47 protein-coding genes, 1 pseudogene and 2 riboswitches (2 of these 50 cut by a window edge) are annotated in these 57,287 nt (G+C 66.7%); of the genes and pseudogenes, 23 read left to right on the top strand and 25 right to left on the bottom strand.

Annotated elements, in window-relative coordinates; genetic code table 11:
* Positions 1–968, bottom strand: the 5' portion of a protein-coding gene (locus KSS95_RS16725) for a sigma-54 dependent transcriptional regulator (protein ID WP_217848181.1). Its footprint begins 358 nt before the window's first position; 968 of the gene's 1,326 nt are visible here — the first part of the coding sequence; it begins with the start codon at positions 966–968; the stop codon falls past the left edge of the window.
* Positions 969–1,302: 334 nt separating this feature from the next.
* Between KSS95_RS16725 and KSS95_RS16730 the strand changes: the two genes are divergently transcribed.
* A complete protein-coding gene (locus tag KSS95_RS16730; RefSeq protein ID WP_186654594.1) occupies positions 1,303–1,569 on the top strand; it encodes a hypothetical protein in 267 nt (88 codons plus the stop codon).
* Positions 1,570–1,672: 103 nt separating this feature from the next.
* On the opposite strand, the gene KSS95_RS16735 is transcribed toward KSS95_RS16730, so the two are convergent.
* From KSS95_RS16735 to cobW, 4 genes are read right to left on the bottom strand one after another with little or no spacing between them, the layout of a single operon-like run.
* Complete coding sequence (locus KSS95_RS16735) at positions 1,673–2,287, bottom strand: vWA domain-containing protein (RefSeq protein ID WP_437179555.1); 615 nt, start codon at positions 2,285–2,287, stop codon at positions 1,673–1,675.
* A 53-nt stretch (positions 2,288–2,340) separates the two neighbouring features.
* Positions 2,341–3,339: a magnesium chelatase ATPase subunit I gene (locus tag KSS95_RS16740; RefSeq protein ID WP_217848182.1), complete on the bottom strand. Its 999-nt coding sequence runs from the start codon at positions 3,337–3,339 to the stop codon at positions 2,341–2,343.
* A 2-nt stretch (positions 3,340–3,341) separates the two neighbouring features.
* On the bottom strand, positions 3,342–7,103 hold the full coding sequence (gene cobN / locus KSS95_RS16745) for a cobaltochelatase subunit CobN (protein ID WP_217848183.1): 3,762 nt from the start codon (positions 7,101–7,103) through the stop codon (positions 3,342–3,344).
* Between the two features lie 3 nt (positions 7,104–7,106).
* Positions 7,107–8,174 carry a cobalamin biosynthesis protein CobW gene (gene cobW / locus KSS95_RS16750; protein ID WP_225935519.1) on the bottom strand — a complete coding sequence of 356 codons (1,068 nt, stop codon included), beginning with the start codon at positions 8,172–8,174 and terminating at the stop codon, positions 7,107–7,109.
* A gap of 100 nt (positions 8,175–8,274) precedes the next feature.
* Positions 8,275–8,473, bottom strand: a riboswitch (cobalamin riboswitch).
* A gap of 61 nt (positions 8,474–8,534) precedes the next feature.
* Positions 8,535–8,697, top strand: a riboswitch (cobalamin riboswitch).
* Between the two features lie 102 nt (positions 8,698–8,799).
* Here cobW and KSS95_RS16755 point away from each other — a divergent pair.
* From KSS95_RS16755 to KSS95_RS16785, 7 genes are all read left to right on the top strand, one after another.
* Positions 8,800–8,985, top strand: coding sequence for a CbtB domain-containing protein (locus tag KSS95_RS16755; RefSeq protein WP_134689735.1), 186 nt, complete (start codon positions 8,800–8,802; stop codon positions 8,983–8,985).
* 10 nt (positions 8,986–8,995) lie between these two features.
* On the top strand, positions 8,996–9,691 hold the full coding sequence (locus KSS95_RS16760; RefSeq protein ID WP_217848185.1) for a CbtA family protein: 696 nt from the start codon (positions 8,996–8,998) through the stop codon (positions 9,689–9,691).
* On the top strand, positions 9,691–10,101 hold the full coding sequence (locus tag KSS95_RS16765) for a cobalamin biosynthesis protein (RefSeq protein WP_217848186.1): 411 nt from the start codon (positions 9,691–9,693) through the stop codon (positions 10,099–10,101). The genes KSS95_RS16760 and KSS95_RS16765 overlap by 1 nt, the downstream gene beginning before the upstream one ends.
* A gap of 28 nt (positions 10,102–10,129) precedes the next feature.
* Entirely contained in the window at positions 10,130–10,882 is a 753-nt protein-coding gene (cobM, locus tag KSS95_RS16770) for a precorrin-4 C(11)-methyltransferase (RefSeq protein ID WP_217848187.1), read from the top strand.
* Positions 10,883–11,077: 195 nt separating this feature from the next.
* Complete coding sequence (locus tag KSS95_RS16775) at positions 11,078–11,320, top strand: DUF1272 domain-containing protein (protein WP_217848188.1); 243 nt, start codon at positions 11,078–11,080, stop codon at positions 11,318–11,320.
* Between the two features lie 173 nt (positions 11,321–11,493).
* A complete protein-coding gene (locus tag KSS95_RS16780; protein ID WP_217848189.1) occupies positions 11,494–12,108 on the top strand; it encodes a response regulator transcription factor in 615 nt (204 codons plus the stop codon).
* Between the two features lie 3 nt (positions 12,109–12,111).
* Positions 12,112–15,390 (top strand): transporter substrate-binding domain-containing protein, encoded by a 3,279-nt coding sequence (locus tag KSS95_RS16785; protein WP_217848190.1) that lies wholly within the window; start codon positions 12,112–12,114, stop codon positions 15,388–15,390.
* Here KSS95_RS16785 and KSS95_RS24860 read toward each other — a convergent pair.
* The 3 genes and pseudogenes from KSS95_RS24860 to gntR all read right to left on the bottom strand — a co-directional run bounded on the left by KSS95_RS24860 (position 15,365) and on the right by gntR (position 18,325).
* Positions 15,365–15,859, bottom strand: a complete 495-nt coding sequence (locus tag KSS95_RS24860) for a methyl-accepting chemotaxis protein (RefSeq protein WP_437179619.1) — start codon at positions 15,857–15,859, stop codon at positions 15,365–15,367. The genes KSS95_RS16785 and KSS95_RS24860 overlap by 26 nt on opposite strands.
* Positions 15,860–15,901: 42 nt before the next feature.
* A pseudogene (locus KSS95_RS24865) lies at positions 15,902–16,723 on the bottom strand (PAS domain-containing protein); the annotation flags it as partial.
* A 582-nt stretch (positions 16,724–17,305) separates the two neighbouring features.
* On the bottom strand, positions 17,306–18,325 hold the full coding sequence (gene gntR, locus KSS95_RS16795) for an HTH-type transcriptional regulator GntR (RefSeq protein WP_217848192.1): 1,020 nt from the start codon (positions 18,323–18,325) through the stop codon (positions 17,306–17,308).
* Between the two features lie 208 nt (positions 18,326–18,533).
* Between gntR and KSS95_RS16800 the strand changes: the two genes are divergently transcribed.
* The 3 genes from KSS95_RS16800 (at position 18,534) to KSS95_RS16810 (ending at position 20,947) form a co-directional block, all read left to right on the top strand.
* Entirely contained in the window at positions 18,534–19,073 is a 540-nt protein-coding gene (locus KSS95_RS16800; protein WP_217848193.1) for a gluconokinase, read from the top strand.
* A 115-nt stretch (positions 19,074–19,188) separates the two neighbouring features.
* Entirely contained in the window at positions 19,189–20,541 is a 1,353-nt protein-coding gene (locus KSS95_RS16805) for a GntP family permease (RefSeq protein WP_217848194.1), read from the top strand.
* 106 nt (positions 20,542–20,647) lie between these two features.
* Entirely contained in the window at positions 20,648–20,947 is a 300-nt protein-coding gene (locus tag KSS95_RS16810) for a hypothetical protein (protein WP_217848195.1), read from the top strand.
* A 151-nt stretch (positions 20,948–21,098) separates the two neighbouring features.
* Here KSS95_RS16810 and KSS95_RS16815 read toward each other — a convergent pair whose 3' ends face one another.
* The 4 genes from KSS95_RS16815 to KSS95_RS16830 all read right to left on the bottom strand — a co-directional run bounded on the left by KSS95_RS16815 (position 21,099) and on the right by KSS95_RS16830 (position 26,436).
* Positions 21,099–22,526: a sigma-54-dependent transcriptional regulator gene (locus KSS95_RS16815; RefSeq protein ID WP_217848196.1), complete on the bottom strand. Its 1,428-nt coding sequence runs from the start codon at positions 22,524–22,526 to the stop codon at positions 21,099–21,101.
* Positions 22,495–23,988, bottom strand: a complete 1,494-nt coding sequence (locus KSS95_RS16820; protein ID WP_217848197.1) for a sensor histidine kinase — start codon at positions 23,986–23,988, stop codon at positions 22,495–22,497. Before KSS95_RS16820 ends, KSS95_RS16815 begins: the two co-directional genes overlap by 32 nt.
* Before the next feature lie 290 nt (positions 23,989–24,278).
* Positions 24,279–25,721: a sensor histidine kinase gene (locus tag KSS95_RS16825; RefSeq protein WP_217848198.1), complete on the bottom strand. Its 1,443-nt coding sequence runs from the start codon at positions 25,719–25,721 to the stop codon at positions 24,279–24,281.
* 106 nt (positions 25,722–25,827) lie between these two features.
* Positions 25,828–26,436: a lytic transglycosylase domain-containing protein gene (locus KSS95_RS16830; protein WP_217848199.1), complete on the bottom strand. Its 609-nt coding sequence runs from the start codon at positions 26,434–26,436 to the stop codon at positions 25,828–25,830.
* A gap of 185 nt (positions 26,437–26,621) precedes the next feature.
* Between KSS95_RS16830 and gspG the strand changes: the two genes are divergently transcribed.
* The 3 genes from gspG (at position 26,622) to KSS95_RS16845 (ending at position 29,459) form a co-directional block, all read left to right on the top strand.
* Positions 26,622–27,047 carry a type II secretion system major pseudopilin GspG gene (gspG, locus tag KSS95_RS16835; RefSeq protein WP_217848200.1) on the top strand — a complete coding sequence of 142 codons (426 nt, stop codon included), beginning with the start codon at positions 26,622–26,624 and terminating at the stop codon, positions 27,045–27,047.
* Positions 27,048–27,058: 11 nt separating this feature from the next.
* A complete protein-coding gene (locus tag KSS95_RS16840; RefSeq protein ID WP_217848201.1) occupies positions 27,059–28,237 on the top strand; it encodes a type II secretion system F family protein in 1,179 nt (392 codons plus the stop codon).
* A 67-nt stretch (positions 28,238–28,304) separates the two neighbouring features.
* Complete coding sequence (locus tag KSS95_RS16845) at positions 28,305–29,459, top strand: GGDEF domain-containing protein (RefSeq protein WP_217848202.1); 1,155 nt, start codon at positions 28,305–28,307, stop codon at positions 29,457–29,459.
* Between the two features lie 15 nt (positions 29,460–29,474).
* On the opposite strand, the gene KSS95_RS16850 is transcribed toward KSS95_RS16845, so the two are convergent.
* Positions 29,475–30,320, bottom strand: a complete 846-nt coding sequence (locus KSS95_RS16850) for a site-specific integrase (RefSeq protein WP_437179620.1) — start codon at positions 30,318–30,320, stop codon at positions 29,475–29,477.
* A gap of 282 nt (positions 30,321–30,602) precedes the next feature.
* On the opposite strand from KSS95_RS16850, the gene KSS95_RS16855 reads away from it, so the two are divergent.
* Positions 30,603–31,784 carry an NnrS family protein gene (locus KSS95_RS16855; protein WP_217848204.1) on the top strand — a complete coding sequence of 394 codons (1,182 nt, stop codon included), beginning with the start codon at positions 30,603–30,605 and terminating at the stop codon, positions 31,782–31,784.
* Positions 31,785–31,897: 113 nt separating this feature from the next.
* Positions 31,898–32,545: a DUF1345 domain-containing protein gene (locus KSS95_RS16860; RefSeq protein WP_217848205.1), complete on the top strand. Its 648-nt coding sequence runs from the start codon at positions 31,898–31,900 to the stop codon at positions 32,543–32,545.
* Here the strand turns inward: KSS95_RS16860 and KSS95_RS16865 are convergent.
* Positions 32,471–33,700, bottom strand: a complete 1,230-nt coding sequence (locus KSS95_RS16865; protein WP_217848206.1) for a pyridoxal phosphate-dependent aminotransferase — start codon at positions 33,698–33,700, stop codon at positions 32,471–32,473. The genes KSS95_RS16860 and KSS95_RS16865 overlap by 75 nt on opposite strands.
* Positions 33,701–33,997: 297 nt before the next feature.
* Between KSS95_RS16865 and KSS95_RS16870 the strand changes: the two genes are divergently transcribed.
* Complete coding sequence (locus tag KSS95_RS16870) at positions 33,998–34,261, top strand: DUF1652 domain-containing protein (protein WP_217848207.1); 264 nt, start codon at positions 33,998–34,000, stop codon at positions 34,259–34,261.
* On the opposite strand, the gene KSS95_RS16875 is transcribed toward KSS95_RS16870, so the two are convergent.
* Positions 34,258–36,345, bottom strand: coding sequence for a putative bifunctional diguanylate cyclase/phosphodiesterase (locus KSS95_RS16875; RefSeq protein ID WP_217848208.1), 2,088 nt, complete (start codon positions 36,343–36,345; stop codon positions 34,258–34,260). The two genes, KSS95_RS16870 and KSS95_RS16875, sit on opposite strands and share 4 nt — an antisense overlap.
* A gap of 284 nt (positions 36,346–36,629) precedes the next feature.
* Here KSS95_RS16875 and KSS95_RS16880 point away from each other — a divergent pair, with 284 nt between their 5' ends.
* Positions 36,630–36,911: a hypothetical protein gene (locus tag KSS95_RS16880; RefSeq protein WP_217848209.1), complete on the top strand. Its 282-nt coding sequence runs from the start codon at positions 36,630–36,632 to the stop codon at positions 36,909–36,911.
* 1 nt (position 36,912) lies between these two features.
* Here the strand turns inward: KSS95_RS16880 and KSS95_RS16885 are convergent, their stop codons facing one another.
* The 10 genes from KSS95_RS16885 to KSS95_RS16930 form a co-directional block, all read right to left on the bottom strand.
* Positions 36,913–37,596, bottom strand: a complete 684-nt coding sequence (locus tag KSS95_RS16885) for an alpha/beta hydrolase (RefSeq protein WP_217848210.1) — start codon at positions 37,594–37,596, stop codon at positions 36,913–36,915.
* A gap of 97 nt (positions 37,597–37,693) precedes the next feature.
* The gene (locus KSS95_RS16890) at positions 37,694–38,509 is read right to left on the bottom strand and encodes a substrate-binding periplasmic protein (RefSeq protein WP_217848211.1); all 816 of its coding nucleotides are present in this window, start codon (positions 38,507–38,509) and stop codon (positions 37,694–37,696) included.
* Positions 38,510–39,607: 1,098 nt separating this feature from the next.
* Positions 39,608–41,092, bottom strand: a complete 1,485-nt coding sequence (locus KSS95_RS16895) for an efflux transporter outer membrane subunit (RefSeq protein WP_217848212.1) — start codon at positions 41,090–41,092, stop codon at positions 39,608–39,610.
* Positions 41,089–44,199 (bottom strand): multidrug efflux RND transporter permease subunit, encoded by a 3,111-nt coding sequence (locus tag KSS95_RS16900; protein ID WP_217848213.1) that lies wholly within the window; start codon positions 44,197–44,199, stop codon positions 41,089–41,091. Before KSS95_RS16900 ends, KSS95_RS16895 begins: the two co-directional genes overlap by 4 nt.
* A complete protein-coding gene (locus tag KSS95_RS16905; RefSeq protein ID WP_217848214.1) occupies positions 44,196–47,291 on the bottom strand; it encodes an MdtB/MuxB family multidrug efflux RND transporter permease subunit in 3,096 nt (1,031 codons plus the stop codon). The genes KSS95_RS16900 and KSS95_RS16905 overlap by 4 nt, the downstream gene beginning before the upstream one ends.
* A complete protein-coding gene (locus tag KSS95_RS16910) occupies positions 47,288–48,559 on the bottom strand; it encodes an MdtA/MuxA family multidrug efflux RND transporter periplasmic adaptor subunit (RefSeq protein ID WP_217848215.1) in 1,272 nt (423 codons plus the stop codon). The genes KSS95_RS16905 and KSS95_RS16910 overlap by 4 nt, the downstream gene beginning before the upstream one ends.
* 215 nt (positions 48,560–48,774) lie before the next feature.
* Entirely contained in the window at positions 48,775–49,275 is a 501-nt protein-coding gene (gene tpx / locus KSS95_RS16915) for a thiol peroxidase (RefSeq protein WP_217848216.1), read from the bottom strand.
* Between the two features lie 166 nt (positions 49,276–49,441).
* A complete protein-coding gene (locus tag KSS95_RS16920) occupies positions 49,442–50,722 on the bottom strand; it encodes a serine/threonine transporter (protein ID WP_217848217.1) in 1,281 nt (426 codons plus the stop codon).
* Positions 50,723–50,962: 240 nt separating this feature from the next.
* Positions 50,963–52,159 carry an amino acid aminotransferase gene (locus KSS95_RS16925; RefSeq protein WP_217848218.1) on the bottom strand — a complete coding sequence of 399 codons (1,197 nt, stop codon included), beginning with the start codon at positions 52,157–52,159 and terminating at the stop codon, positions 50,963–50,965.
* 320 nt (positions 52,160–52,479) lie between these two features.
* Positions 52,480–53,505, bottom strand: coding sequence for an Ldh family oxidoreductase (locus KSS95_RS16930; protein WP_217848219.1), 1,026 nt, complete (start codon positions 53,503–53,505; stop codon positions 52,480–52,482).
* A gap of 143 nt (positions 53,506–53,648) precedes the next feature.
* Here KSS95_RS16930 and KSS95_RS16935 point away from each other — a divergent pair, with 143 nt between their 5' ends.
* The 5 genes from KSS95_RS16935 to KSS95_RS16955 form a co-directional block, all read left to right on the top strand.
* Positions 53,649–54,521: a MurR/RpiR family transcriptional regulator gene (locus KSS95_RS16935; protein WP_217848220.1), complete on the top strand. Its 873-nt coding sequence runs from the start codon at positions 53,649–53,651 to the stop codon at positions 54,519–54,521.
* A 26-nt stretch (positions 54,522–54,547) separates the two neighbouring features.
* A complete protein-coding gene (locus tag KSS95_RS16940; RefSeq protein ID WP_217848221.1) occupies positions 54,548–55,300 on the top strand; it encodes a transporter substrate-binding domain-containing protein in 753 nt (250 codons plus the stop codon).
* A 113-nt stretch (positions 55,301–55,413) separates the two neighbouring features.
* The gene (locus tag KSS95_RS16945; protein ID WP_217848222.1) at positions 55,414–56,133 is read left to right on the top strand and encodes an ABC transporter permease; all 720 of its coding nucleotides are present in this window, start codon (positions 55,414–55,416) and stop codon (positions 56,131–56,133) included.
* Entirely contained in the window at positions 56,130–56,840 is a 711-nt protein-coding gene (locus KSS95_RS16950; RefSeq protein ID WP_217848223.1) for an ABC transporter permease, read from the top strand. Before KSS95_RS16945 ends, KSS95_RS16950 begins: the two co-directional genes overlap by 4 nt.
* A 16-nt stretch (positions 56,841–56,856) precedes the next feature.
* Positions 56,857–57,287, top strand: the 5' portion of a protein-coding gene (locus tag KSS95_RS16955; protein ID WP_217848224.1) for an FAD-dependent oxidoreductase. Its footprint extends 814 nt past the window's final position; the window shows 431 of its 1,245 coding nt (coding positions 1–431); it begins with the start codon at positions 56,857–56,859; its stop codon lies beyond the right edge, outside the window.

Consider the following 57,287-nt stretch of genomic DNA (forward strand, 5'->3'; position numbering starts at 1 on the left):
AAGTGGCTGGCCAGCATCGACAGGTCGCCATGCCGATCGCGCAGCGGCGCGGTCACCACCTGCAGGACATTGAGGCGGTAATACAGGTCTTCGCGAAAGCGCCCTTGCCCGATCGCCTTTTCCAGGTCCACATGGGTGGCCGCCAACACCCTGACATCCACCGCGATGGGCTGGTTGCCGCCCACCCGCTCGATGTGTTTCTCCTGAAGAAAACGCAGCAAGTTGGCCTGCAACTCCAAGGGAAGATCGCCGATCTCGTCGAGAAACAGCGTGCCGCCGTTGGCCGCCTCGATGCGCCCCACCTTGCGCTGGTGCGCCCCGGTGAAGGCGCCCTTCTCGTGGCCGAACAGCTCGGACTGGATCAGGTGCTCGGGGATGGCGCCACAGTTGATGGCGATGAACGGCCTGTCGTGGCGCTGGCTCTGCCGATGCAGCGTACGCGCCACCAACTCCTTGCCCGTGCCGCTCTCGCCGCGGATCAGCACCGGCGACTCGGTGGGCGCCAGCTTGCCCAGCAGCTTGCGCAGTTCGCGCAGTGGCCGGCTCTCGCCCAGCAGTTCATGCGCAGGCTCATTGACCTGCACGGCCCCCTTGCCGCGCAGGCGCGCCATGCCGAACGCGCGCCCCAGGGTGACCTGCACCCGTGACACGTCGAACGGCAAGGTATGGAAGTCGAAAAACCATTCGCACACAAAGTCGCCAACATTCTGCAAGCGCAGCTCTTCGGCGCTGAGCACGGCGATCCATTCGGTGTTGCTGCGCTTGATCAGGTCCTTGACGGCTTCGGGATGGCGCAGGTGCGAGGCCTGCAAACGCACCAGGCCCACATCGCACGGCTGCTCCAGGGCAGCATCGAGGGTACAGCTGCGTACCTCCCAGCCGACGCTGCGCAAGCCCGGGAGCAAACGGTGGCAATCGTCGCACGGGTCGACGATCAGCAAGCGGCGGTGGGAAGCAGGTTCAAGCATGACCGTTCCTTGGCGCCAGATTTTAGTTTTTTACGTATAAACAGTTAGTTGCGACGCCAAAATTAACAGTAGCAATGAACTTGACGCCCTCCATGACCGTTGGTCAGCCCGCCTGGGTCGGTAAAAGCGCCGCGGGGAATTTTCACCCAGGCATGACGTCATAGGCGCCGGGGACGCACAGATTAAAACCGACGCGAATAAAAAAAATTCAACGGCCATGTGACTTCAACCCTGACCTGGAGCATCAGTACGAATAACCCCGCGCTGTAGACTTTTGAAAAACTGCACCGCGGAACTTAATTTCGCTGTTTGGGACCATGAGAGAGACCGAACCATGAATGCCCCGCTCCGTGTCAACGAAGCACTGCTGATCGCCGACCACGCCTTCGAACCCTTCCAGTGCGTTGCCTGGGATGCACCCAACGGCACTGGTGAGCTGAGCCTGGCAGTGATCGACCGGACCAGCACCCGTATCGGCAGCAAGCAAGTATCCTCGCGGGTCTATTCCGACCCGGCGCAATGGGCCAGCCTGATCGAGGAAGTGCGCGCGGAACTGTCGCGCCAGGGTTATGACCTGCAACCCTGGTCCATGCCGAAGTAAGTACTGCCCCACCACAAGTGCGCGTCCTCGCGCACTTGTGCAAACACCCCTTGTGTATTTGTAACAACTTCATACTTGCGACAAAGTGTCGCACTTGTAGCGTTCAATTGACCGGCTTGAACTGTTCGATATGTCGATAGTCGGCCTGAAGTTGTTCGGCAAGTTGTCGTGCGCGGCCGATACGCACCGCCGCCATTTCCATATCCACCAGCAAGGTGCTGCACGGCATCGGCTGTGGCGCGCACCATTGTTGCAGGCGGCCGTCGGTCAATATCAGGCAGCGCTGCACCTCATGGGGCAGGCGCTTGCCGCGCGCCAGCAACCACTGGCGGGCCTCCTCCAGCGCCGCGAACAGGGGCGTGCCGCCGCCCGCGCCCAAGGCTTGCAGCCACGGCTGCAAGGCGCCTGAGGCCTTGAGCCCGTGGCGCTGCCAGTGCGGCTTGCTGCCGCTGGCGGTCAGCAAGGCCAAACGGGCCCGCTGCCGATAGGCCTGGTCGAACAACCCGGCCAGCAGGCCTTTGCCCTGGGCCAGGGCCTGGTGACGACGGGTCGAGGCCGAGGCATCGACAATCACCAGCCACAGCTCGGGGCCCTGGGCCTGGCGTTGTTGCCAGCACAGATCACGGCGCTGGCGGGGCCGGCCCTTGAGCAGGGTCGCCAGCCAGGCGATCCGGCCGCTGCCGGCGGCGCGCGCGCGACCACGGACAATGCCCGTCAAATCACCGCCGCGCGGTCTGGCATCCGGCGCCTGGGCGCTGCGCGCGCGGATGCTCAGGGCTTTTTTGCCCAGTTAGGCACCTCGCGGCGGGCCGCGCTGGTCACCGCCTGGGGTGGCAAGGCGCCCCAGTCGCCCTGCCCGCCCTGGGCGTCTGGCGCGGGCGCTGGCCCACCGGCTGCGCTGGGTGGCGCCTCTGCGCCATCGCTGCGGCGACGATGGCGCAAGGCGAACTCGGCAACCGCCTCGACGTCCGCCTCCTCGATCGCCGGGTTGCCACGCCAGGCAGCGTGGGCCCGGGCGGCGCGCAACCAGACCAGGTCGGCGCGCAGGCCATCGACCCCGGCGGCGAAACAGCGCTCGGTGATCCAGGCCAGGGCCTGGTCGTCCAGGGCGATGCCGGCCAGGCGCTCGCGGGCGGCCTGGCAGCGGTCGCGCAAGGCCGCTTGCGCGTCGGCCCATTGGCCACGGAATGCTTCAGGGTCGCTGTCGAAAGCCAGGCGCCGGCGAATGATCTGCTGGCGCGCCTCGGGCGCCGGCAGGCCATCCAGGGCGACATTCAGGCCGAAGCGGTCGAGCAGTTGCGGGCGCAACTCACCCTCCTCCGGGTTCATCGTGCCGATCAGCACGAAGCGCGCGGCATGGCGGTGGGAGATGCCGTCGCGCTCGATGCGGTTGGTTCCGCTGGCTGCCACGTCCAGCAGCAGGTCGACCAGCGGATCGGGCAGCAGGTTGACCTCGTCCACATACAGCACGCCGCCATCGGCATGGGCCAGCACGCCAGGCGAGAAACGCGCCTGGCCCTGGCCCAGCGCGGCATCCAGGTCGAGGGTGCCGACCAGGCGCTCCTCGGTCGCCCCCAGGGGCAGGGTCACGAACGGGCCATCACCCAGCAGGTCGGCCAGGCCACGGGCCAGGGTGCTCTTGGCCATGCCGCGCGGGCCCTCGATCAGCACGCCGCCGATCTTCGGGTCGATGGCGGTCAGGCACAGGGCCAGCTTGAGGTCGTCGGCGCCGACCACGGCGGCCAGGGGGAATTGCACGGGTTCGCTCATCTTCAGCTGTCTTCCTCGCCATCGAGCAGCTGTTGCTCGAGGCTGTCGCGGTAATCGCCCGGCTCCTGCCACAAACCACGCTGCTGGGCTTCCAGCAGGCGCTCGGTAAGGTCGCGCAGGGCCTCGGGGTTGTGCTCGCGCAGAAACGCACGGGTGGCCGGGTCGAGCACGTAGGCGTCGGCCAGGCCCTGGTAATGGTGGTCGTCGATCAGGTGGGTGGTGGCGTCGAAGGCGAACAGGTTGTCGACCGTCGCCGCCAGCTCGAAAGCCCCTTTATAGCCGTGCCGCTTGGCGCCGTCGATCCACTTGGGGTTGAGGGCACGGGCGCGGATCACCCGGTTCAGCTCTTCCTTCAAGGTGCGGATGCGCGGTCGGTCGGCCTGGCTGTGGTCACCGTGGTAACTGGCGCGCGCACTGCCGGCCAAGGTCTCGGCGGCGGCCAGCATGCCGCCCTGGAACTGGTAGTAGTCGTTGGAATCGAGCAGATCGTGCTCGTGGTTGTCCTGGTTCTGCAGCACCGCCTGCACCTGGCTCAGGCGCTGGGCGAAGCGCGCGCGCGCCGGGGTGCCCTCGTCGCTGGCGCCATAGGCGTAGCCGCCATGGTTGAGGTAGACCTCGGCCAGGTCGTCGCGGCTGTGCCACAGGCGCCCGTCGATGGCGTTCTGGACCCCGGCGCCATAGGCCCCGGGCTTGGCGCCGAACACCCGCCACCCCGCCTGGCGGGCCGCCTGCTCGGCGTCCAGGCCCTCGGCCAGCAGGGCGGCGCGCTCGGCGCGCACGCGGGCGGCCAGCGGGTTGTAGTCGTCAGGCTCGTCCAGCGCCGCCACCGCCTGCACGGCCGCGTCGAACAGGCGGATCAGGTTGCCGAAGGCGTCGCGGAAGAACCCGGAAACCCGCAGCGTCACATCCACCCGCGGCCGGTCGAGCAGGCTCAACGGCAGGATCTCGAAGTCGTCGACCCGCAGGCTGGCGCTGGCCCAGACCGGGCGCACACCCATCAGCGCCATGGCCTGGGCGATATCGTCGCCGCCGGTGCGCATGGTCGCCGTGCCCCACACCGACAGGCCCAGTTGGCGCAGGTGGTCACCGTGGTCCTGCAGGTGGCGTTCGAGGATCAGGTTGGCCGAGGCGAAGCCCAGGCGCCAGGCGGTGGTGGTCGGCAGGTTGCGCACATCGACGGTATAGAAGTTGCGCCCGGTGGGCAGCACGTCCAAGCGCCCGCGACTGGGCGCGCCGCTGGGCCCGGCCGGAACGAAACGCCCAGCCAGGGCGGCCAGCAGGCCGTCCATTTCGGCGTCGCCACAAGCATCGAGGCGCGGCGCGACATCGTCCAGCAAGGCCGCGAGCACCTCGCGCAGCGGTTGCCAGCACGGCGCTTGCGGCAGCTCGACAGCACCGCGCAACGCCTGCTCGATCAGGCTCGACGCCAGCAGCTCGAGGCGTTCGCGGGTATCGCCGCAGGTCCGCCACAAGGCCGCGTCCACCGCCTGCAGCGGCGCAGGCCGCGGCCCGTCCCAGGGCTGCCCCAGGTCGCAGTCCAGTGGATCGAAGCCGAGCCCAAGGGCCTTGGCCAAGGTACGGATCAGGCTGGCGTTGGCCCCCTTGCCATCACCGCGCGCCACCCGCAACAAGGCCAGCAGGGTATCGTTGCGCAAGCGCCCGGCCGGCGATTGGCCGAACACATGCAAACCGTCGCGGATCTGCGATTCCTTGAGGTCGCACAGATAGGTGTCCAGGCGTGGCAGCCACACCGCCGCGTCGTCCAGCTGGCCTTCGAGTTGCAGCTCGCGGTCGATGTGGTTGCGCTTGAGCAGCTCGAGTATGTCCCGTTGCAGCTCCTGGGCCCGACGTGGGTCGAGCAGCTGGGCTTCGTAATATTCGTCGGCCAGCTGTTCCAGGTGACGCAACGGGCCGTAGGTCTCGGCCCGGGTCAGCGGCGGCATCAGGTGGTCGATGATCACCGCCTGGGTACGCCGCTTGGCCTGGGCGCCCTCGCCCGGATCGTTGACGATGAACGGGTAGATGTTCGGCAGCGGCCCGAGCAGCGCGTCCGGCCAGCACTCGGCGGACAGCCCCACGCCCTTGCCCGGCAACCACTCCAGGTTGCCGTGCTTGCCGACATGGACCACGGCATCGGCGGCAAAGCCGTTGCGCAGCCAGAAATGGAACGCCAGGTAGCCATGCGGCGGCACCAGGTCCGGGTCGTGGTACACCGCGCTGTGGTCCACCTGATAGCCGCGCGCCGGCTGGATACCGACGAAGGTCAAGCCATAGCGCAAGCCAGCGACCATCATCCGCCCGCTGCGGAACATCGGGTCCTGCTCGGGCGTGCCCCAGCGCGCCAGCACGGCACGCTGGTTGGCCTCGGGCAGCGCGGCGAAGGCCGCCTGGTAATCGGCCAGGCTCAGGCTCTGGGCGCAGGGTCGCTGGTCGAGGTGGTCGAGGTCGTTGGTCACGCCGCCCAACAACTGATGGATCAGCGCAGTGCCGCTGTCGGGCAGGCCGGCGACCGGGTAGCCCCGGCCCTGCATGGCCCTGAGTATGTTCAACGCCGCGCCCGGGGTGTCCAGGCCCACGCCATTGCCAATGCGCCCGTCGCGGGTCGGATAGTTGGCCAGCACCAGGGCCACGCGTTTTTCCTGGTTGTCCAGGCGCGCCAGCGCCACCCAGCGCCGCGCCAACTCGGCCACGAAGTCCATGCGCTCGGGGTGGGCACGGTAGCAGACCACGTCGGCCTGGCTGCGTTCGCTGCGCCAGGCCAGGTCCTTGAAGCTCACCGGGCGGGTGATGATGCGCCCGTCAAGCTCCGGCAAGGCAATGTGCATGGCCAGGTCGCGGGCACCCAGGCCCTGCTCGCTCTGCTCCCAGCCGGGCCGGTTGTCCTGGGCGCAGATTGCCTGCAACACCGGCACGTCGCGGCGCAGCGGGCGCAGGTTGGGCTGCTCTGGGCTGGACAAGGCAAAACCGGTGGTGTTGATCACCACCTCGGCCTGCACCTCGTCGAGCCAGGCTTGCACCTGCTCCAGACAGGCGTGCTCCTTGAGGCTGGCCACGGCGATCGGCAGCGGGTTGAGCCCGCACGCCTGCAAGCGCTGGCAGAACACATCGATGAACGCGGTGTTGGCCGCCTGCAGGTGCGAGCGATAGAACAGCAGCGGCGCCACCGGGTACTCGGGGTTCCACTCGCCGTACCAGTCCTGCAGCACGGCACTGGCGCGGGCCGGGTGATAGACCGCCGTGCGCGGCAGCGGCTGGGGCTCGTCCCAGGGGTAGTCACGCCCCAGCCATTGGCTGGCCAGGCACTTGAACAGGTTGAGCGCGTTGGCCTTGCCACCCTGGCGCAGGTAGTGCCACAGGCGCTCGGCCTGGGCCCCGCGCAGCGTGCCCAGGTCGGTGAGTTCCGGGTCCGGGCGGTCGTCGCCCGGCACCAGGACCAACTGCACGCCACGGCTGGCGAGGGCCACCAACTGCTCGACGCCGTAGCGCCAGTAGCCGACACCGCCATGCAGCGAGACCAGGACCAGCTTGGCATGGCGCAGGACCTGGTCGACATACAGGTCGACCGAGGCGTGGTTCTGCACCTGCATCGGGTTGGCCAGGCGCACGCTGGGAAAATCGTCCGGCAACTGCTCGGCGGTTTCGGCCAGCAGTGCCAGATGGGAGTCGCCGCTGCAGAGGATCACCAGCTCGGCAGGTGTCTGGCCGAGATCGGCAATGCTGTCGTCCGGCACGAAGCCGCCGGGCTGGGTCCGCAGCAGGTGCATGGGTCAGGCGCCCAGGGCCTGGCGCAGGCGCGCTTGCAGCTGCACGGCGTCAAGGTCCTGGCCAATCAGTACCAGGCGGGTGATGCGCGCTTCATCGCTGCGCCAGGCGCGGTCGAAGTGCTTGTCGAAACGGGTGCCCACGCCCTGGATCAGCAGGCGCATCGGTTTGCCGGGGATGGCGGCGAAACCCTTGGCGCGCAGGATGCCGAATTCACCGACCAGTTGGCTCAGGGCATCGAGCAGCAGGCTTTCGTCGGCCTCGGGCAGGTCGATGGAAATCGAGTCGAAGGCATCATGATCGTGGTCGTCGTGATCGTCACCGTCGTGGTGCGAATCATGATGGGTGCGACGGCCATCGATATGCGCCTCGGACTCGGCGCCCACGCCCAGCAGCACGTCGAGCGGCAGGCGGCCACTGCTGGCCTCGATCACCTTGACCGCCGGCGGCAGTTCCTCGGCCACCTCGGCGCGCACCCCGGCCAGGCCGGCGGCGTCGATCAGGTCGGCCTTGTTCAGCACCACCAGGTCGGCGCTGGCCAACTGGTCGGCGAACAGCTCGTGCAGCGGCGACTCATGGTCCAGGTTGGGGTCGAGCTTGCGCTGGGCGTCGACCTGCTCGGGGTAGGCGGCGAAGGTGCCGGCAGCCACCGCCGGGCTGTCGACCACGGTGATCACCGCATCGACCGTGCAGGCGTTGCGGATTTCCGGCCACTGGAAGGCCTGTACCAGGGGCTTGGGCAGGGCCAGGCCGCTGGTTTCGATCAGGATATGGTCCAGGTCGCCGCGACGGGCCACCAGCTCGCGCATCACCGGGAAGAACTCCTCTTGCACGGTGCAGCACAGGCAGCCATTGGCCAGTTCGAAGACCCGGCCCAGCGCCTCTTCCTCGGTGCAGCCGATGCTGCACTGCTTGAGGATCTCGCCGTCGATGCCCAGTTCGCCGAATTCGTTGACGATCACCGCGATACGGCGGCCCTGGGCGTTGTCGAGCATGTGGCGGAGCAAGGTGGTCTTGCCCGAGCCGAGAAAGCCGGTGACGATGGTGACGGGGAGCTTGGCCAGTGTTTTCATGTCGCGTTGCCCTTGGCGGCTGTGGCGCGGGCATGCGGGACGGCGGCCGCGGCCATGCTGGCCGGGCGCGTTCGCCACCGGATCACCCCGCCCGGTTGAAAGTCGAAAACGTCGCGAGGCAGGTCTCCTGGCTTGCACCAATCCGGCGTCGGGGCCGGTGGCTCGGCGCCTTCCCGCGCGCCTGCGCAGTGGCTGTGCCGAACCTTTCAGTGCCTACAGTTGCGGGGGCAGCCGCGGCTTGTACCGCGTTCCCGTCTTAGCTCAGGCCAGGCCTGAGAACCTCGAAGCGGCAAGGCTACGCATCCACCCGACAACGGTCAACCGCCGCCGCGATTGACGCCGGCTACGCCCCGTGATTTGCTAGCGCATTGCCTGCAGGTGCCCCCAGCCGGGGGTGAAACGGGAAACCGGTGCGTCACATGGCCTCCAACAGGCCAGGACAAAGCCGGTGCTGCCCCCGCAACGGTAAGCGAGCGCACCCTGCCTCGCCAGCCCGGAGACCGGCCTGCCGTGCTCGATGAACAACCCCGCGGTGGGCGGGTGCTGTCGCATGCCCTGGGCCATCCGTGCCTGGGGGCGTCGCGCTTGCCCGTTGCCCAAAACAAAAGCAGCAGAGGAACGCGTCATGCCTATCACCAGTGCCAAGCACAGCATCGCCACCCCCGTCAGCCTCAGCCAGCGCCTGCTGGTCGCCGTGGGCGCCAGCCTGCTGGGCCTGAGCCTGGTGTACTTCGCCGGCTTCTCGCACATCGAGGCGGTACACAACGCCGCCCACGACACCCGCCACAGCGCCGCCTTCCCCTGCCACTGAGTATCCCTGCATGATCACGCGCATTGCCCGCACCGCGGGCTTCAGCGGGCTGCTCGCCGCCCTGCTGCTGACCCTGCTGCAAAGTTTCTGGATCGCCCCGCTGATCCTCCAGGCGGAAACCTTCGAGAGCGCCGCCCCGGTAGCCGAGCAGCATGAACACGCACCAGCCGAAGCCGGCCACAGCCATGAGCACAGCGCCGAGGCCTGGGCACCGGAAGACGGCTGGCAGCGGGTGCTGGCCACCACCGGCGGCAACCTGGTGGTAGCCGTCGGCTTCGCCCTGCTCCTCGCCGCGCTGTACAGCCTGCGTGAGCCGGGCCGCGTCAGCACCGGGGCGCTCTGGGGCCTGGCCGGCTTCGCCGTGTTCTGCCTGGCGCCCACCCTGGGCTTGCCCGCCGAGCTGCCAGGCACCGCCGCCGCCGACCTGGGCCAACGCCAGGCCTGGTGGATCGGCACCGCCGCCGCCACCGCGGCCGGCCTGGCCTTGCTGGTGTTCAGCCGGCATTGGTTGTTCAAGGTGCTGGGTGTCGTGCTGCTGGTAAGCCCCCATGTGATCGGCGCGCCGCAACCGGCGGTGCACGCCAGCCTGGCGCCAGAGGCCCTGGCCAGCCAGTTCAAGATCGCCTCCTGGCTGACCAACGCCGCGTTCTGGCTGGCCCTGGGCCTGCTCAGCGCCTGGCTGTTCCGCCGCGCCAACCCGGCCTGATGCTCGACTTCAGCCTGCAGCCCGCGCTGTACGCGGGCTTTGGTTGTCGCCGCGGCTGCCCCGTCGAGACCCTGGCGGTGCTGCTGCGCCAGACCATGGCCCGCCACGCCCTGCCCCTGTCGGCCTTGCGCGCCATCGCCAGCATCGACCCCAAGGCCCGCGAACCGGGCTTGCTGGCCCTGGCCGAGCGCCTTGGCGTGCCGTTTTTGTGCTTCGACGCCGCGCACCTGCTGGCTTTCGAGCCGATGCTCAGCCAACGCTCGGCCACTGCCTACGCCCAGACCGGCTGCTGGGGCGTGGCCGAAAGCGCCGCCCTGGCCCTGGCTGCCCGCGCTTCGCCACAACCCAACCTGCACGTGCCGCGGCAGGTCCTTGCCGGCGCTACCCTGGCGCTGGCCATCGGCGGATAATCCGCATCTTTACCTGCAAGGAACCGCCATGACGGTCTACTTCATCGGTGCCGGCCCCGGCGATCCGGAACTGATCACGGTCAAGGGCCAGCGCCTGATTCGCCAATGCCCGGTGATCATCTACGCAGGCTCCCTGGTCCCGCCTGCGCTGCTCGAGGGCCATAACGCCCGAACCGTGCTCAACAGCGCCGAACTGCACCTGGAGCAGATCGTCGAAGCCATGCGCCAGGCCCACGCCGAAGGCCTGGACGTGGCCCGGGTGCACAGCGGCGATCCCAGCCTGTACGGCGCCATCGGCGAACAGATCCGCCACCTGCAGGCACTGGGCATCGACTACCAGATCATTCCCGGGGTCACCGCCACTGCCGCCAGCGCCGCATTGCTGGGCTGCGAGCTGACCCTCCCGGACGTGGCGCAGACGGTGATCCTCACCCGCTACGGCGACAGCTCGCCGATGCCGCCTGGCGAACAACTGGCCGATCTGGCCCGGCATGGCAGCACCCTGGCCATTCACCTGGGGGTCAAGCACCTGGCGCGCATCGTCGACGAGCTTTTACCGCACTATGGCGGCGCCTGCCCGATTGCCGTGGTGCACCGTGCCACCTGGCCGGACCAGGATTGGGCCCGTGGCACCCTGGCGGATATCGTCGAGCGGGTAGCGGCCAAAGGCTTTCGCCGCACCGCGCTGATTCTGGTCGGCCAGGTGCTGGGCGATGCGCCGTTCGCCGACTCCGCGCTGTACCGGGCCGGGCACGCCCACCTGTACCGCCAGGGCAGTTGAAGCGATTGCCGTCGTTGACGACCGCGCCGCCCTGTAGGAGCGGCCTTGTGTCGCGAAAGGGCTGCAAAGCAGCCCCGGCATTGTTGAATTGAATACAGCCATGCCCGAAAAATCGCGAAGACCTTGCAAGGGCTGATTGCCGTCGGGGAAGGCGGCGTTGCACACTGCGTGCAACTTGCCAACGGAATGCCTGCCATGCTCGAACTGCGCCCCAACTGCGAATGCTGCGACCGCGACCTGCCGGCCGACAGCCCGGATGCACTGATCTGTTCGTTCGAATGCACCTTCTGCCGCCCCTGCAACGAGCGCCACTTCCAGGGCCAGTGCCCCAATTGCGGCGGGCAACTGGTGATCCGCCCTACCCGCACCGGCAAGGCCCTGGCCAACAACCCGGCAGCGACCCAGCGGGTCAACAAGCCTCACGCAGCTTGCCCTTGAGGGTATTTGTAGGAATTTTCAACAACATCTTGTAGGTTTATCAACACACCTATACTCGCCTATTACCAAGGCTCCTGATTATCCGTAAGGTGCGCGCAGCCCAGTTGGCCCGCCGCCTTGCGTATGCAGTGAAACGCAGGACGCGGGCTGCACCTTGTACAGGAGTTACCCATATGACATCCGTGTTGCTGGTTGATGACCACCACATTGTTCGATTGGCCGTGCGCATGCTGCTCGAACGCGAACGCTTCACCGTCGTGGGTGAAACCGGCAGCGGCAAGGATGCCGCACGCCTGGCCAGGGACACCAAGGCCGAAGTCGTCATCCTCGATATCGGCCTGCCCGACCTTGACGGCATGGAGGTGATCAAGCGCCTTAAACTGCTGGAGCCCGCGCCAAGGATAATGGCCCTCACCGGCCAACCCGCCGACCTTTATGTACGCCGCTGCATGGATGCGGGCATCTCGGCTTTTGTCAACAAGGACGAAGACCTCGATGCCATGGTGTTCGCCCTCAAGGCCTTGGTCAAAGGCTACTCGACCTTCCCGCAGATGGCGGTCAACAGCAATACCCTGGAGAGCGAGAGCGAGCGCCTGCGGCTTTTGTCCAATCGGGAAATGGAGGTGCTGCGCCGCCTGTGCGCAGGCCAGTCCAACAAGCTCATTGGCGAACAGATGAACCTTAGCGCCAAGACCATCAGCACCTATCGCGGCCGTATCATGGAGAAGCTCAAGGTCGAGTCGCTGGTTGAAATGGTCGACCTGGCCAAACGCAACAACGTGGCCTGAACCATGATCGGGCGCACGCTGCTGTGCCTGTTACTGGCCCTCTCATGGCCGTTATCCGCCCCTGCCGCCGTGCAGGGCGAAAGCCGCCACCTGCTGGCGCGGGCCTTGAGCGCCGCGCCCCCGTTGCAACTCGACGACACTGACCGACGCTGGCTGGCGCAGCGTAAAGAGCTGGTGCTGGGAAGCTCGCGTCCGGACTACCCACCGTTCGACATCAACACCAGCCAGGCCGACTACGAAGGCTTGAGCGCCGACTACGCCGGGCTGATCGGCGAACAGCTCGGCGTGCCGGTGCGGGTGCGCCGCTATGCCAGCCGCGCCCTGGCCCTGGCCGCGCTGCGCGCCGGCGAAGTCGACTTGCTGGGCACCTCCAACGCCTTCGAGGCCAACGATGCCGAGCTGGCCCTCACCCACTCCTATGCCGACGACCTGCCAGTCGTCGCCTCGCGCCATTCCCGCACGCTGCGCGAAGACGACGACCTGGCCGGGCTGCACCTGGCCATGGTCGACCACTATCTGCCGATGCAGACCGTGCAACAGCTGTTCCCCCAGGCCCAACTGCGCCTGTACCGCTCGACCCTGGCCGGTATCGCGGCGGTGGCCCTGGGCCAGGCCGACGCCTACCTGGGCGATGCCATCAGTACCGACTACGTGATCGCCAAGGGTTACCAGGGGATGGTCAAGGTCGACCACTTCGTCAAGGCGCCGGCCGGCACCTTTGCCTTTGCCCTGGCCCGCGACAACCCGCGCCTGCTGAAACTGGTGAACCTGGCCTTGGCCAGGATCGCCGACAGCGAGCGGCTGAACATCCTGCGCCGCTGGACCAGCGGCAGCACCAGTGTCCTGCTCGATCGCCGCCTGGCTGCCCTGACTCTGGAAGAGCGCGACTGGATCGAGCAACACCGCCAGGTCAAGGTCATGATCAATACCACCCTGGCGCCGCTGAGCTTTACCGATGCCCAGCAAAACCCCCGTGGCATCGCCCTGGACCTGCTGGAGCGCATCAGCCTGCGCACCGGCCTGCGCTTCCAGATCGTCGAGTCCGAGTCATTCCAGGACATGGTCGAGCAGACCGCCCAGGGCCAGGTCGACATGATCGGCGCCATCGGCTATGGCGTGCACCGCGCCCTGCGCCTGCGCTACACCCGCCCCTACATGATCAGCCCACGGGTACTGGTTACCCGGCACAATGCTCCGCCGCTGATTGGCGACCAGCCGCTGAGTGGCCTGCGCGTGGCGCTGTTGCGCGGCTCACCGTTGCGCGAGGGCCTGGAGCGCCAGGCCATCGGCATCCAGCCGATCGAGGTGGAGAACCCCTTGCAACTGATGGAGGCCGTGGCCAACGGCGAGGCCGACGTGGCGATCAGTTCGCACATCAACGCCGCCTACTTCATCAACCAGGTGTTCAAGGGCCGCCTCAGGATCGCCGGCCTGCAAGGTGACGAGCCGGCCCTGGCGGCATTCGCCGTCAGCCCGGCGCTGCCGCAGTTGCAGGCGATCCTCGACAAGGCGCTGCTGAGCATCCCGCCGGACGAACTGGAGCAACTGGTCAACCGCTGGCGTACCAATGCCGTGGTCAGCGACAGCCCCTGGCGCAACTACCGTACCCTGGCCTTGCAGGTGCTGGTGCTGGCCGCCGTGCTGCTGGCCGGCGTGGTGTTCTGGAATACCTACCTGCGCAAGCTGATTCACCAGCGCACCGAAGCCCAGCGCGCCTTGCAGGAGCAGTTGGCGCTCAGCCGCAGCTTGCTCGAGCAATTGCGCCAGGCCAAGGACGATGCCGAACGGGCCAGCCAGGCGAAAAGCACCTTCCTGGCGGTCATGAGCCATGAAATCCGCACGCCGATGAACGCGGTCATCGGCTTGCTCGAGCTGGCCCTGGAGGACAGCCGCCACGGGCGCAGCGACAGCCACGCGCTGAAAACCGCCCACGACTCGGCGCTCGGCCTGCTCGACCTGATCGGCGATGTGCTCGATATCTCGCGCATCGAGTCCGGTCATATGACCCTGCAGCCCCAGCCGGTCGAGTTGATCGAGCTGGTTCAGGCGACCTTGCGGGTGTTCGAGGGCAATGCGCGGGCCAAGGGTATCGAGCTGCGCGGCGCACTGCCCGCGCCACCCTGCTGGGTGCGGGTCGACGCCTTGCGCCTCAAGCAGGTGCTGTCGAACCTGATCAGCAATGCCATCAAGTTCACCGACCGCGGACAGGTCGACGTGACCCTCACCGCCCAGGCGCTGGACGCCCAACGGCGGCGCATCACCCTGCAGGTTCGTGACAGCGGCATGGGCATCAGCGCCGCTGATCAGGCGCGCCTGTTCAACGCATTCGCCCAGGCCGACGGCAGCCAGGGCCGCCAAGGTGCCGGGCTGGGCCTGGTGATCAGCCGCGAGCTGTGCGAGTTGATGGGCGGCCAGTTGAGCCTGCAAAGTCTCGAGGGCCTCGGGACCCAGGTCGATATCCTGCTCACCTTGCAGGTCTGCCCCCCACCCAGTCGGGAGCCGGTGAGCAGTATCGGCCGGGAGATCGCCGGCGGGCCTTTGCAGGTGCTGGTGGTCGACGATTATCCAGCCAACCTGCTGCTGCTCGAGAAACAGTTGCGCTCACTCGGGCACCACGTAGTGCTCGCCGACCAGGGCGAGGCGGCCCTGGCGCTGTGGCAGGCCGGGCACTTCGATGTGGTGCTCAGCGACTGCAGCATGCCGGTGATGGACGGCCATGAACTGGCCCGGCGCATCCGCGCCGCGGAACAACAACGCGCGCGCCCGGCCTGTCGCATCATCGGCGTCACCGCCAACGCCCAGGCTGAAGAACGCCAGCGTTGCCTGGACAGCGGCATGGACGACTGCCTGTTCAAGCCAATCGGCCTGCAGGCCCTGAAAGGCTGCCTGGCCCACCTGCACAGCATCGCCCCAAACGCCTGCCCGACGGCACGTGCCAGTGGTTTCGATCTCGAACAGCTGCGCCACCTGACCCAGGATGACGAGCAGTTGATCATGCGCCTGCTGGAGCAGTTGGCCGCCAGCAATGCCGAGGACCTGCAGGCCCTGCGGGCGCTGGGCAGCTCACCGGCCAGCGAGGCGCTTGGCCCGGTGGTGCACCGGATCAAGGGTGGGGCCAAGATGCTCAAGGTCAGGACCGTGGTGCAGGATTGCGAAGCCCTGGAGCAGGCCATCGCCCACCGCCAGCCGCTCGCTTCGTTGCTCGAACGGCTGCACGCCAGCCTGCACAGCCTCGAATGCGAGCTGCGGGAAAACCTCAGTGCAATTGCAGGGTCGAACTGATCTGGCTGATCGCATCCACCACGTGCCGCGAACCCTGCTGGATTTCCATGATCACCGTGCCCGCCTCGTTGGCCAGTTCCACCCCAAGCCCGGTACGGGTCAGGCTCGACTGCATGCTGGCCACCGCCGTCAGCGACAGGTCGTGGTTCTGCCGCACCACCTCGACGATCTCCAGGGTGGCCTTGCTGGTACGCGCCGCCAAGTTGCGCACTTCGTCGGCCACCACCGCGAAGCCGCGGCCGTATTCGCCGGCCCGCGCCGCCTCGATCGCCGCATTGAGCGCCAGCAGGTTGGTCTGGTCGGCGATGCCACGGATGGTCAGGACGATCTGGCCGATCGCCTCGGACTGTTTGCTTACGGCGTCGATGCTGCGCGCGGCCTGGTTGAGCTCGGCGGAAATCTGCTCGATCACCTCGACGGTCTGCTGCACCACCTGGGTGCCCTTGCGCGCGCAGGCGTCGGTCTGCACCGAACTGGCATGGGCGGCATCGGCGGCGGTCTGCTGGGTGCTGACCTGGTTGGTGATGTCGCTGGCGAACTTCACCACTTTGTACAAGCGGCCCTTGTTGTCGAAGATCGGGTTGTACGAGGCCTCCAGGTAGACGGTCTGGCCCTGTTTGTTGATACGCTCGAAGCGGTGCGAATGGTACTCGCCGCGGTTGAGCGAGGCCCAGAAGTCGCGGTACTGCGCCGACTCACGCTCGTGGGGCAGGCAAAACAGCCCGTGGTGCCGGCCCACCACTTCCTCCAGGCGATAGCCCATGGTGTCGAGGAAGTTCTGGTTGGCCTTGATCACCCGCCCGGCCGGGGTGAACTCGATCACCGCCATGGAACGGCCGATGGCCTTGAGCAAGCTTTCGCTCTCGTGCTCCTCATTGACATGGCGGGTGATGTCCGAGGCCACCTTTATGACACTGGAGACCTGTTGTCGCTCATCGATCACCGGCATGTAGCTGGCTTCCAGCCAGACCTCGCGACCGGCCTTGTCGAGGCGTTCGAAGGTGCCGCTGATGGCCTTGCCCTGCCCCAGTTCGCGCCACAGTTGCTGGTACTCGGCGCTCTTGGCATAGGCCGGGTCACAGAAGATGCGGTGGTGCTTGCCGCGAATCTCCTCGGCGCTGTAGCCCATGGTGCTGCAGAAGTGCTCGTTCGCCTCGAGGATCGTGCCGTCTGGCGCGAACTCGATCATCGCCATGGAACGGCTGATCGCCGCCAGCTTGGCCTCCATGCCCGCCAGGGCCTGGCGGCAACGCTGGATCTCGACCAGATCGGACTTGCGATGGTATTCGAACATGAGCCGGGGCTCCTTCTGCTCTGGGATGAACCTGAGCATAGATCGGCGTTTTCGCGGTGCAAGCGAACTGATATCACTTTTGAACTAGCTATTCGCGGCCGTTTGTCTGGTGGTTTTTACCGACGATCTGCCACCGTTGCTGGCGAGCCAGGCGACGCGGTGGATGGCACCGGCGACGCCGGTGTTCGCCGGCAAGGCCGGCTCCTACGCCGATTGCGACTGCAATACCTGTAGGAGCCAGCCTTGCTGGCGAACCAGGCGACGCGGTGGCTGGCACCGGCTACGCCGGTGTTCGCCGGCAAGGCCGGCTCCTACGGCGGTTGCGGCCTGCAATACCTGTAGGAGCCAGCCTTGCTGGCGAACCAAGCGACGCGGTGGCTGGCACCGGCTACGCCGGTGTTCGCCGGCAAGCCGGCTCCTACGCCGATTGCGACTGCAATACCTGTAGGAGCCAGCTTGCTGGCGAACCAGGCGACGCGATGGATGGCACCGGCTACGCCGGTGTTCGCCGGCAAGGCCGGCTCCTACGGCGGTTGCGGCCTGCAATACCTGTAGGAGCCAGCCTTGCTGGCGAACCAGGCAACTCGGTAGCCGGTGCCTACGCACCGTAACCCCGCCAGCTCAGGAGCTCTCCCGCACCATCAGCTCGAAGCCCAGATCCTGCTGCCCACCCGCACCGCGCTTGCCATCGAGCATACCCAGCAAGGCCTGCGCCGCGCCGCGCCCCACCGCCGCCCGCGGCGTGCGGATCGAGGTAAGCCGCGGCACCATGTGCGCCGAACCCGGCAAGTCGTTGAAACCGACCATCGCCACCTGCCGAGGCACCTCGACGCCCTGGCGCAAGGCCTGCAAGATCGCGCCTTGGGCCAGGTCGTCGTTGCAGAAGAAAATACCATCGACATCCGGCGCGCGGACCAGCAGGCGGCTGAACAACTCGCCCCCCAGGCCAATCGACGACGGCTGCGGGTCGAGCATTTCCAGCTCTGGCGCCTGCAAGCCGGCTTGCGCCAAGGCCTGGCGGAACCCCTCGGCCCGTTGCATCACCCGTGGGTCCAGTTGCGCGGCAATGAAGCCCAGGCGCCGCCGCCCACGCTCGATCAGGTGCCGCGCCGCCGCGCGCCCGGCTTCGTACTGGGAAAACCCGACCGACAAGGCGCCCGCCTCGCCACCCAGCTCCATCATGTGCACGCAGGGCACTTGGCTGGCGGCGAGCATCTGCCGCGAGGCCTCGCTGCGCTCGAAACCGGTCAGCAACATGCCGCATGGCTGGTAGGCCAGGTAGTTGCGGATCAGGTTCTCTTCCTCGGCGCTGTCGTAGTGATAGTTGCCGATCAGCACCTCCAGCCCGCGGGGCCGCATCACTTCATGGATCGCCTCGAGGGTGTCGATGAACAGCTGGTTGGACAACGAAGGGATCAATACCACCACCGACTGGCTGCGCGCCGAGGCCAGGGCTCGCGCCGCCGGGTTGGCGACGTAGCCCAGGCTGGCCGCCGCGGCCTTGACCTTTTCCACCAGCTCCGGGGCGACCGTGCTGACCCCGCGCAGGGCGCGGGAGGCGGTGATGGGGGAAACCCCGGAAAGCCTGGCGACTTCTGCCAGGGTGGGACGACCAGTGGTGCGTGAGCCGATACGGGACATGGGAGTTGGAGTTTTTCCACTTGCAGGAAGAAGGAACGGTCACTAAGGTAGCGCTGTCTCTGGATGCAGGCAATGCAATCCGGGTAGCAGTCATGCCTTATACGTCCATACTGCCAAAGACAAGATCAATAACACCCGGGAGGGTGGCGCTTACCGGTTTGGCCCGCGACGGCCAAGACAGCGCTATCTCACCCAGCAGGAGGTACAGATGAACCCTTCCCTGTCCGCGATTGTGGTCATGGGCGTGGCTGGATGCGGCAAGAGCTGCATCGGCGCGGCCATTGCCGCGCGCAGCGGCGGCCGCCTGATCGAAGGCGATGCCTTTCACCCCGCCGCGAACATCGCCAAGATGAGCGCCGGCATTCCCCTGGACGACGACGACCGCGCCGGTTGGCTGGTGCGCCTGGGTGAAGAGCTGCAGAACGCGATCAGCGCGGGTGAACGCCCGATCCTGACCTGCTCGGCGCTCAAGCGCCGCTACCGCGAGACCTTGCGTGAGGCGGTGCCGGCGCTGGGCTTCGTGTTCCTCGAGCTGACCCCGCTGCAAGCCGAGCAACGCGTGCGTGCGCGCCCCGGCCACTTCATGCCGGCCAGCCTGATCGACAGCCAGTTTGCCGCCCTGGAACCGCCCCATGGCGAACCCCTGACCCTGGCGCTGGATGCCACCGCCCCGATCGAAACCCTGGCCGAAGCCGTGCACACCTGGCTAAAGCCCGGCGGTGAGCGGCCCGTGGCGCGCACCGCCTGACCCGGCGGTAGTTCCAGCTCACCCAAGATAGCGCTGTCTCTGTACCTTGCGGCAAGCAACGACCAAGAAACACGCTCCACCAAAACAACAACGACAAGACCGAGGCTAACGATCCATGTTCGGACTAGCTACTGATACGTTCCTGTTGCTCGACGCGCTGGTCACCATCGTCGGGCTGATCCTGCTGATCACCCATTTCAAGGTCCACCCCTTCGTCGCCCTGACCCTGGCCGCGGGCTTTCTCGGCCTGACCTCCGGCATGCCGGTGGCCAAGGTGATGAAGTCGTTCCAGGACGGCTTCGGCGGGGTACTGGGCTTCGTCGGCATCGTCCTGGCCCTGGGCACCATGCTCGGCAAGCTGATGGCCGACTCCGGCGGCGCCGACCAGATTGCGCAAACGCTGATCCGCGCCTTCGGCAAGCAGAAGGTGCACTGGGCGATGATGTTCGCCGCCTTCCTGGTGGGCATCCCGCTGTTCTTCGAAATCGGCTTCGTGCTGCTGATCCCGCTGGTGTTCATCGTCGCCCGCCGCTCCGGCGTGTCGCTGGTGAAGATCGGCATTCCGCTGCTGGCCGGCCTTTCCGTGGTCCACGGCCTGGTGCCGCCGCACCCGGGCCCGCTGCTGGCAATCGGCATCTTCCACGCCGACATCGGCAAGACCATCTTCTATGGCCTGCTGGTGGCATTGCCTACCGCGGTGATTGCCGGCCCCCTGTTCGGTAACTTCATCTCCCGCTACATCCCGGGTAACCCGTCCCAGGAGCTGATGGACCAGATTGCCCGCGAGTCGGACCAGCACAACCTGCCAAGCTTCAGCGTGACCCTGATCACCGTGCTGCTGCCGGTGGCGCTGATGCTGCTCAAGACCTTCGCCGACGTGGTGCTGCCGGCCGAGCACATCGTGCGCCAGTGGATGGACCTGATCGGCCACCCGATCACCGCCCTGCTCGCCGCCCTGCTGCTGGCGTTCTACACCTTCGGTTCGGCGCGTGGCTTCAACCGCCAGCAGATCATGAAGATGCTCGACCAGAGCCTGGCGCCCACTGCCGCCATCGTGCTGATCGTCGGTGCCGGTGGCGGCTTCAAGCAGATGCTGGTGGACACCGGGGTCGGCAACGTGATCGGCCAGATGGCGGTCCAGGCCGAGATCTCGCCGATCCTGCTGGCCTGGCTGGTGGCGGCGGTGATCCGCATCGCCACCGGTTCCGCGACCGTGGCCACCATCACCGGCGCCGGCATCGTCGCCCCGGTGATCGACCTGGTGCCGGGGGTCAACCGCGAGCTGCTGGTACTGGCCACCGGGGCCGGTTCGCTGATCCTGTCCCACGTCAACGACGCCGGGTTCTGGCTGGTCAAGCAGTACTTCAACATGACCGTCGCCGAAACCTTCAAGACCTGGAGCATGATGGAGACCATCCTCTCGGTGGTCGGCATCATCTTCATCATGTTGTTGTCGATGGTGGTGTGACCGTCGGTCGCCGTGATGGCACCCGGCTGATGGACTCAAGGCCCAAGTGAGACAGCGGCCCTGCGCAGGCAGGGCCGTTTTCTTTCCTCGCAAAGGAGCCTGCCCCATGAAAGCTGCGCTGTTGCTCGCCGCCCTGCTCGCCTCGCCACTGGCGTTGGCCGCCGGAACCGGCGCCACCTACCCTGATGACCCGCACAACCCGGCACCCAAGCCGGGTGTCGACAGCACCCTGAACCCCGTCGAGAAGCCCATGCCGCGCGATACCGACCCGCGGATCAAGGGTAACGACCCAGACAGCCCACCGGCTGAGCAGAACGATGATCGCGACCTGCCCGGGATGGGCGGCAGCGGTTCGGAGGGGATGGGGCGTGGTGGGGATGGGTCGGGGGGTACGGGCAAGCCTTGAGGCCCCCAGGCCCTATTTCCCTGTAGGAGCGGCCTTGTGTCGCGATGGGGCGCAAAGCGGCCTCGACCTCCTTCGCGGCGACGCTGAGAATGTGGGGGCGCTGTGCGCCCCATCGCGACACAAGGCCGCTCCTACAGGGATTGCACCCAGGTCACCATTGGCGCTTGTCTGGCCGGCTCAGGCCGAGCTTCTCGATCTTGTAGCGCAGCATGTCCCGTGACAGCCCCAGCAAGCGCGCCGACTTGGTGACGTTCCAGTCGGTGCGGTCGAGCGTGCGACAGACCATGTCGCGCTCCATGTCCGGCAAACTGCCGGTCGCCTCCGGTTCGTGGCGGTGCGCCTCGTACACCGCCATCGGCGCGGGCGCAGCCAGGGGCTCATCGACCAGGGTCATGCACAGGTTCAACTGGTGCGCGCCAATCACCTCGCTGGGGGCCAGCAACACGGTCTGTTCGAGCATGTTGCGCAGCTCGCGCACGTTGCCCGGCCAACTGTAGCCAAGCATCAGCGCCTCGGCCTCGGCGGAAAACCGCAGGTTCGGCTTGCCATAGCGCCGCCCGTGGTGGGCCAGGAAGTGTCGGGCCAGGCGCAAGATGTCCTGCCCCCGGGCATACAGGCGCGGCACCTTCAGGGCGATGATGCGCAGGCGAAAGAACAGGTCGCGGCGGAACTTGCCCTGCTGCACCATCTGCTCGAGGTTGCAGTTGGTAGCGCTGATCACCCTCAAGTCCACCTTGCGCTCCTTCACCGCGCCGATGCGACGGATGCTGCGATCTTCCAGGAGCTTGAGCAGCTTGGCTTGCAGCACCAGGTCCATCTCGCCGATCTCGTCGAGGAACAGCGTGCCGCCATCGGCCGCCTCGACCAACCCCACCCTTCGCTCCTTGGCGTCGGTGAAGGCGCCCTTCTCATGCCCGAACAGCTCGGCCTCCAGCAGGTTGGCCGGGATCGACGCGCAGTTGAACTCGATGAACGGCCCCTTGGCGCGGCTGCCGTCAAAATGCAGGGCACGGGCCACCAGCTCCTTGCCGGTGCCCGTCTCGCCCTCCACCAGCACCGGCGGCAGGTCGTCGCTGGCCATGCGCCGCTCGGCATCGAGCAACTGGCGCAGGGTGTGCTTGAGGTCGAGCATCACCGGCGACTCGCCAATCAAGGCCTGCAACCCCGACTTCTGCGCCTCGCGCTCCTGGTAGAACGACAGCGTGCGCTCCATGCGCTCGGCGGCCAGGGCCTTGTCCAGCATCAGCTTGAGCTCGGCCAGCACCACCGGCTTGGTCAGGTAGTGGAAGGCACCCTCCTTCATGGCCAGCACGGCGTCCTCGACGTTGCCGTAGCCGGTCATCATGATCACCTTCAGTGCCGGCGCCTGGGCCACCAGGGCACACAGCAGGTCGTGGCCGCTCATGCCCGGCAACGAGTTGTCGGTCAGCACGGCGTCGGGCTGGGCGCGCTTGACCTGCTCCAGCGCCAGCTCCGCGCTGTGGCACACCGTGACCTCGAAACCCTTGAGGCTCAGGTAGGTGCGAATGTTGTCGGCAAGGATTTCATCATCCTCGACCACCAGGATGCTGTGTTCCATGGTCCCCTCCCGCTGCGATATTGAAAGTCAGGCTGACGCGGGTTCCTTCCTCTTCGCGGCTGGTCAGTTCGACCGCACCGCCAAAGCGTTCCATGATCCGTTTGACCAGGGCCAGGCCAACACCGAGGCCGCCCTGCTTGGTGGTGAAAAATGGCTTGAACACCATGCGCCGCTGCTGCTCGTTCATCCCTTTGCCGGTGTCGCTGAGCTGCAGCTGGGCCTGCTGGCCCTCCAGCTGGCGCACCTCGGCGCGCAACTCGCCGCCCTGGGGCATGGCCTCCAGGGCGTTGGCGAACAGGCTGTTGAGGATCTGCGTCAGTTGCAGCGGCTGGCTGGCCACCCATTGCGCGACCGGGCCGTCGAAGCTGAAACGCACCTGGTTGCGCTCGATCTGCAGGGCGAACGTTTGCCGGGCATCTTCAAGGGCGGCCACCAGGTCCACCGCCTCGGGCTCGTCGCTGGTCGGGCGCAGCGACACCAGCAGGTCGCGGACCCAGCGCGACATGCGGTCGACCTGGGTAATGATGTCGCCGATGTTCTTCTGCGCCGCGGGGCTGGCGATTTCCTGGGCCAGTTCGGCGCTGGAGCGAATATTGGCCAGTGGGTTGCGCAGGCTGTGGGCCACCGCCGAGGACATCTCCCCCAGGGCCACGTAGGTTTCGCTGGCCACCAGCCGGTCCTGCTGGTGATGCAGCAGGCTGGCGGCGCGGCGCACGATCCAGAACAGGCCGAAGTAGATCAACGCCCCGCCCGCCAGGGTCGAGGCCCAGATCACTACGTAGCCGCGGTGGATGCGCCGTACCAGGTCCTGCGGCTCCTTGTAGATCTCGACCATGCTCAGCACCTGCTCGCCCTGGCTGTCGAACAGCGGGATGTAGTTCTCGATGAACAGGTGCCGCGGCTCGCGCTGGAACTTCTGTTCCTCGCGGTCCTCGTCGGCCTTGTGGTAACTGGCCGACACCGACTTGCGCGAGTGGAAGGCGTGCTCGAGGTCGTCGTCCTCCTCGATGCGCTGGCCGATCAAGTGCGGGTTGGTCGACCACACCACGGTGTGGTCACGGGCGTAGACATTGGCCAGCAGGGTGTCGGGCAAGTGCTCGACATGGTCGAGGAACTCCACCCGGGTGGCTTCGGCCAGCTGTGGGGTGAACTGCAGGTGCTGCTGGTCCAGGCGCGGGTCGAGCAGCTCGCCCATGGTCACCCCCGGCGGCAACTGCGAGTGACGCACCTCGGCCTGGGCCATGGCCTGGATGAACTGCGCGGTGAGCATGGCATCGCGCTCGACACTGTCGCGTACCACGAAGCGCGTCGACACATAACCCAGGCCGCCGGCCACTGCCGTGATGATCAGCAGGCTGACCAGCGAGAACCAGCGCAGCAGGTTGAACTCATGCAGCGGCGCGGCCAGCCCGGTGGTGGCTGCAGCCGTTTTGTCGGTGGCTTGGTTGTCGAGCGTCTGCATCGCGTCGTTCCCGCCTTTGCGCCAGTGGGGCCACCAGCACGCTGTCGCTACCCGTGGTAGCCCGGTAACGGCCGCCAGTCATGACACAAGTCGCAAACTGTCGGCCCTGGTGAGATGAAGCAAAAAACCGGCCATCGCTTTACCATAAGCATAATTTACTTATAAAACAGATATTTACGAACTTTTATCAAAGCTATTTCTTGAAAAAATCCCCATATTTGGGGAAATGGCACCAAAAGCAATAAATACAATAAAAACAGATAGTTACAGAAGATTATTAATTTAGAAAATCAACTTTTAATCACCCGAAAATGGAGCGAGACCCGCGTTCCCAACCCAGCGCGGCTACTCAACCTCACCGACCCACCAAAGCGCTCCATGATCCGCTTGACCAATACCAACCCAACCCCCAGGCCGCCCTGCTTGGTGGTGAAGAATGGCCGGAAGGCCAGGCGCTGTTGCTGCTCGCTCATGCCCTTGCCAGTGTCCGAGAGGCGCAGGGTCAAACCACGCCGGTCATGCCGCACCACCTCCACGCGCAGCTCGCCGCCCGCCTCCATCGACTCCAGGGCATTGGCGATCAGGCTGCTGAAAATCTGCCCCAGCAGCACCGGCTGCCCCAGCACCTGGACCCGCGGCACCTCGGCCACGCTCAAGCGGATTCCCCCTCGCGCCAGCGCCGTGGCGAAGGCCTGCAGGCTGTCATCCAGCGCCTGGGCGACATCCACCGGTTGTGCCTCGTCATTGAGCGGGCGCAGCGATTGCAACAGCTCGCGCACCCACTGCGACATGCGATCGACCTGGCTGATGATGTCAGTGATGTTCTTCTGCGCCGGCCCCTCGTCGAAGGCCTGGGCCAATTCGGCGCTGGAGCGGATGCTGGCCAGCGGGTTGCGCAGGCTGTGGGCCACCGCCGACGACACCTCGCCCAGGGCGACAAAGGTTTCATTGCCGATCAGGCGTTTCTGCTGCACCGCCATCAGCCGCGCGGCCCGGCGCATGATGCCGTACAGCCCGACATAGACCACGCCCGCCCCCACCGCGATGGCCAGCCAGATCAGCAGCAGGCCATGCTCGATACGCACGATCAGGTCGTGGGGTTCCTTGTAGATCTCGACCATGGCGGTGACGTTCTCGCCATCGGCGTCGAACAGCGGGATGTAGTTCTCGATGAACAGCTGTTCGGGCGGGGTGACGAATTTCTGCTCGCTGCGCGCCTGCTCGAAGTCGTGGTAGCTGGCCGAGACCCGCATCTTGTACTCGAAGGCCTGGTCCAGGTCGTCGTCCGATTCGATCAGGCGGCCGATCAAGGCCGGGTTGCTCGACCAGATCACCGTACGGTCGGGGGCATAGATATTGGCCAGGAGCATGTCCGGCAGGTGGGCGATATGGTCGAGGAACTCGCCCCGGGCCTTGCGCCGGGCCTCGGGATCGACATCCGGCATGCCGTGGTCGGTGCGCGGGTCGAGCAGTTCGCCCATGGTGCGCACGTTGGGGATCGACACATGGCGCACCTCGGCATCGGCGATGGAGGTGATGAACTGGGCGGTGAGCAACGCGTCGCGCTCGACGCTTTCGTTGATGATGAAGCGGCTGGAGATCAGGCCCAGCCCCACCGCCACCGAAACGATGATCGCCAGGCTGACCCAGGCGTACCAGCGCAGCAGGTTGAACGGCTTGCGCCCGGTGCTGGCGTCGGGCGCGGGTGTGTCGGGGCGGGGGGCGAGGTCCATGGGCGGGCTCCGCGGCTGGGCACGTCTACAGGTTATAGCCCAGAGTTGGGGGTGCAGGGGTGTTGGCCGCTCATAGCCGTCGCCACCCTCACGCCAAACCTGCCTCTCACAACGGCGAATCCTCAGCCAACCCCCGCAGCAGGCGATACTCGCGCAACACATTGGGCACATAGCGCTGGGTCTCGGCAAACGGCGGCACCACCCGTCCGCGGCTCAACACCGCATCTGGCCCGGCGTTGTAGGCCGCCACGGCCAAGGTGATGTCATTGTCGAACAGTTTCAGCATGCGCTTGAGGTAACGCGCCCCACCGCGCACGTTGGCCTCGGGGTCGAGCACATCCTTGACGCCCATCTCCTTGGCCGTGTCCGGCATCAGCTGCATCAGCCCCGCCGCGCCCTTGGCCGAGCGAGCCTTGGGGTTGTAGCCGGACTCGGCCTTGATCAACGCATGCAACAGCGCCTGCGGCACATCGCTGGCCAACGCGGCGGCAGCCACCACATCGGCGTAGGGCCGCCCGGTGACCAGTTGCGCATTGACCGGCCCGCCGGCGATGCCGGCCTCGCTGATCACCCGATCATAGTGCCGTCCTGGCCGATGCACGTTGGACAGCACGAAGCCGCCCTTGCCGTCACGGGAGATGTACACATCGGCCTGGGCACCCAGCGCCCCCAGCCCCATCACCAGCCCGGCCACTCCCAGGATCAGTCCACGCATGTCGGTCGCCTCCACGCCGTGTGCCCCAATGTTGGGGGAAATGCCCCGCGAAGCCGGGCTCTGAGGCTGTGACGCAAGCAGCGTGCCGCCTGCCATCGCGCCTGCGGCAAGGGCCCGAGGCAGACGTGCACGGCTGTTGCATGGGGCCTGTTGCGCAAGCCTGCCCACGCACCGGAGGACTCACCATGCAGCGCAACAACCTTGGCCAACGCGGCTTCACCCTGCTCGAACTGTTGGTGGTGCTGGTGGTGCTCGGCCTGTTGGCCGGCATCGTCGCGCCCAAGTACTTCGCCCAACTGGGCCGTTCCGAGGCCAAGGTGGCGCGGGCGCAGATCGAAGGGCTGGGCAAGGCCCTGGACCTCTACCGCCTGGAGGTCGGCCACTATCCCAGCAGCGAGCAGGGCCTGCAGGCGCTGGTGGCGGCCCCCAGCGGCGAGGCACGCTGGTCTGGCCCCTACCTGCAAAAGGCCGTGCCCCAGGACCCTTGGGGACGGCCGTACATCTACAAGCAGCCTGGGGAGAGCGGCGGCGAATACGACCTGCTGTCGATGGGCAAGGACGGCCAGCCCGGTGGCGACGGGGAAAACGCCGAGATCACCAGCTGGCAATGAGGAACCCGACCATGCGCTACCAGCTCAAGGCCCTGGGCAGCCAGGGCGTGGTGCAACTGCAGGTGGACGCCGAGGACATCGAGCAGGCCCGCCGCCAGGCCGAAGACCAGGGCCTGCGTGTGCTCAGCGTGCGCCGCCGTGGCCTGGCCTGGCGGCGTCGCGCCATGGCGTTCGACCTGGTGCTGTTCAGCCAGGAGCTGAGCACCCTGCTCAGCGCCGGCCTGGCGCTGATCGACGCCCTCGAAAGCCTGGCCGAAAAGGCGCCTGACGGCGCCGCGCGCAAGGTCCTCGAGCAACTGGTGCGCCAGCTCTACGAGGGCCGTTCGCTGTCCCAGGCCCTGGCCCTGCAACCTCGGGTGTTCCCCGCCCTGTACGTGGCCCTGGTGCAGTCCAGCGAGCGCACCGGCGCCCTGGGCGACGCCCTGGGCCGCTACATCGGCTATCGGCAACGGCTCGACCTGGTGCGCCAGAAGCTGATCGGCGCCTCGGTCTACCCCTTGCTGCTGTTGCTGGTCGGCGGCGGCGTGGTGCTGTTCCTGCTGGGCTACGTGGTGCCACGCTTCAGCCTGGTGTTCGAGGGCATGGGCAGCGAGCTGCCGTGGCTGTCCCAGGTGCTGATGCAGATCGGCCTGTTCCTGCATGCCCAGCAAGTGCCGCTGGGCCTGGGCAGCCTGGCCGCCATCGGCGCCCTGGTCGCTGCGCGCCGCCAGCGCGTCGTCCAGCGCTGGGCCCACCGCCAGCTGCGGCGCCTGCCGGCCTTGCACCAGCGCCTGGTGATGTACGAGCTGGCGCGGTTCTACCGCTCGCTGGGGATTCTCCTGCAAGGTGGCATTCCCATCCTCACCGCCTTGGGCATGGCCCGCGGCCTGCTCGGCAGCGCCGGCGCCGAAAGCCTCGAGCAGGCCAGTCGACGGGTCGCCGAGGGCTTGGCGCTGTCGGATGCGCTGGAAGCCGCGCAACTGGTGACCCCGGTGTCGCTGCGCCTGCTGCGCGCCGGCGAGCAGTCGGGCAACCTGGGGGCAATGCTCGAGCGCTGCGCCGACTTCCACGACCAGGAGATCGGGCGCTGGGTGGAATGGTTCGTCAAACTGTTCGAGCCGTTGCTGATGACCTTCATCGGCCTGCTGATCGGCCTGATCGTGATCCTGATGTACATGCCGATCTTCGAACTGGCGTCGAGCATCCATTGAACAACGGTAGCAACTGGCCATGCGCTTGGCTTAGCATGGTACGTTTTGCCGCCGAGAGCGCCTGCCCGTGTCGCTGAGCTTGCCGACCCTGATCCTGGTCGCTGTATTCATCTTCGCCCTGATGGGCATCCTCACCCTGCACGCCTGGCGGCGCTGCGCCAGCGACCCGAGCCTGGGCTACCTAGGGGCGATGCTGCTGACCTCGGGGCTGGGGGTGGGCCTGATCGCCCTGCGTGGCCTGGGTATCGACTACCTGGCCCTGGTGCTGGGCAATATCGTCCTGCTGACCGGCGCCGGCCTGGGCTGGACCGCCATGCGCGTGTTCGGCGGGCGCCGTCCGCACTGGCCGCTGCTGCTGGCCGGTGCGCTGTTCTGGTGGTTGTTCAGCCTGTGGCCAGGTTTTACCGCCGACCTCGGCCTGCGGGTGAGGCTGTATTCGCTGCTGACCCTGGGCTATACCCTGCTCTGCCTGCGCGAGTTGTGGCGACCGCGGGTGCGCCTGCAGGTGTCGTACACCCCGGCGCTGATCCTGACTGCCCTGCATGCCTCGATCTACCTGCTGCGCGCGCTGATCGACGATGGCCTGGCCCTGGACCAGGCGATCAACAACGGCGGCCCACGCCCGGCGTTCTTTGCCTTGATCCTGTTCGAGTCGATGCTGTTCGCCATCGGCATTTCCTACATCACCCTGGCGATGGTCCGCGAACGCGCCGAAATCCAGCTGCGCGCCGCGGCCTACAGCGACCCGCTGACCGGCATCGACAACCGCCGGGCGTTCATGGAACGCGGCGGCCAACTGCTGCGCGACTGCACCGCGCGGCGCGAGCCGGTGGCCTTGCTCCTGTGCGACCTGGACCACTTCAAGCGGATCAACGACCAGTTCGGCCACCCGATGGGCGACCAGGTGCTGCTGGCGTTCGCCAGCGAGACCGGCCGGCACTTGCGCCGTGGCGACCTGTTCGCGCGCATTGGCGGCGAAGAGTTCGCCTGCCTGCTGCGCAGCAGCGACGCAGCCGCCGCCGAGGCGGTGGCGCAACGCATCTGTGCCGGGTTCGCCAGCCTGCCACTGCTGGAGCCGGGCATGCTCGGGGTCAGCATCGGCATCGTCAGTCGCCCGGCGGGGGAATGCGAGCTGTCGCGCTTGCTGTCGATGGGCGACCACGCCTTGTATGCGGCCAAGCAGCAAGGGCGTGGCCGGGTGTTGCAGTACGGCGTCGCCTGATAGCGTCCCACCGGCTCAGTAGTCGAACCGCTCCAGCGCCCGGCGCCGCTCGTTGTCGTCGCGCCGGTCATACCCGGCGGTGGTCTGGATATTGGCGTGGTGCGCCAGTTTCTGCGCGATCGACAGGTCGTGCTCCTCGATCACCCGGGTGATGAACGCCCGGCGAAAGTCATGGGGCATGATCTTCGCCCCTACCTGCGCCCCGCGCTGGCGGGCAATGTAGTAGATGGCGTGCTTGGTGATGCGCGCCCGGGTGATATGGCTGCCGCGGCGGATACGGTTGAACAGGAAGCTGTCGTCGCGCTCGCCCGCCGGCAGCTGCTGGCGCCGCAGGTCGAGCCAGGCCTGGAGCTTTTCGAAGGCCCAGGCCGGGGCATACTTGAGCAACTGCCGATTGCCCTTGGCCAGCACCTGGATACTGCGTTCCTGGAAATCCACCTGGGCCAGGTCCACGTCCACCGACTCCGACTTGCGCATGCCGGTGCCATACAACAGCGCCAGGATCGCCGCATCGCGCACACCCTGCGGCCGCGGATCGGCGGCGCAGACGTCCATCAGCTCGCGGATCAGGCTGCGCCGCAGATTGCGGCCCGCGGGCAGGCGGCTGCCACTGGCCGGCTTGATCTCGCGGATCTTCAGCAGCTGCTCATGCTCGATCAGGCCTTGGCGCCAGGCCTCGTTCATCACCCCGCGCACGGCATTGACGTACAGCGACGAGGTGTTGGGGGCATAGCCATCGGCGCGCAAGGCCGCCACCAGGGCAACCACATGGCCTGGCTCGAGGTGATGCCAGGGCACCTCGGCGATGTCGCAGTCGACGAACCCCAGGCGATCGGCGGCATCCTGGAGGATATAGCGCATGGTCAACTGGCTGGATGGCGCCAGGCGGGCAAGGTATTGCAACAACGGGTTGCGCAGAAGCTCGGTCACAACGGGATCCTGTAGCGAAGCAACCTGGCCAGGTTGAGCCAAGGTCGCGCAAAGCGAGTCTAAATGACACCAATCAAAGTCCAAAAGACTACATAAAACTAGAGTCATAATGACTCATGACAGTGCCATCACCCTGATATACAAGGGCTTTGCCGGTGGCACGGTTCGTGATGGTACCCCATTCAACCTTTCTGATCGAACCAAGGTCCCGCCATGCTCGTCCAGCCCGTTACCGCTCGTCCGCGCCAGGCACTCTGGGCGCTGGGTTTTCGCCCATTCTTCCTCGGCGGCAGTCTGTTCGCCGTGCTCGCCCTGCTGCTGTGGGGCGGAGTACTGGCCGGCGCGCTGCAACCCGAGCCGCCCGGCGGCATGCTGGCCTGGCACCGCCACGAGATGCTGTTCGGCTTCGCCGCCGCGATCATCGCCGGCTTCCTGCTGACCGCGGTGCAGAACTGGAGCGGCATCCCCGGCCTTAGCGGCCGGCCGTTGCAGGGGTTGTTCCTGCTCTGGCTGCTGGGCCGGGCCAGCTGGTTCCTGCCCTTGCCGGCCTGGCTGGTGCTGCTGCTCCAGGGTGCCTTCCTGCCCCTGGTGGCCGTGGCCCTGGCCCGCCCGATCATCCAGCGGCGCCTGCGCAACAATTACCCCATCGTCGTCCTGGTGCTGCTGATCGCCACCTGCCAGTGGCTGACCCTGGCCGGTTGGCTGAACCACAACGAGCAGTGGCAACGCCGCGGCGTGCTCGCCGGGCTGTGGTTGGTGGCGGCGATGATGAGCATGCTGGGCGGCCGGGTGATCCCGTTCTTCACCCGGCGCGGCCTGGGCAACATGAGCCCGACGCCGGCCCGGCCCTGGCTGGACCGCGCCTGCCTGGCCGCCAGCGTGGCGTTGCCGCTCAGCTATGTACTCGGCCTTGGCGACCAGCCACACCCGGCGCTGGCCCCGCTGTTCGCTGGCCTGGCGCTGCTGCATGGCACGCGCCTGGTGCTGTGGCATGACCGCGGCCTGTGGCGGGTACCGCTGCTGTGGTCGCTGCACCTGGCCTACGCCTGGCTGATCCCGGCCTGCCTGGGCCTGGCCTTGTGGCATGCCGGGGTGGCGATCAACCCGAGCCTGGCGGCCCATGCCCTGAGCGTGGGCGCCATGAGCGGATTGATCGTGGCAATGATGGCGCGGGTCAGCCTGGGCCACACCGGGCGCCCCCTGCAAGTGCCGCGCAGCATGGCCTGGGCGTTTGCGCTGATCCAGCTGGCGGCGCTGGCCCGGGTGCTGGTGGCGCCGTTCACGCCGCTGGGACTGGGGTTGTCGGTGTTGTTCGGCAGTGGCGCGCTGCTGCTGTTCCTGTGGCATTACCTGCCGATCCTGGCCCGGCCACGGGTGGATGGCATGCCGGGTTGAACCCGAGTAGCGCAATCTGCCGGAGTCATTGTAGGAGCCAGCCTTGCTGGCGAAGCAGGCAGCGCCAAGGCCATGGTCTACAGTTGCACAGACGCCCCCGGCAACGAGGCAGCATGGCTTTCCTTCGACTCACCCGTACCCATCCGCGCCTGAGCTTCGCCACCCTGGCCGGCTTGCTCGGCGGCTGGCTGATCCCTGCCGACGACACCGTGCAGCGCATCCTCGCCGGCTGGAACCTCGGCGTCTGGCTGTACTTGCTGATGGTGCTGTGGCTGAGCCTGCGGGCCAGCGCCGGGCAAGTGCGCAAGGTCGCCCGCCTGGAGGACGAGAATGCCGGCCTGGTGTTGATCACCGTGTGCGTCTCGGCCATCGCCAGCCTCGCCGCGGTCACCCTGCAACTGGTCTCCAGCCGTGGCCTCGAAGGCAGCGCGCTGGCCCTGCACTACCTGTATACCGGGCTGACGGTGGCAGGCTCGTGGCTGCTGATCGGCTGCATCTTCAGCCTGCACTACGCCCGGCTGTTCTACACCGGCGACCGCCACGAACCGCCGCTGCGCTTCGCCGACGGCGAACGCAACCCCGACTACTGGGACTTCCACTACTTCGCGTTCACCATCAGCGTCGCGGTGCAAACCTCCGATATCGGCGTCGCCGGCCGGGCCATGCGCCGGGTGGTGCTGGCGCATTCACTGGTAGGTTTCGTGTTCAACACGGCGATTCTCGGCTTCACCATCAATATCGCCGCCGGCCTGCTCAATTAACGCGCGTTGCGCACACGCCGCAATGCGCCGGCAGACCACCTCCAACGCCTCGACCGCCAGTACCAGCCCCAGCCTTACATGCCCCGCCGCGCTTGGGCCAAAGGCGTCGCCGGGCAGCAGCGCCACGCCCTCCTCGTCCAGCAGGCGCTGGGCGAAGGCCTGGGCGCCGAGCCCGGTGCCACGGATATCGAGCATCACGAACATGCCGCCCGCCGGTCGATGGGCGCGCACCCCTGGGCACGCTTCGAGCAAGGCGCACACGCGGTCGCGTCGCTGCCGATACGCCGTGCGCATCTGCCGCACCTGCGGCCCTGCCTGCGCCAAAGCTACGCAGGCCGCCTGCATGACGAACTCCGGCAGGCCGAACAACATGGCCATGACCAGGTTGCCCAGGTGCTCAGCCAGCGCGGGCGGGCCAATCACCCAGCCGACCCGCCAACCGCTCATGGCGTGGGACTTGGACAGGCTGTCGATGACCACGCAGCGCTCGGCCATGCCGGGCAGGTTCAGCGGGTCAGGCGCCTCGCCATCGTGCAGCAAGCCCCGATAGACCTCGTCGCATACCAACCACAGGTCATGGGCCTGGCACAGCTCGGCCAATTGCCCGAGCGCCACGGCATCGATGGCCGAGCCGGTGGGATTGTGCGGGCTGTTGAGCAGCAACCCGCGGGTACGCGGCGTGATGGCCCGCGCCACGGCCTGCGGATCCAGGCGAAAGCCGGTTTGCGCCGGCATCGGCACCTGCACCGGCCGAGCGCCACAGGCGCCAAGCACGGCGTGGTAGGTCACGTACATGGGCTCGACGACGATCACCTCGTCACCGGGCTCGAACAGGCACTGGCAGGTGGCATACAGGGCGCATTGGGCCCCGGCGGTCACCACCACCTGCCGCGGGTCCAGCGCCAGGCCTCTGTGACGCACGATGGCCTGGCGCAAGGCCAGGCTGCCGCGCACATCGCTGTAGTGGGTCTCCCCTCGGCGCAGGCTGGCCACGGCAGCCTCGACCACCGGGACCGGGGTGTCGAAATCCGGGTCGCCCACCGACAGCAGGAATACCTCGCGTCCCTGCTCACGCAGGGCCAGGGCCTGGTAGTGGATATCCCAGGCCGCGGTGGCATCGTCCGCAATCCGTTGGGTGAGCGTGGAAAATCGCATGGCTGCCTCCCTGTCTGCCCGCTCGGCACCGCTGGTCCGAAAAGCGCTGCCGGTAACCATAGCAGAGCAACATCCCTTGCCCGCCTTCGGCCCTAGGGGAAAACGTTTGCCCTGGCCAATGGCCGCCAGCCGGTCGGCATGACAAGACTGTGACAACCGTCATGCATTAGTACATTTGCCATATTTTCCAGGGAACACTGCCATGGCAGGTGCTATGTTTAGGTTCCCATGGCCAGGATGGCCACACTGGCATCACTGCGCACTCACCGCGTTCAGGACACGAACAAGGAGGCTGGCATGAACAAGATGACGTTCCCCAACGCCTGCCAGGTGATGCGTTGGCATTTCCATCCGCTGGGCTTCGAAGCCAGCATGGATGCGCCACGCAGCATGGTCGCCCGGCTGTTCGACCGGGCCACTGGCGAAACCCTGCTGGCAGTGGCCGGCATTCCCTGCGCCACGGTCATGCCCGCGGCCGATGTCGAGCGGATCATCGAGGCGCTCGAAGCCGAGATGGACACCTTCGACCTGCTCGCCAGCCCGCTGCGCAGCGCGATTTAACCCGCCTGCTGCTGACGCGCGCGCAGCGCCTGCAACCCCGTCATGAACTGCTCGGCCGGCACTGGCTGACCGAGCAGGTAGCCCTGTAGCGAATCGCAGCCCAGGCGGGTCAGGAAGTCCTGCTGGCGGTCGGTTTCCACCCCTTCGGCGACGATCCGCAGGCCCAACGCCTGGCCCAGCGCGACGATGGCCGAGACGATCGCGGCGTCATCGCTGTCCTGCTCCAGGTCGCGGACGAAGCCGCGGTCGATCTTCAGCTCGTTGGCCGGCAGGCGCTTGAGGTACATCAGGCTCGAATAACCGGTGCCGAAGTCGTCGATGGACAGGTCCACGCCCATATCCGACAAGCGCTGCAGCACATGCAGGCTGGCATCGGCATCGCGCATGGCGGTGGTCTCGGTGATTTCCAGGGTCAGGTGGTTGGCCGGCAGGCCGTTGTCGGCCAACGCGGCGGCGACGCTGTCGACCAGCCCGACATGACAGAACTGGATAGCCGACAGGTTGACCGCGATGCGCCAGTCCTCGTGCCCCTGGTCCATCCACTGGCGCATCTGCCGGCACGCCTCGCCCAGCACCCATTCGCCGATAGGGATGATCAGGCCGGTTTTCTCGGCCAGGCCGATGAAACGGTCCGGCAGCATCAGGCCATGTTGCGGGTGCTCCCAGCGCAGCAACGCCTCGGCACCGATGGGCTGGCGCTGCACGGCGTCGAACTTGGGCTGGTAGTGCAGGCGGAACTGGTTTTGCTCCAGCGCCGTGCGCAGGTCCTGCAGCAATTGCAACTGCTGGCGCGCGTTGCTGTTCATCGAGGCGTCGAAGAAGCTGTAGCCGTTCTTGCCGGCGCTCTTGGCGTGGTACATCGCCGCATCAGCGTTGCGCAGCAGTTCATGCTGGTCCAGGCCGTTGCCCGGATACAGCACGATGCCGAGGCTGGCCGACAGTTGCAGGTCGTGTTCGGCGACGCGGAACGGCCTGGCCATCAGGTTGACCTGCTTGACCGCGACGTTCATGGCGTCGTCCGGCTCGTCCAGCTCCACCAGCAGCACGAACTCGTCGCCGCCGATCCGCGCCAGGGTGTCCTGGCTGTGCAGGTGGCCGCGCAGGCGCGCCGCCACGGCCTTGAGCAACTGGTCGCCGACATGGTGGCCGAAGGCATCGTTGACCGGCTTGAAGCCGTCCAGGTCGATGAACATCAAGGCAAAGCAGCCCCCCTGCTCCGCCACCCGGCCAATGGCCTGCTCGATACGGTCGGCCAGCAGCGTGCGGTTGGGCAGCCCGGTCAAGGTGTCGTGCAGGGCCAGCTGGGTCAGTTCCTGGTTGGCCAGGGTCAGCGAGCGGGCCAGCTCGGCAGTGCGCGCCTCCAGGCGCGCGTCGAGCACCGAGGTCAGCAAGGCCACTGCCAGCACTGCCAGGGTGGTGATCAGCACCAGGTAGTCCAGGCCATCGCCGGCCAGGCCGGTGGCCAGCGCGCCACAGAAACTGCCCGCGGGAAAATTGGCCGCCGCCATGCCGGTGTAGTGCATGCCGACGATGGCGATGCCCATCACCACCGCCGCCACCCCACGGATCTGCCGCACATACGGGGTGTGCTGGCGCAGGCGGAAGGCGATCCACAGCGCGGCGGCCGAGGCCCCTACCGCGATGGCCAACGAGGCGCCGAACAGGGTCGGGTCATAGTCGATGCCCGGCTGCATGCGCAGCGCCGCCATGCCCATGTAGTGCATGCAGGCGATGCCGGTGCCCATGATCAACGCGCCGAACGCCAGTTGCAGCCACGGCAGTTTCGGCTGGCTCACCAGCCACAGGGCAAAGCCCGACGAGGCCACCGCGATCAGTAGCGACAACGCGGTGAGCGCCGCGTCGTAGCCCAGCTCGATAGGCAGGCTAAAGGCGAGCATGCCGATGAAGTGCATCGACCAGATGCCGATCCCCATGGCGAAAGCCCCTCCGCCCATCCACAGGTACACCGCCCGGCCCTTGGCCGTGGCGATGCGCCCGGTGAGGTCCAGGGCGGTGTAAGAGGCAAGAATGGCCACGCACAGCGAGATCAGCACCAGCGAGGAGGAATAACTACCAATCAGCATGCGTACTTCCAGGAGCAGGCCAAGGGAGGGCCCGGAAAAGCCGATAATTGTACTCAAGCTTTAGCGAAACGCACGGGGTTTTCACCACGCAGGATGGATCCAATGGGCGACCACAGGCGCTTTCGAGCCTGGTTTAGAGGGCTTTCCCAGGCAATAAAGGCATATTGCCACTTATCGATTGTTTCCTTGCCGCCGGGTCCGCGAGGCAACCACTGCCCCAAGCGAAGCGGCTCGCGCTAAACTAAGCGGGCCCACACTCCAATACCCACCTTCAGGAGCTCGCGATGACCACCCTGCCCGGGCGCATCCCCTTGCTCGTCCTCACGCTGCTTGCCATGGCCGTGGTCGCGGGCTGTTCCAGCAAGCACGGCAACAGCCGTTACGCCGCCCAAGGCTCCAAATGCTACGCCAAGGCCCTGCCCAGCAGTGGCGAAGGTGGCCTGGCGTTCGGCCCGACCCTGGCCATGGCCAGCAAGAAGTCGCTGGACAGCTGCGTGCGCTACGCCAGCCGCTCGGGCGGCACGCCACGCACCTGCCAGGTGGTGCTGGCCAAGTGCAAGGGCTGAGCTAGCCGAGCGCTTCCTCGATCAGCCCAGCGATCTCTTTGGCCCTGGACGCCAACGAGGCATGACTGGCGTCCAGGGTGATCACCTTGCGCGCCTTCAGCCGCGCCGACATCATCCGCTGGTTGTCGGGGGCGATCATGTGGTCCTGGCTGGAAATCTGGTACCAGGACGGTTTGTCGCGCCACGCAGGATGGCCGATGGCGTCGGCGAAGGTGCTCGCCAGTGGCGCCTTCTGGGTCACCGCCATCACCAGCCCCTCGTCCTGAGACAGGTCCTGGCAGAAGCTCTGGTGGAACTTGTCGGCCTTGAGCCACAAGTAACCGTCGCTGTCCGCCTCCAGGTTCGGCGCTGCCGCCGGCACATGCTGCTGGGTCAGGCCACCCGGACTTTCGCCGGCATCCGGGGCGAACGCCGCGACATACACCAGCCCCGTCACATTGGGCGCGTTGCCGGCCTCGGTGATCACTGCCCCGCCATAGGAGTGCCCGACCAGCAGCACCGGCCCCTGGACCTGCGCGATCATCTTGCGCGTGCGCTCGACATCGTCGGCCAGCGCGGTCAAGGGCAGTTCCACCGCGCGAACATCGTGGATGCCCCGGCGCGCCAACTCGACGATGACCTTGCCCCAATGGGCGGCGCCGCCCCAGAAACCATGTACCAGTACCACGGTTGTCTTGCTGTTCATCAAGGAATGCCTCTGCGAGTGAGGGTGAGCGAGGCAAGAGCATAGGCCACCCATCCAAGGGCATTAGATCAAAGGCATTGGCGTGGCCCTTGGCTAATTACCGGGCCGACTCGGCTTGCTGGCGTTGCCAGCGGCGCAGGTTCTGCTCCACCAGTTGCGCCGGCAGTGGCCCGGCTGCCAGCTCGGCCACCTTGCGGGCCAGCTGTTCGCGCAGCGCCGGGACATTACAGGCAGACTTGCGCGACAGCGCCAGGTACAGGCCCTCGCTGGAAATCGGCGGGTCGAGGATGTCCAGCGCCTGGTCCTTGTCCAAGGTGCGGGCCAGCGCCAGCCCGGGGTAGCGCTCGAACAGCACGTAGTCGCTGCGCCCCAGCAGCAGTTTCTGGAACGCCTGGGAAGCGCTGGGTACGGCTTCCAGGTTCAACTGCGCCCGCGCATAGTCGTCGAAGGCCTGGCCATGGCTGTTGTTGACCAAGGTTCCGCCACGCCGGCCCTTGAGGTCGGACCAGTCGTGGTAGGTGAAGCCTTCGCCCTTGCGCACCCACGCCACGCTGGAGGTGTACAGGAACGGCGGGCTGATGAAATCGGTGGCCAGGGCCCGGGCATTGGTGCGGAAATACCCGGCCAGCAGGTCGATGCGGCCCGTGTTGACCTCTTCCTGGGCCCGCGACCAGGGCCCCACGTACAGCACATTCACCGCCAGCCCGAGGGCCTTGGCCACATGCTGGAGCAGGTCGGCGTTGGCGCCGATCAGTTGCTGGGGGTTTTGCGGGTCGCGCCAGAGGTACGGGGGGTACTCGGGGTTGCCGGTGGCGCTGAGCTGCCGGCAGTCGTCTGCGGCCAGCGCGGCCTTGGGCAGCCAGGCCAGGGCGAGCGTCAGCAGCGCAGGCAGGGCCAGACGGCGTTCGCTCATGGTGGTCCTCGCACGGTGAAATCACGCCACTGATAACGGGGCTTTACACAGTGTGCACGAGAAATGGCCGATCGCCACGTTTTGTCTGCGCGCGATGGTGCGGTACAGCGTCACGTGCCTGGCGCCCACGGGTTTAAGGCAGATCGCAGACGGCGTAGGGGCTGGCTTGCCGGCGAACACCGGCGCAGCCGGTGCCATCATCGCGTCGCCTGGTTCGCCAGCAAGGCTGGCTACGGGTGTTGCAGGCCGTAATCGGCGTAGGAGCCGGCCTTGCCGGCGAACACCGGCGCAGCCGGTGCCATCCACCGCGGCGCCTGGTTCGCCAGCAACGCTGGCGCCTACGGGTGATGCAGGCCGTAATCGGCGTAGGAGCCGGCCTTGCCGGCGAACACCGGCGCAGCCGGTGCCATCCACCGCGGCGCCTGGTTCGCCAGCAAGGCTGGCGCCTACGGGTGTTGCAGGCCGTAATCGGCGTAGGAGCCGGCCTTGCCGGCGAACACCGGCGCAGCCGGTGCCATCCACCGCGGCGCCTGGTTCGCCAGCAAGGCTGGCGCCTACGGGTGTTGCAGGCCGTAATCGGCGTAGGAGCCGGCCTTGCCGGCGAACACCGGCGCAGCCGGTGCCATCCACCGCGGCGCCTGGTTCGCCAGCAACGCTGGCGCCTACGGGTGATGCAGGCCGTAATCGGCGTAGGAGCCGGCCTTGCCGGCGAACACCGGCGCAGCCGGTGCCAGCCATCGCGGCGCCTGGTTCGCCAGCAAGCTGGCGCCTACGGGTGTTGCAGGCCGTAATCGGCGTAGGAGCCGGCTTGCCGGCGAACACCGGCATAGCCGGTGCCATCCACCGCGGCGCCTGGTTCGCCAGCAACGCTGGCGCCTACGGGTGTTGCAGGCCGTGATCGGCGTAGGAGCCGGCCTTGCCGGCGAACACCGGCGCAGCCGGTGCCATCCACCGCGGCGCCTGGTTCGCCAGCAAGGCTGGCGCCTACGGGTGTTGCAGGCCGTAATCGGCGTAGGAGCCGGCCTTGCCGGCGAACACCGGCGCAGCCGGTGCCATCCACCGCGGCGCCTGGTTCGCCAGCACGCTGGCGCCCACGGGTCACTGCTCGGCCAGCGCTGCCTGGTTGTCCCAGCCGCCGCCCAACGCGGCAATCAACTGTACGCTCGCCACCAGCCGCCCCTGCAGCAAGGTCAGCACGCTGCGCTCGTTGCTCAAGGCCGTGGTCTGCACATTCACTACATCCAGGTAGCCGATCAACCCGGCCTTGTACTGGTTCTCGGTCAGGCGCAACGACTCGCGCGCCGCCTCCAGCGCTTCCTGGCGCACTACCGCCTCATCGCCATACACCTTCAACTGCACCAGGTAGTTCTCAACCTCCTTGAACCCATCCAGCACGGTCTGGCGGTACTGCGCCACGGTCTGGTCATACACTGCCTCGGTGCGGTCCACCTCGGCGCTGCGCTTGCCAGCGTCGAACAGGTTCAGCGCCAGTTGCGGGCCCACCGACCAGTAGCGGTTGGGCAGCTCGATCCAGTTCTTGAAGCTGCTGCTGGAATAGCCACCACTCATGCTCAACGACAGGTCAGGGAAATACGCGGCGCGGGAGACCCCGATATTCGAGTTGGCCGCCATCACCTTACGCTCGGCGGAGGCGATATCCGGGCGCCGCTCCAGCAGCTGCGACGGCAGCGTCACGGGAATCTGCGGCAACGCCGGGATGTCGTTGCTCGCAGCCAGGGCGAAATCGGCCGGCGCCTTGCCCATCAGCACGGCAATGGCGTTTTCGTACTGGGCGCGCTGCCAGGCCAGGTCGATCAGGTCGGCCTGGGTAGTCTTGAGCTGGGTGCGCGCCTGGGCCACGGCGTCCGGTCCGGCCACGCCGGCGCGGTACTGGTTTTCGTTCATTTTCAGCGAACGTTCGTAGGCTGCCACCGTGGCTTCGAGCAGGCGCTTCTGCTCGTCGATCACCCGCAACTGCAGGTAGTTCTGCACCAGCTCCGACTGCTGGCTCAGGCGGATCGCCGCCATGTCGGCCAGGCTGGCTTGGGCGCTGGCCTCGTTGGCATCGAGGGTGTCGCGCAGCTTGCCCCACAGGTCGATCTCCCAGCTGACGCCGAGCTGCGCGTTGTAGGTGTTGCGGATACCGCTGCTGTTGTTGGACAGGCTGGAACTGGAACTGCCGGTGCCCTGCGCCGAGCGGTTCTTGCTGGTGGTCAGGTCCAGCGAGGGGAACAGCGCCGAACGGCTGCTGCGCACCAGGGCCTGGGCCTGGCGGTATTGCGCCTCGTACTGGGCCACGGTCTGGTTACTGCGGTTCAGTTCCTCGATCAGGCCGTTGAGCTGCGCGTCGCCATAGATTTCCCACCAGGCGCCGCGGGCGATGGCGTCCGACGGGTTGGCCTGGGTCCAGCCTTCGGCCTGCTTGAACTGCGCCGGGGTGCTGAGTTCCGGCCGCTGGTAGTCCGGGCTCAGGGTACAGGCACTGAGCATCGCCACGCACAGGCCGGCGCCGAGCAGGCGCGACCCGCGCCCCTGGGTCAGCAGCTTGAGGGCGCGGTGGATGCGGGTATGGGCAAAGTTCATAGCGGGGTATCCAGGGCAGCGTCGGTGCGCACGCCGCGCCAACGGTTGAAACGGTGGCGCAGACGGTCGAGGTACAGGTAGACCACCGGCGTTGTGTAGAGGGTCAGGAGCTGGCTGAACACCAGGCCGCCGATGATGGTCAGGCCCAGCGGCTGGCGCATTTCGGCGCCTTCGGCGCGGCTGAGCAGCAGCGGCAGCGCGCCGAGGATGGCCGCCAGGGTAGTCATCAGGATCGGTCGCAGGCGCAGCAGGCAGGCACGCCGGATCGACTCTTCCGGCGACAGGCCTTCGTGGCGCTCCAGTTGCAGGGCCAGGTCGATCATCAGGATGGCGTTCTTCTTCACCACGCCGATCAGCAGGAACAGCCCCAGCAGCGAGATCAGGCTGAACTCGCCGCCGGTCAGGTACAACGCCAGCAAGGCGCCGACCCCGGCCGACGGCAGTGTCGAGAGGATGGTCAGCGGGTGGATGTAGCTTTCGTAGAGGATGCCCAGCACCAGGTACACCAGCAACAGCGCGCCAAGGATCATCAGCGGCTGCCCTTCGGCGGTCTTGCTGAAGGCATCGGCGGTGCCGCCGAGCTTGGCGATCACCGACTCGGGCAGGCCCAGCTTGGCCACCGCGCGCTCCAGCGCAGCCATGGCCTGGTCGGGGCTGTAGCCTTCGGCGACGTCGAAGGCGATGTCCTCGGAGGCGAACTGGTCTTCATGGCTGACCCGGTCGTTGGCCAGCGAGTTCTCGTAGCGGGCAAAGCTCGACAGCGGCACGCGGGCGCCATCGGCGGTGATCACCTGCACCTGCTCCAGGGTGCTGGGGTCCCAGGCGTACTTGGGGTTGATCTCCAGCACCACCTGGTACTGGTTGAGGCTGTCGTAGATGGTCGAGATCTGCCGCTGGCTGTAGGCGTTGTTGAGCACCGCGGTGACCATGGCCATGTCGATCCCCAGGCGCTTGGCCTGGTCGCGGTCGACCACCAGGGTCACCTGCTGGGTGCCGGCGCCGTCATGGGCGTCGATGGCGGTCAGCTCGGGCAGCTTGCGCAGTTCGGCGGCGACTTTCGGGAACCACTCGCGCAGTGCCGCCAGGTCGCCACTCTGCAGGGTGTAGAAGTACTGCGAGGTGCTCTGGTCGCGGCCGCCGCCGCCCAGTTGCAGGTCCTGGTCGGCCATCAGGTACAGGCGCCCGCCCGGCACCTTGGGCATCTCCTTGCGCAGGCGCTCGATGACTTTCTGCGCGCTCTCCTTGCGCTCGGCGATGGGCGTCAGGCGCACCAGCATGAAGGCATTGTTGGTGCCGCTGTTGCCGCCGATGAAGCCGGCCACGCTCTGCACCGCCGGGTCCTTGAGCAGCGCCCGGCGGTAGATCTCCATCTTCGGCTGCATCACGCTGAACGACAGGCCGTCGTCGCCACGGATGAAACCTTGCAACTGGCCGGTGTCCTGCTGCGGCATCAGGGTCTTGGGCACCACCACGTACAGGGCGATGTTCAGGCCGATGGTCGCCAGCAGGCTGAACAGGGTCAGGCGCTTGTGCCGCAGGGCCCAGCCCAGGCTGCGGTCATAGCCGGCGACCATGCGCCGGTGAATGCCGTCGCTCCAGCGCTGCAGGCGCGTCTGCTGTTGCGGGCCGTGGACCTTCAACCAGCGCGAGCAGAGCATCGGCGTCAGGGTCAGCGACACCACCAGCGAGACGATGATCGCCGCCGCCAGGGTGATCGAGAACTCCTTGAACAGGCCACGGACGATACCACCCATGAACAGGATCGAGACGAACACCGCCACCAGCGAGACGTTCATCGACAACAGGGTGAAACCTACCTCCCTGGCGCCCTTGTAGGCCGCCTGCAGCGGGCCCTCGCCGTTCTCGATATGCCGGGAGATGTTCTCCAGCACGACGATGGCATCGTCCACCACCAGCCCGGTGGCGAGGATCAGCGCCATCAGCGACAGGTTGTTCAACGAGAACCCGCACAGGTACATGACCGCGAAGGTCCCCACCAGCGACACCGGCACCGCCAGGCTGGGGATCAGCGAGGCGCGGAAGTTGCCGAGGAACAGGTACACCACCAGGATCACCAGCACCACGGCGATCAGCAGTGTGTGCTCGGCTTCCTTGAGGGTGGCCTTGATCACCGGCGAACGGTCCATGGCCACGTTGAGCTTGACGCTGGCCGGCAGCAGCGATTGCAGGGCCGGCAGCTCGGCCTTGATCTGCTCGACGGTCTGGATGATGTTGGCCCCGGACTGGCGGTTGACCACCAGCAGCACCGCGCTTTCATCGTTGAAGAAGCCACTGTTGTAGCGGTTTTCCACGCCGTCGCTGACCCGGGCCACGTCGGATAGGCGCAGGATCGCGCCGTTCTGCTGGCGGATCACCACCGGCTTGTAGTCCTCGGCCTTCTCCAACTGGTCGTTGGCGCGCACCTGCCAATTGCGCTCGGCATCCTCGACGAAGCCCATTGGCCGGCGCTGGTTGGCGTTGGCCACCGCGCTGCGCACATCGTCCAGGGCCAGGCCGTACTGGTTGAGCAACTGCGGCTCCAGCTCGATGCGCACGGCGGGCAGCGAGCTGCCGCCGATCTGCACCTCCCCTACCCCGGTGACCTGGGACAGGCTCTGCGACAGGATGGTGTCGGCCAGGTCGTACAACTGGCCCTTGGACAGCACCTCGGAGGTCAGCGACAGCACCATGATCGGTGCCTGGGACGGGTTGATCTTCTTGTAGGTGGGCATGCTGCGCATGCCGCTGGGCAACAGGTTGCGGGTGGCGTTGATCGCCGCCTGCACCTCGCGAGCGGCGCCGTCGATGTCGCGGCCCAGGTCGAAGCCGATGATCACCCGGGTGGAGCCCTGGCTGGAGCTGCTGGTCAGGGTGCTGACCCCGGCGATGCTGCCGAGCTTGCGCTCCAGCGGCGTGGCCACGGTGGAGGCCATGACCTCGGGGCTGGCACCGGGCAGGCTGGCCTGCACCACGATCACCGGAAAATCCATCTGCGGCAGGGGCGACACCGGCAACAGGCCGAAGCTCACCCCGCCCAGCAACATGATCGCCAGGCTCAGCAGCATGGTCGCTACCGGCCGGCGGATGAAAGGCCCGGACAAATTCATGCTTCGGCCTGCTGCTCGGTCACCGGGCGCCAGCGCCGCGCCAGACGATCGAAGTACAGGTAGATCACCGGTGTGGTGAACAGCGTCAGCACCTGGCTCACCAGCAGGCCGCCGACCATCACCAGGCCCAGCGGCTGACGCAGCTCGGCCCCCGAGCCGCTGGCGAGCATCAGCGGCACCGCGCCGAACAGCGCGGCCAGGGTGGTCATCAGGATCGGCCGGAAGCGCAGCAGCGCCGCCTGGTAGATCGCCTCACGCGGGCTCATGCCCTGGTGACGCTCGGCTTCCAGGGCGAAGTCGATCATCATGATGGCGTTCTTCTTGACGATACCGATCAGCAGGATGATGCCGATGATGGCGATCATGCCCAGGTCGTTGCCGCTGAGCAGCAGCGCCAGCAAGGCACCCACCGCCGCCGAAGGCAGCGTCGAGAGGATGGTCACCGGGTGGATGTAGCTCTCGTAGAGCACCCCCAGGACGATGTACATGGTCACCACGGCGGCGAGGATCAGCAGCAAGGTGCTCGACAGCGAGGCCTGGAACGCCTCGGCGGCGCCCTGGAAGCGGGTCTGCACGCCCAGCGGCATGCCGATGTCCTGTTGCACCTGCTCGATCACCTGCACCGCCTCGCCCAGGGAGGCGCCGGGTGCCAGGTTGAACGACATCATCACCGAGGGGAACTGGCCGATGTGGGAAATGGCCAGCTGCGCCTGGCGCTGCTCGATGCGCGCCAGCGCCGACAGGCGCACCTGGCCGCCGTCGGCGGCCTTGACGTGGATCGACTCCAGCGCCTGCGGGCCAAGGCTGGCGGCGGTCTGCGACTGCAGCACCACGCGGTACTGGCTGGCCTGGGTATAGATGGTCGAGATCTGCCGCTGGCCAAAGGCGTCGTACAGGGCGTTGGTGATCTGCGCCACGTTGATTCCCAGGCGGCTGGCCATGTCGCGGTCGATCACCAGGTACACCTGCAGGCCTTTGTCCTGCAGGTCGCTGGCCACATCCTGCAACTCGGCGCGGTCCTTCAGCGCGCGCACCAGCTTGCCGCTCCACTCGGCCAGCAGGTCGGCGTCGGGGGACGACAGGCTGAACTGGTACTGGGTGCGGCTGACCCGGTCCTCGATGCTCAGGTCCTGCACCGGCTGCATGAACAGGCGGATGCCCACCAGCCGGTCGAGTTGCGGCTGCAGGCGGGCGATCACCTCGGCGGCGCTGACGGCGCGCTCGCCGTGGGGCTTGAGGTTGATCAGCAGACGGCCGCTGTTGAGGGTGGCGTTGTCGCCGTCCACGCCAATGTAGGACGACAGGCTCTGCACCGCCGGGTCATCGAGAATGACCTTGGCCAGTGCCTGCTGGCGCTCGCTCATGGCGCTGAACGAGGTGGCCTGGGGCGCCTCGGAAATGCCCTGGATCACCCCGGTGTCCTGCACAGGGAAGAAGCCCTTGGGCACCATCAAGTACAGCACCACGGTCAGCGCCAGGGTGGCCACGGCCACCAGCAGGGTCAGCGGCTGGCGCTTGAGCACCCAGGTCAGGGCCGTGCCGTAATGCTGGATCAGCCAGTCGATCCAGGCCCCGCTGGCACGGTAGAAGCGGCCTTGCTCATGGGCCTGGGGTTCGCGCTTGAGCAGGCGCGCGCACATCATCGGCGTCAGGGTCAGCGACACCACCAGCGAAATCAGGATGGCCACCGCCAGGGTGATGGCGAACTCGCGGAACAAGCGGCCGACCACATCGGCCATGAACAGCAGCGGGATCAACACCGCGATCAGCGAGAAGGTCAGCGAGATCAGGGTGAAGCCGATCTGCCTGGCGCCCTTGAGCGCGGCCTGCAACGGCGTCTCGCCCTCTTCGATGTGGCGGGAGATGTTCTCCAGCATGACGATGGCATCGTCCACCACGAAACCGGTGGCGATGGTCAGCGCCATCAGCGTCAGGTTGTTGACCGAGAAACCGGCCAGGTACATCACGCCGAAGGTGCCGATCAGCGACAACGGCACGGCGATCGACGGAATGATCGTCGCCGAGACCCGGCGCAGGAACAGGAAGGTCACCATTACCACCAGGGCGATGGCGAACAGCAGCTCGTGCTGCACGTCGCGCACCGCGGCGCGGATGGTCTGGGTGCGGTCGGTGAGCACGCTGACATCCAGGCCGGCCGGCAGGTTGTCGGTGATCGACGGCAACAGGTCCTTGATCCGGTCGACCACCTCGATGACGTTGGCCCCCGGCTGGCGCTGGATATTCAGCAGCACCGCCTCGTTCTGGTTGGCCCAGGCGGCCAGGCGCTCGTTCTCGGCGCCGTCGACGATCTCGGCGACGTCCTTCAGGCGCAACGGCGCACCGTTGTTGTACTTGAGGATGAGCTCGGCGTACTCGGCCGGCGAGCGCAACTGGTCGTTGGCGTCGAGCATCGACACCCGGGTCGGGCCGTCGAAGTTGCCCTTGGGCTGGTTGACGTTGGAGGCGCCAATCAGCGTGCGCACGTCGTCCAGGTTCAGGCCGTTGGCGGCCAGGGCGTCGACATTGACCTTGATTCGCACCGCCTGGCGCTGGCCGCCAGCGATGCTGACCATGCCCACGCCGCTGATCTGGGCGATCTTCTGCGCCACGCGGGTATCGACCAGGTCGTTGAGCTTGGGCAGCGGCATGGTTTTCGACGAAATCGCCAGGGTCAGCACCGGGGTGTCGGCCGGGTTGACCTTGTTGTACACCGGCGGCGCCGGCAGGTCGCTGGGCAACAGGTTGCTGGCGGCGTTGATCGCCGCCTGCACCTGTTGCTCGGCGACATCCATGTTCATGTCGAGGTTGAAGCGCAGGGTCAGCACCGAGGCGCCGCCCGAGCTGGTCGAGGCCATCTGCTCCAGCCCCGGCATCTGGCCGAACTGGCGCTCCAGCGGCGCGGTCACCGCGCTGGTCATCACCTGCGGGCTGGCGCCGGGGTACAGGGTCATGACCCGGATGGTCGGGTAGTCGACCTGGGGCAAGGCCGCCACCGGCAGCATCTTGTAGGCGATCAGGCCGGCCAGGACGATGGCCAGCATGCTCAGGGTGGTGGCGACCGGCCGCAGGATGAACAGGCGCGAGAGGTTCATGCGCCCGCCTTGGAGCTCGACTCACCAACCTGGGCCGAGCCCTTGGCATCCTGGCCCTGCAGGTGCTGGCCAGGGGTGGTGGGCACTTGCGAGCTGTCGTCGACCACCTCGACCTGGGTGCCTTCGCGCAGGCGGTCGGTGCCTTCGAGCACCAGGCGCTCGCCGGCGCCCAGGCCCTCGACGATCACGCTGCGCTGACCGTCGCTGGCGCCGACCTTGAGCTTGCGGATAGTGACCTTGCTGTCCTTGTCGACCACATAGGCAAAGGTGCCGTCGGTGCCGAACTGGATCGCCGCGGTCGGTGCCAGCACCACCTGCTTGAGGGTGTCGGCCAGCAGGCGCACGTTGACGAACTGGTTGGGGAACAGCGCGTGGTCGCGGTTCTGGAAGGTGCCCTTGAACTTCAGGGTGCCGGTGGTGATGTCGATCTGGTTGTCGAGGCTGCCCAGCACGCCGCTGGCCTGCAGCTTCTGGTCGCCACGGTCCCAGGCCTCCACCGCCAGGCTGGCGCCGCTGCGGTAGCGGGCCAGTACGGTGTCGAGCTGGGTTTCCGGAAGGGTGAAGGCGACGCTGATCGGCTCGGTCTGGGTGATCACCACCAGCGCGGTGGTGTCGTTGGCCGCCACCAGGTTGCCCAGGTCGAGCTGGCGCAGGCCGACCCGGCCGCCGATGGGCGCGCGGATCTGGGTGAAATCGAGGTTCAGGCGGGCATCGTTGACCTGCGCCTGGTTGGTCTTGACCAGCCCGAGGAACTGCCCCACCTGCGCCTCGGCGGTGTCGAGGGTCTGCTTGGCGATGCTGTCCTCGGCGTACAGGCCTTTATAGCGGGCCAGGTCGACCTGGGCGTTTTTCAGCTGCGCCTGGTTCTGCGCCAGGGTACCCTCGGCCTGCTGCAGGGCGATGCGGTACGGGCGCGGGTCGATTTCGGCGAGCAGGTCGCCGGCCTTGACCTGCTGGCCTTCCTTGAAGTGGATCTTGACCAGCTCGCCCGCCACTCGGCTGCGTACATTGACCGTGTTGGTCGCGGTGACGGTGCCCAGGGCCTTGTAGTACAGCGGGAAGTCGCCCACCCGCACCGGTTCGACGCGCACCGGCACCGGGTCGGCGGAAGCGCCGAAGCCCGGCCGCCCACCCTTGCCCGGCCGCCCGCCCGCCTCCTTGTGGGCCGGCGTTGCAGGCCACAGCCACCAGGCCAGCAAGGCCACCAGCAGCAGGATCAGCAGGCCGAACAGCCAGCGACGGGGGGAACGGGAGTTGGAGGCGTGCATGGGTCGAACGAACCTTGTTCAGAGAAAGACGGCGTGAAGAGCGTGAACGATAAGCACTGGCATCGTTTTAGCAAAGGGGCTTTACCAGTGCTTTACCTTCGGCTGACGTTGGCAAAAGCGGCAATTTTAAATGAAAACGGCCTGGAGCAGGGTCCAGGCCGTAACCGCGTGTAACCAGGTGCGCGGGCAAGCCCGCTGCCACAGGGTGGCGCGACTTACTTCAGCACCGCCAGCGCCGCCTCGTAGTTCGGCTCGTTGGCGATTTCGCCCACCAGCTCGGCGTGCAGCACCTTGTCCTGCTCGTCCAGAACCACCACCGCACGGGCAGCCAGGCCGGCCAGCGGGCCGTCGGCGATGGCGACGCCGTAGTTCTGCAGGAACTCGACACCACGCAGGGTCGACAGGTTCTTCACGTTCTCCAGGCCTTCGGCGCCGCAGAAACGCGCCTGGGCGAACGGCAGGTCGGCGGAGATGCACAGCACCACGGTATTGGCGAGGTCATTGGCCTGGGCGTTGAACTTGCGCACCGAGGTGGCGCAGGTCGGGGTGTCGACGCTTGGGAAGATGTTCAGCACCTTGCGCTTGCCGGCAAAGTCTTTCAGCGACTTGTCGGACAGGTCGCCAGCGACCAGGGAGAAGGCTGGCGCCTGGGCACCGGCCTTGGGCAGCTCGCCTTTGACCTGTACCGGGTTGCCTTTGAGAGTCACTTGAGCCATGGCGGAAATCCTTATGCGGGTTTGGAAAAAGACCCCGAGTTAAGCATGAAGCCGCGCAAGTGCCTATAAGCAAAGATGAAATTGTTGTATTGCCAGACAATTATCGTGGACAAAAAAATGCCCGGGTGGCGACAAGACACCCGGGCATTACGCTGTCAGCGCGGCATCAGGCCAGCAGGCCGTACACCACCGAGGTCAGGGCCACCAGGCCAACGACCACCACGAACAGGTTGGACAGCGCACCGCTGTACTTGCGCATCGAAGGTACGCGGCGAATGGCGTACATCGGCATCAGGAACAGCAGCACGGCGATGATCGGCCCGCCGAGGGACTCGATCATGCCCAGGATGCTCGGGTTGAGGGTGGCGACGATCCAGCACACCACCAGCATCAACGCGGCGACCACGCGATCCAGGGCCTTGGCGCCCGGGCGCATGCCGGCCTTGGTGATCATGCCCTTGAGACCTTCGCTGGCACCGATGTAGTGGCCCAGGAACGACTTGGCGATGGCGATGAAGGCAATCAACGGCGCGGCGAAGGCGATGGCCGGTTGCTCGAAGTGGTTGGCCAGGTATGACAGGATCGACAGGTTCTGTGCCTTGGCCTCGGCCAGCTGGGCGCTGTCGAGGGTCAGCACGCAGCTGAACACGAAGAACAGCACCATCAGCACCATCAGCAGGTGGGCGCGACGCAGGATCTGGCCGCTGCGCTCATCGGCATGCTCGCCGTAGCGACGCTTCTGGTCGACGGCAAAGGCCGAGATGATCGGCGAGTGATTGAACGAGAACACCATCACCGGGATCGCCAGCCACACGGTGTGCAGGAAGGCCGAACCCGACGGCACCTGGGTGGCGGTGTCGAGGATGCCACCGGTCCAGTGCGGCACCAGGTACAGCGCCAGCAGCGCCAGGGCGACGATGAACGGATAGACCAGCAGGCTCATGACCTTGACCGTGGCCTGCTCGCCGCAGCGCACGATGCCCAGCAGGCCGAGGATCAGCAGGAACGACAGGATCGCCCGCGGCGGTGGCGCCATGTGCAACTGGTGCTCCATGAAGCTGCTGACGGTGTTGGTCAGGGCCACGCTGTAGATCAGCAGGATGGGGAAGATGGCGAAGAAGTACAGCACGGTGATCAAGGCCCCGGCAGTGATGCCGAAGTGCTCCTCGACCACGTCGGTGATGTCGCCGCCCTTGCTCCCGGAGAGCACGAAGCGGGTCAGCCCGCGGTGGGCGAAGTAGGTCATCGGGAAGGCCAGCGCGGCGAGCACCAGCAACGGCCAGAAGCCGCCGAGGCCGGCGTTGATCGGCAGGAACAGGGTCCCGGCGCCGATGGCCGTGCCGAACAGGCCCAGCATCCAGGTGGTGTCTTGACGCGACCAGCTGCCGAGGGTGGCGGGGGTCGATTCTACAAAGCGTTGTTCAACGCTTGGGGCCTGCTCATTCATTCCGGGTGAAGCTCCACTCGCAAGACTGCAACAGGCTGAGAATGGCGAAATAGACGTTTCGCCCAACTCAACCGGGGAAGAGAGGCGCGATTGTGCATGCAAAGGTTGCACTTGGGGAAGCCCCGCCCGAGGGACGGTTGCACTTGTCTTTACAAGAAAAGAAAACCCGGACAGCCTCGTTCGCCGGCAAGCCGGCTCCTACAGGGCGCGTAGGAGCCGGCTTGCCGGCGAACGGCTGGGTTACTTCTGCACGGCGGCGAACGCCTCGGCCACCTGGCGCAGGTTGGCCGGACGCAGGCCGGACATGCACACCCGGCCACTGTCGATCAGGTACACGCCGAACTCGTCACGCAGGCGACGCACCTGCTCGACGCTGAAGCCGGTGTAGCTGAACATGCCGCGCTGGCGCAGGAAGAACTGGAAGTCCTGGCCCGGCAGCAGCTCGCCAAGCAGGTCGACCAGGCCCTGGCGCATGGCCAGGATACGCGTGCGCATCACTTCGACTTCCGCCACCCACTGGGCGTTGAGGCCGGCGTCGCCGAGCACGCCGGCCACCAGCTGCGCGCCGAAGAACGGCGGGCTGGAGTAATTGCGGCGCACGGTGGCCTTGAGCTGGCCGAGCACGCTGACAGCGCTGTCGGCGTCGTCGCAAACCACCGACAAGCCCCCTACCCGCTCGCCGTACAGCGAGAAGATCTTCGAGAACGAGTTGCTCACCAGGCACGGCACGCCGGCACGGGCCATCTCGCGGATGGCGTAGGCGTCGGCCTCCAGCGATTCGCTGAAGCCCTGGTAGGCGATGTCGAGGAACGGGATCAACTGGCGCGCCTTGACCACTTCGATCACTTGCTGCCACTGCTGCTGGTCGAGGTCGGCACCGGTAGGGTTGTGGCAGCACGGGTGCAGCAGCACGATGCTGTTGGCCGGCAGGGTCTGCAGGGTGTCGAGCATGCCGGCGAAGTTGACGCCGCGGCTGGCCTGGTCGAAGTACGGGTAGCTGTGCACCTTGAAGCCGGCGCCTTCGAAGATCGCCCGGTGGTTATCCCAGGTCGGGTCGCTGACCCAGACCTCGGAGCCGGCGAAGTAGCGCTTGAGGAAATCGGCGCCGACTTTCAGCGCGCCGGAGCCGCCGACGGTCTGCACGGTGGCCACGCGGCCAGCGCTGAGCGCGGGGTGCTCGGCGCCGAACAGCAGGGCCTGGATCGCCTGGCGGTAGCTGGCCAGGCCTTCCATGGGCAGGTACAGCGAGGCTTCGTGGGGTTGCCCGGCCAGGCGTTTTTCCACCTCGGCCACCGCCGCCAGCTGCGGTACCACGCCCGCTTCGTCGTAGTACAGGCCGATGCTCAGGTTGACCTTGTCGGCACGGGGATCGGCCTTGAAGGTTTCCATCAACGAGAGGATCGGGTCGCCGGCATAGGCATCGACATGTTTGAACACAGCGTGCAGCTCCTTGGTACGGATGGGTCGCGAATAGAAGATGGCATCGAGAATAGCGCCTGCCGGCGCGGGTTACATCCCCTGGCCGGCAATCGTATATGGCAGCGTTGCAAAGAGCCGCTGTCAACTCGCGTTCGCAGGGGGCTTGCCTGGCTGATGTTGGCCGGGAGGATTGCAGCGCCTGTCAGGTTGGGTTGGTGTTCTGCGAAAGAACGGCGGCGCCTGTCAGATCGAGCGCCGCGCGGGCGGCGCTCGATCTGATCGGCGCTGCAATTCGCTCGTCCAACACCTCGCAGCCCCACCCCAACCCCACCCCAACCTCACCCCACCAGCGCCTGCAACCCCACCCACTCCTGCTCGCTCAACGCCACCCCCTCCCGCCCGGCCACTTCGCGCTCGCGATAACGACGTTCCCCCGGCATCCGGCTCAGCCCCACCGCCTGCATCTGCTCCACCAGTTCACGGCTACGCAGGGCAAAACGCTCGCCCTCGGCCTTGGACGGGTCGATGACGATGAGCAACTGCCCGGTCCAGGGCGTCTTCGCCCCCGGGTGCCCGGACCAGTCGAACTCCCAGGAGAAATGCCCGCCGGTCAGCGCCGCCGCCAGCAGCTCGACCATCATCGACAGCGCCGAACCCTTGTGCCCGCCGAACGGCAACAAGGCGCCGCCGTCGAGGATCGCCTGGGGGTCGCAGGTCGGCTGGCCGCTGGCATCCACGCCCATGCCTTCGGGCAAGCGCTGCCCGGCTCGCGCGGCGATCTGCACATCGCCATGGGCCATGGCACTGGTGGCCATGTCGAACACGATCGGGTCGTGCCCGGCGCAAGGCGCGGCAAAGGCAATGGGGTTGGTGCCGAACAACGGCTGGCGCGCGCCATGGGGCACCACGCAGGTCATGCTGTTGACCACGCTCAGGGCCACCAGCCCCTGCTCGGCGAACGGCTCGACATCCGGCCACAAGGCGGCGAAATGGTGGGAGTTATGGATAGCCAGCACGGCGATACCGGCGCTGCGCGCCTTGTCCACCAGCAAGCGGCGGGCCGCGGCCAAGGCAGGCTGGGCAAAGCCACCGCGGGCGTCCACCCGCACATACCCCGAGGCCACATCGCTCACCAGCGGCTGGGCCTTGCCATCGACCCAGCCACTGGCCAGCGTCGAGACATAACCCGGTATGCGGAACACCCCATGGCTGTGGGCGCCATCGCGCTGGGCGCTGGCACAGTTGTGGGCAAGCACGGCGGCCACGGCCTCGCTGCAACCGTGGCGCTGCAAGATCGACTGCAACAGCGCCTGCAGCTCGGCAAACGGCACGCGCACGACTGCGCCGGTGGTAGGTGCGGACATCTGGAGCTCCTTTATTGGTATTGGATTCGCTACAGCGCAACGCCCTCGACTCTCCCGCGAATGACAGCTATCTGTCAAATATTGACTTGATGACAGAAAACGGCCATTTTCTTCTCCACGCCAGAAATCAGCCGGAGCCGTCCATGAGCCCATCGATCAGGCAACGCCTGGAAAGCAGCCTGCACAGCGCTGCCGCCTCGGGCCGCAAGATCGCCAGCTACATGCTCGCCAACCTGCATGAACTGCCGTTCCAGACCTCCGCCAGCATCGCCGCCAAGCTCGATGTCAGCGAGTCCAGTGTCGGCCGCTTCTGCCGCGCACTCGGCTATGCCCACCTCAAGGCGCTCAAGCAGGATTTGCAGAGCGACCTGGGCCAAGGCCCTTGGCTGGTAGGCGATCGCCTGCAGGAATACCGCCAGGCCGCCGCACCGTCGGACCACGACGGCTGCCTGGAAAAGGAAATCGCCGCGCTGGTGCGCGTGCACGAATACAGCCGCACCGAGGCCTGGCACCAGGTCGCCCGGCGCCTGGCCGATTCGCCACGGGTGTTCATCGCCGGCTTTCAGACCGAGCGCGGCGTGGCCATGTGCATGGCCCACCTGCTGCAATACCTGCGCGACGGCGTGCAACGGGTCGATGGCAGCGCCGGGCATTTCGGCGAAGTGCTGCTCGGCCAACCGCAGGCCAGCGCCCTGGTGGTGTTCGAGGCGCGTCGTTATTCACGCCATGCCCTGCAACTGTGCCAGCAGGCGCGCGCGCGGGGCATCCCGGTGACCCTGGTCACCGATACCTTCTGCGAGTGGGCCGACGACAACGCCGACGAGGTGTTCCGCATCCCCACCGAATTCAACCTGTTCTGGGAGTCCACCGCGACGATGCTGTCGTGGGTGCACCTGATGGTCAACGAGGTCTGCAAGAAGCTTGGACCGGACGTTGAAACACGCTTGGAAGCAACTGCCGCTCTACATAACGAGTTCGTCGGCTACACCTCGTGGCCGGCGGGCAAACAACAATAGCAAGAGTGCTGGTACAGAGGTGCAACATGAAAAGAACCCTGGCTATGGTGGGCGCGTGCGCCCTGCTGCTGGCGGGCCACGCCAGTGGCGAAACCCTGCGCTTCGCCACGGAAGGCGCGTACCCCCCGTTCAACTATGTCGATGCCGACAACAAGCTGCACGGCTTCGATGTCGACATCACCCAGGCCCTGTGCGCACAGATGAAGGTCGAATGCACCCTGGTGGCCCAGGACTGGGAAGGCATCATCCCGGCGTTGATGGCGCGCAAGTACGATGCCGTGGTGGCCTCGATGATCGATACCCAAGAGCGACGCAAGAAGATCGCCTTCACCGACCACTACTACCGCACCCCACTGACCGTGGCGGTGGCCAAGGATAGCCAGATCGACGACGCGCAGACCGACTTCAAGGGCTACACGGTCGGCGCGCAGTCCGCCTCGACCCAGGCAATCTACGCCGAGGACGTGTACGGCAAGGCCGGCGCGGACGTGAAGCTGTACCCGACCCTCGACGAAGCCAACGCCGACCTTGCCGCCGGGCGCCTGGACGGGGTGATCGCCGACAAGTTCCCGCTGCATGAGTGGCTGAACAAGAACGGCCAGGCCTGCTGCAAGATCCTCGGTGACGTCGACGGCACCAAGGCCGACGCGGCGATTGCCGTGCGCAAGGACGACCAGGCCCTGCGCACGCGGCTCAACGAAGCGCTGGCGGCCATCGTCGCCAATGGCACCTACCAGAAGATCGCGAGCAAGTACTTCGCCTTCGATATCTATAACTGATACGAATCCTGTGGCTGCTGCGCAGCCCTTTCGCGATACAAGGCCGCTCCCACAAGGCGTGCGCGGTTCCTGTGGGAGCGGCCTTGCGCCCCGCCGACCTCGAGGATGTACCCATGCTCGATCAACTCTCGCTGCTCTCCTTCGCCAGCGGCGGCTGGGGCCAGGCGCTGCTGGCCGGTGCCCTGGTCACCGTGTCGCTGGCCCTGGCCTGCCTGCCCATCGGCCTGCCCCTGGGGCTGCTGGTGGCCCTGGCGGCGCGCTCGCGCAAACGCCTGCCACGGGCCTGGGCCACCACCTTTTCCACGGTGTTCCGCGGCCTGCCCGAACTGCTTACGCTGCTGATCATCTACTACGGCTGCCAGATCGCCGCGCAGAAGATCCTCGCCGCCCTGGGCTATGAAGGCGAGGTGCTGATCAATACCTTCCTCGCCGCCATGGCCGCCTTCAGCCTGGTGTTCGCCGCCTTCTCCAGCGAGATCTGGCTGATGGCCTTCAAGACCCTGCCCAAGGGTCAGCTCGAGGCCTGCTCGGCCCTGGGCCTGAGCCGGCGCACGGCGTTTTTCAAAGTGCAACTGCCGCAACTGGCGCGCATCGCCCTGCCGGGCTTGTCGAACAACTGGCTGAGCCTGCTCAAGGACACCTCGCTGGTCTCGACCATCTCGCTGATCGACCTGATGCGCCAGACCAACCTGGCGGTCAGCGTGACCAAGCAGCCGATGCTGTTCTATGGCGTGGCGTGCCTGGTCTACCTGCTGTTCTCGGCGCTTTCGGGGCGGGTCTTCGCCCTGCTGGAGCGACGTAGCAACCGCCACCTGCAAGGAGCCCGGCCATGACCTTCGAGCAATTGCTGGCCTATGTGCTCGACCCCGACCTGCTGGAACGCTACGGCGCTCGCTTCATCGACGGGCTGCTGGTGACCGCCAAGCTGGTGGCGATCTCGTTCACCCTCGGCGCGCTGCTGGGCATGCTGCTGGCCCTGGCGCGGATGTCGCGCAGCACCGCCCTGCGACGCCTGGCCGCCGGCTATGTGTATTTCTTCCGTGGCTCGCCGCTGCTGGCCCAGCTGTTCTTGCTGTACTACGGGCTGGGCTCGCTCAAGGGTTTCTGGCAGGACCTCGGGCTGTGGTGGTTCTTCCGCGAAGCCTGGTACTGCGCCCTGCTCGCCTTCACCCTCAACACCGCCGCCTACCAGGCCGAGATCTTCCGTGCCAGCCTGATGGCCGTCGCCCCCGGCCAGTACGAAGCGGCCCGGGCCCTGAACCTCAAGCGCTCGACCACCTTCTTCAAGGTGGTGCTGCCGCAGTCGCTGCTGGTGGCCATCGGCCCACTGGGCAACGAGCTGATCATGATGATCAAGGCCAGCGCCATCGCCTCGCTGGTGACCATCTACGACCTGATGGGGGTGACCAAGCTGGCCTTCTCGCGCAGCTTCGACTTCCAGATCTACCTGTGGGCGGCAGTGCTGTACCTGCTGATCGTGGAGATCGTCCGGCGCGCGCTGAAACACCTGGAGGCCCGCCTGGGCCGCCACCTGAACTGATTGAAGGAAGGTTTCCATGTATTGCCAGACCATCGTCCTGGGCGCCGGCATCGTCGGTGTCTGCACCGCCCTGCACCTGCAAGCCCGCGGGCGCCAGGTGATCCTCATCGACCGCGACGAGCCCGGCAGTGGCACCAGCCATGGCAACGCCGGGCTGATCGAACGCTCCAGCGTGATTCCCTATGCCTTCCCGCGCCAGTTCAGCGCCTTGCTGCGCTACGGCCTGAACCGCCAGCCCGACGTGCGCTACAGCCTTGCCCACCTGCCCAAGGCGGCGCCCTGGCTGCTGCGCTACTGGCAGCAGTCGGCGCCGGGGCGCCTGGCCAAGGCCGCGGCAGACATGCTGCCGCTGGTGCAGCGCAGCGTCGAGGAACACGACGCGCTGATCGAGGCCGCCGGCCTGCAGGCCCTGGTCCAGGCCAAGGGCTGGATCGAGGTGTACCGCGA

The organism is Pseudomonas muyukensis (assembly GCF_019139535.1).
GTDB lineage: Bacteria > Pseudomonadota > Gammaproteobacteria > Pseudomonadales > Pseudomonadaceae > Aquipseudomonas > Aquipseudomonas muyukensis.

Excerpts from the sequence above, each read along its gene's own strand:
- KSS95_RS16730 (WP_186654594.1), top strand. The coding sequence starts at position 1,303 with ATGAATGCCCCGCTCCGTGTCAACGAAGCACTGCTGATCGCCGACCAC.
- KSS95_RS16740 (WP_217848182.1), bottom strand. The coding sequence starts at position 3,339 with ATGAGCGAACCCGTGCAATTCCCCCTGGCCGCCGTGGTCGGCGCCGAC.
- cobN (WP_217848183.1), bottom strand. The coding sequence starts at position 7,103 with ATGCACCTGCTGCGGACCCAGCCCGGCGGCTTCGTGCCGGACGACAGC.
- cobW (WP_225935519.1), bottom strand. The coding sequence starts at position 8,174 with ATGAAAACACTGGCCAAGCTCCCCGTCACCATCGTCACCGGCTTTCTC.
- KSS95_RS16755 (WP_134689735.1), top strand. The coding sequence starts at position 8,800 with ATGCCTATCACCAGTGCCAAGCACAGCATCGCCACCCCCGTCAGCCTC.
- KSS95_RS16760 (WP_217848185.1), top strand. The coding sequence starts at position 8,996 with ATGATCACGCGCATTGCCCGCACCGCGGGCTTCAGCGGGCTGCTCGCC.
- KSS95_RS16765 (WP_217848186.1), top strand. The coding sequence starts at position 9,691 with ATGCTCGACTTCAGCCTGCAGCCCGCGCTGTACGCGGGCTTTGGTTGT.
- cobM (WP_217848187.1), top strand. The coding sequence starts at position 10,130 with ATGACGGTCTACTTCATCGGTGCCGGCCCCGGCGATCCGGAACTGATC.
- KSS95_RS16775 (WP_217848188.1), top strand. The coding sequence starts at position 11,078 with ATGCTCGAACTGCGCCCCAACTGCGAATGCTGCGACCGCGACCTGCCG.
- KSS95_RS16780 (WP_217848189.1), top strand. The coding sequence starts at position 11,494 with ATGACATCCGTGTTGCTGGTTGATGACCACCACATTGTTCGATTGGCC.
- KSS95_RS16785 (WP_217848190.1), top strand. The coding sequence starts at position 12,112 with ATGATCGGGCGCACGCTGCTGTGCCTGTTACTGGCCCTCTCATGGCCG.
- gntR (WP_217848192.1), bottom strand. The coding sequence starts at position 18,325 with ATGTCCCGTATCGGCTCACGCACCACTGGTCGTCCCACCCTGGCAGAA.
- KSS95_RS16800 (WP_217848193.1), top strand. The coding sequence starts at position 18,534 with ATGAACCCTTCCCTGTCCGCGATTGTGGTCATGGGCGTGGCTGGATGC.
- KSS95_RS16805 (WP_217848194.1), top strand. The coding sequence starts at position 19,189 with ATGTTCGGACTAGCTACTGATACGTTCCTGTTGCTCGACGCGCTGGTC.
- KSS95_RS16810 (WP_217848195.1), top strand. The coding sequence starts at position 20,648 with ATGAAAGCTGCGCTGTTGCTCGCCGCCCTGCTCGCCTCGCCACTGGCG.
- KSS95_RS16815 (WP_217848196.1), bottom strand. The coding sequence starts at position 22,526 with ATGGAACACAGCATCCTGGTGGTCGAGGATGATGAAATCCTTGCCGAC.
- KSS95_RS16820 (WP_217848197.1), bottom strand. The coding sequence starts at position 23,988 with ATGCAGACGCTCGACAACCAAGCCACCGACAAAACGGCTGCAGCCACC.
- KSS95_RS16825 (WP_217848198.1), bottom strand. The coding sequence starts at position 25,721 with ATGGACCTCGCCCCCCGCCCCGACACACCCGCGCCCGACGCCAGCACC.
- KSS95_RS16830 (WP_217848199.1), bottom strand. The coding sequence starts at position 26,436 with ATGCGTGGACTGATCCTGGGAGTGGCCGGGCTGGTGATGGGGCTGGGG.
- gspG (WP_217848200.1), top strand. The coding sequence starts at position 26,622 with ATGCAGCGCAACAACCTTGGCCAACGCGGCTTCACCCTGCTCGAACTG.
- KSS95_RS16840 (WP_217848201.1), top strand. The coding sequence starts at position 27,059 with ATGCGCTACCAGCTCAAGGCCCTGGGCAGCCAGGGCGTGGTGCAACTG.
- KSS95_RS16850 (WP_437179620.1), bottom strand. The coding sequence starts at position 30,320 with ATGCGCTATATCCTCCAGGATGCCGCCGATCGCCTGGGGTTCGTCGAC.
- KSS95_RS16855 (WP_217848204.1), top strand. The coding sequence starts at position 30,603 with ATGCTCGTCCAGCCCGTTACCGCTCGTCCGCGCCAGGCACTCTGGGCG.
- KSS95_RS16860 (WP_217848205.1), top strand. The coding sequence starts at position 31,898 with ATGGCTTTCCTTCGACTCACCCGTACCCATCCGCGCCTGAGCTTCGCC.
- KSS95_RS16865 (WP_217848206.1), bottom strand. The coding sequence starts at position 33,700 with ATGCGATTTTCCACGCTCACCCAACGGATTGCGGACGATGCCACCGCG.
- KSS95_RS16870 (WP_217848207.1), top strand. The coding sequence starts at position 33,998 with ATGAACAAGATGACGTTCCCCAACGCCTGCCAGGTGATGCGTTGGCAT.
- KSS95_RS16875 (WP_217848208.1), bottom strand. The coding sequence starts at position 36,345 with ATGCTGATTGGTAGTTATTCCTCCTCGCTGGTGCTGATCTCGCTGTGC.
- KSS95_RS16880 (WP_217848209.1), top strand. The coding sequence starts at position 36,630 with ATGACCACCCTGCCCGGGCGCATCCCCTTGCTCGTCCTCACGCTGCTT.
- KSS95_RS16885 (WP_217848210.1), bottom strand. The coding sequence starts at position 37,596 with ATGAACAGCAAGACAACCGTGGTACTGGTACATGGTTTCTGGGGCGGC.
- KSS95_RS16890 (WP_217848211.1), bottom strand. The coding sequence starts at position 38,509 with ATGAGCGAACGCCGTCTGGCCCTGCCTGCGCTGCTGACGCTCGCCCTG.
- KSS95_RS16895 (WP_217848212.1), bottom strand. The coding sequence starts at position 41,092 with ATGAACTTTGCCCATACCCGCATCCACCGCGCCCTCAAGCTGCTGACC.
- KSS95_RS16900 (WP_217848213.1), bottom strand. The coding sequence starts at position 44,199 with ATGAATTTGTCCGGGCCTTTCATCCGCCGGCCGGTAGCGACCATGCTG.
- KSS95_RS16905 (WP_217848214.1), bottom strand. The coding sequence starts at position 47,291 with ATGAACCTCTCGCGCCTGTTCATCCTGCGGCCGGTCGCCACCACCCTG.
- KSS95_RS16910 (WP_217848215.1), bottom strand. The coding sequence starts at position 48,559 with ATGCACGCCTCCAACTCCCGTTCCCCCCGTCGCTGGCTGTTCGGCCTG.
- tpx (WP_217848216.1), bottom strand. The coding sequence starts at position 49,275 with ATGGCTCAAGTGACTCTCAAAGGCAACCCGGTACAGGTCAAAGGCGAG.
- KSS95_RS16920 (WP_217848217.1), bottom strand. The coding sequence starts at position 50,722 with ATGAATGAGCAGGCCCCAAGCGTTGAACAACGCTTTGTAGAATCGACC.
- KSS95_RS16930 (WP_217848219.1), bottom strand. The coding sequence starts at position 53,505 with ATGTCCGCACCTACCACCGGCGCAGTCGTGCGCGTGCCGTTTGCCGAG.
- KSS95_RS16935 (WP_217848220.1), top strand. The coding sequence starts at position 53,649 with ATGAGCCCATCGATCAGGCAACGCCTGGAAAGCAGCCTGCACAGCGCT.
- KSS95_RS16940 (WP_217848221.1), top strand. The coding sequence starts at position 54,548 with ATGAAAAGAACCCTGGCTATGGTGGGCGCGTGCGCCCTGCTGCTGGCG.
- KSS95_RS16945 (WP_217848222.1), top strand. The coding sequence starts at position 55,414 with ATGCTCGATCAACTCTCGCTGCTCTCCTTCGCCAGCGGCGGCTGGGGC.
- KSS95_RS16950 (WP_217848223.1), top strand. The coding sequence starts at position 56,130 with ATGACCTTCGAGCAATTGCTGGCCTATGTGCTCGACCCCGACCTGCTG.